The sequence below is a fragment of the Blautia sp. MB18-30 genome (genome assembly GCF_023669475.1).
Taxonomy (GTDB): domain Bacteria; phylum Bacillota; class Clostridia; order Lachnospirales; family Lachnospiraceae; genus Blautia_A; species Blautia_A fusiformis.
The window spans coordinates 1-43,951 of sequence record NZ_JAMOYY010000028.1 but is presented as its reverse complement, the minus strand read 5'-3'; the positions used below and the strand labels follow the sequence as shown (position 1 = coordinate 43,951).

Annotated in this window: 39 protein-coding genes and 1 pseudogene; 35 read left to right on the top strand and 5 right to left on the bottom strand. The window is 44.3% G+C overall.

Annotated elements, in window-relative coordinates:
• Window positions 1–86: 86 nt before the first annotated feature.
• The 7 genes from NCY57_RS12515 to NCY57_RS12485 all read left to right on the top strand — a co-directional run bounded on the left by NCY57_RS12515 (window position 87) and on the right by NCY57_RS12485 (window position 7,435).
• The gene (locus tag NCY57_RS12515; RefSeq protein WP_015526406.1) at window positions 87–566 is read left to right on the top strand and encodes a PTS sugar transporter subunit IIA; all 480 of its coding nucleotides are present in this window, start codon (window positions 87–89) and stop codon (window positions 564–566) included.
• Between the two features lie 113 nt (window positions 567–679).
• On the top strand, window positions 680–2,152 hold the full coding sequence (locus NCY57_RS12510) for a PTS transporter subunit EIIC (protein ID WP_250789732.1): 1,473 nt from the start codon (window positions 680–682) through the stop codon (window positions 2,150–2,152).
• Between the two features lie 191 nt (window positions 2,153–2,343).
• Window positions 2,344–3,444 (top strand): YibE/F family protein, encoded by a 1,101-nt coding sequence (locus tag NCY57_RS12505; RefSeq protein ID WP_059086597.1) that lies wholly within the window; start codon window positions 2,344–2,346, stop codon window positions 3,442–3,444.
• The gene (locus tag NCY57_RS12500) at window positions 3,441–4,187 is read left to right on the top strand and encodes a YibE/F family protein (protein WP_022426566.1); all 747 of its coding nucleotides are present in this window, start codon (window positions 3,441–3,443) and stop codon (window positions 4,185–4,187) included. The genes NCY57_RS12505 and NCY57_RS12500 overlap by 4 nt, the downstream gene beginning before the upstream one ends.
• A 416-nt stretch (window positions 4,188–4,603) precedes the next feature.
• Entirely contained in the window at window positions 4,604–5,041 is a 438-nt protein-coding gene (locus NCY57_RS12495) for an Hsp20/alpha crystallin family protein (RefSeq protein ID WP_015526401.1), read from the top strand.
• Between the two features lie 404 nt (window positions 5,042–5,445).
• A complete protein-coding gene (locus tag NCY57_RS12490; RefSeq protein WP_250789731.1) occupies window positions 5,446–6,408 on the top strand; it encodes a nucleoside hydrolase in 963 nt (320 codons plus the stop codon).
• A gap of 70 nt (window positions 6,409–6,478) precedes the next feature.
• On the top strand, window positions 6,479–7,435 hold the full coding sequence (locus NCY57_RS12485; protein WP_250789730.1) for a 3'-5' exonuclease: 957 nt from the start codon (window positions 6,479–6,481) through the stop codon (window positions 7,433–7,435).
• Here the strand turns inward: NCY57_RS12485 and NCY57_RS12480 are convergent.
• Window positions 7,412–8,701 (bottom strand): D-alanyl-D-alanine carboxypeptidase family protein, encoded by a 1,290-nt coding sequence (locus NCY57_RS12480; protein ID WP_237972095.1) that lies wholly within the window; start codon window positions 8,699–8,701, stop codon window positions 7,412–7,414. The two genes, NCY57_RS12485 and NCY57_RS12480, sit on opposite strands and share 24 nt — an antisense overlap.
• Before the next feature lie 791 nt (window positions 8,702–9,492).
• On the opposite strand from NCY57_RS12480, the gene ileS reads away from it, so the two are divergent.
• Both ileS and NCY57_RS12470 read left to right on the top strand, forming a co-directional pair.
• Complete coding sequence (gene ileS / locus NCY57_RS12475; protein WP_044960556.1) at window positions 9,493–12,657, top strand: isoleucine--tRNA ligase; 3,165 nt, start codon at window positions 9,493–9,495, stop codon at window positions 12,655–12,657.
• Window positions 12,657–15,119: a glycogen/starch/alpha-glucan phosphorylase gene (locus NCY57_RS12470; protein ID WP_059086602.1), complete on the top strand. Its 2,463-nt coding sequence runs from the start codon at window positions 12,657–12,659 to the stop codon at window positions 15,117–15,119. The genes ileS and NCY57_RS12470 overlap by 1 nt, the downstream gene beginning before the upstream one ends.
• A 99-nt stretch (window positions 15,120–15,218) precedes the next feature.
• On the opposite strand, the gene NCY57_RS12465 is transcribed toward NCY57_RS12470, so the two are convergent.
• Window positions 15,219–15,713 (bottom strand): HD domain-containing protein, encoded by a 495-nt coding sequence (locus NCY57_RS12465; RefSeq protein WP_250789729.1) that lies wholly within the window; start codon window positions 15,711–15,713, stop codon window positions 15,219–15,221.
• A gap of 221 nt (window positions 15,714–15,934) precedes the next feature.
• On the opposite strand from NCY57_RS12465, the gene NCY57_RS12460 reads away from it, so the two are divergent.
• Window positions 15,935–16,501, top strand: coding sequence for an HD domain-containing protein (locus tag NCY57_RS12460; protein ID WP_118752642.1), 567 nt, complete (start codon window positions 15,935–15,937; stop codon window positions 16,499–16,501).
• Between the two features lie 88 nt (window positions 16,502–16,589).
• Here NCY57_RS12460 and NCY57_RS12455 read toward each other — a convergent pair whose 3' ends face one another.
• The gene (locus NCY57_RS12455; RefSeq protein ID WP_015526390.1) at window positions 16,590–17,135 is read right to left on the bottom strand and encodes an NADH peroxidase; all 546 of its coding nucleotides are present in this window, start codon (window positions 17,133–17,135) and stop codon (window positions 16,590–16,592) included.
• A 107-nt stretch (window positions 17,136–17,242) separates the two neighbouring features.
• Entirely contained in the window at window positions 17,243–17,647 is a 405-nt protein-coding gene (locus tag NCY57_RS12450) for a Fur family transcriptional regulator (RefSeq protein ID WP_015526389.1), read from the bottom strand.
• Window positions 17,648–18,029: 382 nt separating this feature from the next.
• Between NCY57_RS12450 and NCY57_RS12445 the strand changes: the two genes are divergently transcribed.
• The 10 genes and pseudogenes from NCY57_RS12445 (at window position 18,030) to NCY57_RS17070 (ending at window position 26,816) form a co-directional block, all read left to right on the top strand.
• Complete coding sequence (locus tag NCY57_RS12445) at window positions 18,030–18,623, top strand: DUF3793 family protein (protein ID WP_161206358.1); 594 nt, start codon at window positions 18,030–18,032, stop codon at window positions 18,621–18,623.
• 30 nt (window positions 18,624–18,653) lie between these two features.
• The gene (locus tag NCY57_RS12440) at window positions 18,654–19,079 is read left to right on the top strand and encodes a flavodoxin (RefSeq protein ID WP_015526387.1); all 426 of its coding nucleotides are present in this window, start codon (window positions 18,654–18,656) and stop codon (window positions 19,077–19,079) included.
• Window positions 19,080–19,331: 252 nt separating this feature from the next.
• A complete protein-coding gene (locus tag NCY57_RS12435; RefSeq protein ID WP_021653091.1) occupies window positions 19,332–20,087 on the top strand; it encodes a threonine/serine exporter family protein in 756 nt (251 codons plus the stop codon).
• Window positions 20,088–20,176: 89 nt separating this feature from the next.
• Window positions 20,177–20,680 carry a threonine/serine exporter family protein gene (locus NCY57_RS12430; protein ID WP_015526384.1) on the top strand — a complete coding sequence of 168 codons (504 nt, stop codon included), beginning with the start codon at window positions 20,177–20,179 and terminating at the stop codon, window positions 20,678–20,680.
• A gap of 600 nt (window positions 20,681–21,280) precedes the next feature.
• Entirely contained in the window at window positions 21,281–23,260 is a 1,980-nt protein-coding gene (gene metG, locus NCY57_RS12425; protein ID WP_250789728.1) for a methionine--tRNA ligase, read from the top strand.
• A 12-nt stretch (window positions 23,261–23,272) separates the two neighbouring features.
• Window positions 23,273–23,752 (top strand): cyclic pyranopterin monophosphate synthase MoaC, encoded by a 480-nt coding sequence (gene moaC / locus NCY57_RS12420; RefSeq protein WP_250789727.1) that lies wholly within the window; start codon window positions 23,273–23,275, stop codon window positions 23,750–23,752.
• Window positions 23,752–24,741 (top strand): GTP 3',8-cyclase MoaA, encoded by a 990-nt coding sequence (gene moaA, locus NCY57_RS12415; RefSeq protein WP_250789726.1) that lies wholly within the window; start codon window positions 23,752–23,754, stop codon window positions 24,739–24,741. The genes moaC and moaA overlap by 1 nt, the downstream gene beginning before the upstream one ends.
• A 3-nt stretch (window positions 24,742–24,744) precedes the next feature.
• A complete protein-coding gene (locus NCY57_RS12410) occupies window positions 24,745–25,233 on the top strand; it encodes a MogA/MoaB family molybdenum cofactor biosynthesis protein (RefSeq protein WP_173733157.1) in 489 nt (162 codons plus the stop codon).
• A 374-nt stretch (window positions 25,234–25,607) separates the two neighbouring features.
• Window positions 25,608–26,015 (top strand): annotated as a pseudogene (locus tag NCY57_RS17075) (MOSC domain-containing protein); the annotation flags it as partial.
• A gap of 24 nt (window positions 26,016–26,039) precedes the next feature.
• The gene (locus NCY57_RS17070; protein WP_250789733.1) at window positions 26,040–26,816 is read left to right on the top strand and encodes a TatD family hydrolase; all 777 of its coding nucleotides are present in this window, start codon (window positions 26,040–26,042) and stop codon (window positions 26,814–26,816) included.
• Window positions 26,817–27,116: 300 nt separating this feature from the next.
• On the opposite strand, the gene NCY57_RS12395 is transcribed toward NCY57_RS17070, so the two are convergent.
• The gene (locus NCY57_RS12395; RefSeq protein WP_173739585.1) at window positions 27,117–28,205 is read right to left on the bottom strand and encodes a pyridoxal phosphate-dependent aminotransferase; all 1,089 of its coding nucleotides are present in this window, start codon (window positions 28,203–28,205) and stop codon (window positions 27,117–27,119) included.
• A 286-nt stretch (window positions 28,206–28,491) separates the two neighbouring features.
• On the opposite strand from NCY57_RS12395, the gene NCY57_RS12390 reads away from it, so the two are divergent.
• The 15 genes from NCY57_RS12390 to tuf all read left to right on the top strand — a co-directional run bounded on the left by NCY57_RS12390 (window position 28,492) and on the right by tuf (window position 43,888).
• Window positions 28,492–29,436, top strand: coding sequence for a ketopantoate reductase family protein (locus tag NCY57_RS12390; protein WP_173739586.1), 945 nt, complete (start codon window positions 28,492–28,494; stop codon window positions 29,434–29,436).
• A 115-nt stretch (window positions 29,437–29,551) separates the two neighbouring features.
• Window positions 29,552–30,118 (top strand): LemA family protein, encoded by a 567-nt coding sequence (locus tag NCY57_RS12385; RefSeq protein ID WP_173739587.1) that lies wholly within the window; start codon window positions 29,552–29,554, stop codon window positions 30,116–30,118.
• A 56-nt stretch (window positions 30,119–30,174) separates the two neighbouring features.
• Window positions 30,175–31,116 (top strand): TPM domain-containing protein, encoded by a 942-nt coding sequence (locus NCY57_RS12380; RefSeq protein WP_173739588.1) that lies wholly within the window; start codon window positions 30,175–30,177, stop codon window positions 31,114–31,116.
• Window positions 31,117–31,390: 274 nt separating this feature from the next.
• Window positions 31,391–32,065, top strand: coding sequence for a TMEM165/GDT1 family protein (locus NCY57_RS12375; RefSeq protein ID WP_044962442.1), 675 nt, complete (start codon window positions 31,391–31,393; stop codon window positions 32,063–32,065).
• A gap of 503 nt (window positions 32,066–32,568) precedes the next feature.
• Window positions 32,569–32,781: a helix-turn-helix domain-containing protein gene (locus NCY57_RS12370; protein ID WP_173739589.1), complete on the top strand. Its 213-nt coding sequence runs from the start codon at window positions 32,569–32,571 to the stop codon at window positions 32,779–32,781.
• 2 nt (window positions 32,782–32,783) lie between these two features.
• Window positions 32,784–33,197: a hypothetical protein gene (locus tag NCY57_RS12365; protein ID WP_173739590.1), complete on the top strand. Its 414-nt coding sequence runs from the start codon at window positions 32,784–32,786 to the stop codon at window positions 33,195–33,197.
• A gap of 74 nt (window positions 33,198–33,271) precedes the next feature.
• A complete protein-coding gene (locus NCY57_RS12360; protein WP_173739591.1) occupies window positions 33,272–34,636 on the top strand; it encodes an AAA family ATPase in 1,365 nt (454 codons plus the stop codon).
• Window positions 34,636–35,169 carry a hypothetical protein gene (locus tag NCY57_RS12355; RefSeq protein WP_173739592.1) on the top strand — a complete coding sequence of 178 codons (534 nt, stop codon included), beginning with the start codon at window positions 34,636–34,638 and terminating at the stop codon, window positions 35,167–35,169. The genes NCY57_RS12360 and NCY57_RS12355 overlap by 1 nt, the downstream gene beginning before the upstream one ends.
• 81 nt (window positions 35,170–35,250) lie before the next feature.
• Window positions 35,251–35,508, top strand: a complete 258-nt coding sequence (gene spoIIID / locus NCY57_RS12350; protein WP_110103084.1) for a sporulation transcriptional regulator SpoIIID — start codon at window positions 35,251–35,253, stop codon at window positions 35,506–35,508.
• Between the two features lie 183 nt (window positions 35,509–35,691).
• Complete coding sequence (locus NCY57_RS12345) at window positions 35,692–36,096, top strand: ACT domain-containing protein (protein WP_015526362.1); 405 nt, start codon at window positions 35,692–35,694, stop codon at window positions 36,094–36,096.
• 484 nt (window positions 36,097–36,580) lie between these two features.
• A complete protein-coding gene (locus NCY57_RS12340; RefSeq protein WP_022426579.1) occupies window positions 36,581–39,103 on the top strand; it encodes a YfhO family protein in 2,523 nt (840 codons plus the stop codon).
• 203 nt (window positions 39,104–39,306) lie between these two features.
• On the top strand, window positions 39,307–39,726 hold the full coding sequence (gene rpsL, locus NCY57_RS12335; protein WP_015526360.1) for a 30S ribosomal protein S12: 420 nt from the start codon (window positions 39,307–39,309) through the stop codon (window positions 39,724–39,726).
• A gap of 229 nt (window positions 39,727–39,955) precedes the next feature.
• Entirely contained in the window at window positions 39,956–40,426 is a 471-nt protein-coding gene (rpsG, locus tag NCY57_RS12330) for a 30S ribosomal protein S7 (protein WP_059086633.1), read from the top strand.
• Between the two features lie 18 nt (window positions 40,427–40,444).
• A complete protein-coding gene (gene fusA / locus NCY57_RS12325) occupies window positions 40,445–42,568 on the top strand; it encodes an elongation factor G (RefSeq protein WP_255363785.1) in 2,124 nt (707 codons plus the stop codon).
• 126 nt (window positions 42,569–42,694) lie between these two features.
• A complete protein-coding gene (gene tuf, locus NCY57_RS12320; protein ID WP_015526359.1) occupies window positions 42,695–43,888 on the top strand; it encodes an elongation factor Tu in 1,194 nt (397 codons plus the stop codon).
• The last annotated feature ends 63 nt before the right edge of the window (window positions 43,889–43,951 follow it).

The window sequence follows — 43,951 nt, the reverse complement described above, 5'->3', positions numbered from 1 at the left end:
GATAAAAAATATATAGACATATTTACAAATCGACATCGCGGATATCAATACCGGAAGAAGTGGTGAAATAACGGGAGGAAGAGAATATGCTGAAATTTTTTAAAGGAAAAGATAAAGGAAATTTAATCTATGCACCCTGCAAGGGTAGAGTGGTTCCCCTTGCGGAGGTTCCGGACCCTGTCTTTGCGGATAAGGTACTGGGTGACGGTTTTGCCGTGATCCCGGCAGACGGCAGGATATATGCTCCGGCAGACGGTGAGGTGGCAATGGTATTTGATACTCTTCATGCAGTTACGCTGACAAGCACTCAGGGCGCGGAAATACTGATACATATCGGACTGGATACAGTCACACTTAAGGGCGAACCCTTTAAAGCCCACGTTGCAGCAGGTGACAAGGTCAAAAAAGGTGATCTTCTGATAGAGGCTGATCTGGACAAAATTGAGAAAGCCGGTTTAAACACGATTATCCCGGTTCTGATCTGCAACACAGATGATTACGGAAAGATAAGCCTCCAGAAGGAGGGGGATGTTTCGGCGGATGAAGCCGTCCTCAAGCTTTCATGATCATCTTCATGCAGCTGACAGGCTTATAGCAGCCCGGAGATAGTAGCAATTTTCGGGGTGTTATAACCGGAGTGATCCGGTCAAATATATTTATTTTAAGGGAGGGGAAATATATGAAATTTCTTCAAAAACTGGGAAAAGCGTTAATGCTTCCGGTGGCAGTACTGCCAATCTGTGGTATCCTCATGGGTATCGGATACTGGTTATGTCCGGCAACCATGCAGGGTGGAGACATTCATGGCGCAGCCAATCTGATCGGTCTGTTTCTGGTTAAGGCAGGCGGAGCTCTGATCGACAACATGGCAATCCTTTTTGCTATCGGTGTTGGTGTCGGTATGTCAGAAAAGAATGACGGAACCGGCGGAATCGCTGCACTTGCATCCTGGCTGATGCTCACAACACTTCTTTCTACAGGATTTGTTACAACCATCATGCCATCAATCGCTGACAGTGCAACAAAAACTCTTGCATTTGACAAAATTGCGAATCCTTTTATCGGAATCCTTGCCGGTATTATCGGATCTACATGCTATAACAAATTCAAGAGCACCAAGCTTCCTGACTGGCTGTCATTCTTCAGCGGCAAGCGCTGCGTAGCGATTATCGCAGGAGTGGTTTCCATTATTGTATCTGTTGTATTACTGTTTGTATGGCCATTACTTTTCAGTGCACTTGTAGCATTAGGAAAAGCAGTTGCAGGTATGGATGTTGTTGGTGCAGGTATCTATGCATTCCTGAACCGTCTGCTGATCCCTACCGGATTACATCACGCACTGAACAATGTATTCTGGTTTGACACCATCGGACTTGGTGATCTTCAGCACTTCTGGGCAGGTGAAACCTCTGCAGATGTATCCTGGAGCCTTGGAATGTACATGTCCGGATTCTTCCCATGTATGATGTTTGGTATTCCTGGTGCAGCACTTGCAATGGTTAAATGTGCGAAACCTGCAAAGAAAAAAGTTGCCATCGGTCTTGTTGCATCTGCAGCGATCTGTGCATTTATCTGTGGTGTAACTGAGCCGTTCGAGTTTGGATTTATGTTCCTTGCTCCTGGCCTCTATGTGATCTATGCATTACTTTACGGTATCTTTACCATGATCACAGTTGCTCTTGGCTTCCGTGCAGGCTTCAGCTTCTCCGCCGGTGCGATGGATTTACTTTTCTCATCCTCACTTCCGGCAGCACAGAAGACATGGCTCATCCTTCCTCTTGGAATTGCAGCATTTATCGTATTCTATGTTGTATTCCTTTTTGCCATCAAGAAATTTGATCTGAAGACTCCGGGAAGAGAAGACGATGACGATCTTGAGGCAGAGAAGAATATCGAGCTTGCAAATGATGACTATACTGCTATTGCCGCGAAGATCCTGGAAGGCTGTGGCGGAAAAGAGAACATCACAAGCATCGATAACTGCATCACAAGACTGAGACTTGAGGTTAAGGATATTACAGCTGTAAATGATAAGGTGATCAAATCTGCAGGTGTTGCAGGCGTGATCAAACCTGGAAAAACTTCTGTACAGGTTATTATCGGAACCAAGGTTCAGTTTGTTGCAGATGCATTTTCTGCGCTTTGTAAATAATGGCTTTTTTGGAGTTAGGTATTTGTTAAAATAATTATGGGGGCAGCAGAACTGTGAAAACGGTTCTGCTGCTGTTTTTTGTATACCTTATATTGACCAATACTTTCAAAAAGCGTAGAATGTTACTTCGATAAAAAGCAACCGGTCAGTGCGTTTACAATTGCAATATTTCTACAGGGGGAATGAAGTTAATGAAATCCTGCATATTTCACAAAAAATATCTTTTAGCCGGCATATATATTATTTTTGTTCTGTTTACCTGCTGTAATTCCCGATTTTATCATACACCGCTGGCAAAAATATGTTCCGTAACAGAAAAACAGACTCTGAGCAGAGAAGGAACCAGGGGCTCAAAAGAATATTACTATACTCAGAATATTACGGCACGGATATTAAACGGTTCGCATAAAGGGGAAAAAATAACGGTCTCTAATGAATATACATCTTCTCAGGTTCAGACCAAGAAATATCATAAAGGAGACACCGTTCTTTTAAGCGGTTCAAAGGAAAGCCCCGGAAAAACGATACGTTCTGTAAAAAGGGATGGGTATCTGGCATTACTGGCAGGAGGATTATTTTTTCTGCTGATCTGCATTACAGGAAAGCAGGGATTTTACACGATCATATCACTGATACTGAATACAGTCATATTTGCGTATGGATTTCAGGCTTTTACAGAAGGGAAAAATATTTTAAATATCTGTAATGTCATCGCAGTTCTTTTTTCACTGACTACATTGATCTGCTTAAATGGAATTCATAGAAAAACATTTTCCTCAGTTCTTTCAACACTGTGTGTTCTGTTTCTGATCATGGCATTGTTTGAATTTTCTATTTATATGTACGGAGATCTGGATTATTCCAATCTGGAATACCTTGGAAGTACAGGCAATTCAGCAGATATATTCTGGGCAGATATTATGCTGACAGGACTTGGTGCAATTATGGATGTGACGGTGACGATCAGCGCAGCAGTAGGAGAGATCGTGCGGAAAAATCCATCGGTTTCTCTGAGAAGACTGATACATTCCGGTCGTGAAATCGGATATGATATTATGGGAACCATGATAAATGTACTGCTGTTTGTTTTGGCAAGCGGCATGATTCCCATGTTCATACTTAAGATGAATAATGATATAAGCTTTGTAACGATCGTGAGATACCACATTCCATATGATATCTGTCGTTTTCTGATAGAAAGTATTGGAATTGTACTGGCAATACCGGTATCTGTTTTTATTGCTTCAGTGATTATGAAAATACCATCACGGAAAAGGGGTGTCAGAGAATGATCATTTTTCTTGCATTGATTTTAATTTTTCTGGTGATCTTGATTGGCGGAGAGCGTGGAGCCATGTCAATTATGACACTGGCGGGGAATATTGTAATTTTGTTTTTTTCAATTATGCTGATGTCTGCCGGTTTTCCTGTACTGCTCCTGATATTGGTGGCAGGTGCAGGTGTCTGTTATATTTCTCTGTTTTATCAGAACGGAAATAATCCAAAGACGCGGGCGGCTTTTCTGGCTACACTGCTGGTAATGTTACTTTTGTTTATTCCGATTTATATTATTACATGGAGATCAGGAAGTTACGGGTTAAATGAGATCCAGATTTCAGAAGATGATTTTATGTATTATTACAGTACGGACCTTCATATTAACATGCTTCATGTAGGAATATTTGTAACTGTTTTCAGTACTCTTGGGGCTGTTATCGATACAGCATTATCTGTAACATCTTCTGTATATGAAGTCTGGACTCATAAAAACAGTCTGACAGCGAAAGAGCTTACAGCTTCCGGCTATCAGGTTGGGAAAGAAATTATCGGTACAACGGTAAATACGTTGCTGTTTGCTTATCTTGGAGGAACTATTTTATTATTTTCATACATTCAGACACAGCAATATAGCCTGGAGATCATTCTTAATTCCCAGTTCCTATTCCAGGATGTTGCAGTCATGCTATCTGGTGCGGTAGCCTGCCTTATTACCGTCCCGGTATCGATTAAATGTATTATTCGACAGATCTCATGAAGCATATCTCCACTGCACTGAATACGGAATCCATGGTCCCGATACAGATGTTCTTTCCTGTATTCAGCAGACGTGGGCTCTCTTTTATGAAAGCAGTTATTATATTTATGTATTTATGGGAGTGCTTTTACAGGCAGTTCCATTTCTGATCCTGGGAGTCCTTCTATCTTCGGCGCTTCAGACATATGTATCGGAAAAATGGATCGTAAAATTACGTGAAATGTGAAGAAAGTGTGAAATTAGCACTCGCCTCTTGACAGTGCTAATAATGCGTGTTATAGTACATACAGAACAAAGGAAGAGAGAAAAGAAATCTTCCGGAGAAAGTTCTTACAGAATTTGCAGATGTTTTCAGAAACAGTAAATTAAAAACGCCTGCGCAGCACGCAGCGAATATAGATCAGGAGGAATGAGTTATGTTAATGCCAAGTATTTTCGGAGAAGATTTATTTGATGATTTTATGGGATATCCGACAGGCCGTCAGGCAGCTGCCAATGCTTATCCTCAGGTGAAGGATATGATGAAGACAGATATCCGTGATGTAGATGGCAATTATGAACTGGAGATCGATCTTCCGGGATTTAAGAAAGAGGATGTGAAGATCCAGCTGAAGAATGGTTATCTGAACATTCAGGCAACCAGAGAAGAGAAGAAAGACGAGAAGGATGATAAAGGTAAATATGTTCGCAGAGAACGTTATACAGGAACCTGCAACAGAAGCTTTTATGTAGGCTCGAGCATTAAGCATGAAGATATCCATGCGAAATATGAGAACGGAATCCTTCATGTAACCTTCCCGAAGGAAGAGACCAAGAAAGAAGCAGAAGAGAAGAAATTTGTTTCTATTGATTGATCAGCATTTATTGTGAAGCCCCGGTACTGGATTGCAAGCTCCGGGTGATGGGATATAGCATAATAACAATATCCGGAACAACCCAAACGGATATTGCAAATATTAAAGCTCCAAATTGCACATCGCATTTGTTTATATAAATGAATATAACCCCCTTTTTTCAACCCCTCTGCCAATGCCTGGCAGAGGGGTTCTTTACGTTTCAGCCTGAAGTACAGAGGTGAATTTTGATTATTGTTTACTGGTAATATTCCGCGAAGCGTGTTGCTGAGAACGGAGTGAACAGTAACGAATTCTGATTAACTTTACACTCTTTCCTCACTCTGTTATACTTGGAACAGGTAAACAGCGGAAATTCGGCAATACTATAAAATTGGGGAAAGAGTTTTTACAGAGGTGAATATATGGGAGATAAGATCAAGGTTATCATGGACTGTGATCCCGGAATCGATGACGGGATCGCACTGGCATATGCGGCAGCACATCAGGATGAACTGGAGCTGCTTGCAGTGACGACATCTGCAGGAAGTACCAGGATAGAAAGAGTGACCAAAAATGCACTGGAGCTGGTGGATTTTTACGGACTGAAGGTTCCGGTGGCAGGAGGCCAGGACCGTCCTCTTGTGAAAGCGGCAATTTATGCGGAAGAATTCCACGGAGAGACAGGGCTTGGCCATTGCGTACTGCCGGAAGCAAAATCAGAGGCTGCTTCTGATAATGCAGTGCTTTTTATCCGTGACATTCTGAATGCCATTCCTGAGGGCGAGCAGGTAGTAATGATCGAAACTGCACCAATGACTAATCTTGCACTTCTGTTAAAGGTTTTTCCTGAAATAAAGAATAAGATCAGAAAAATCGTATTTACAGGCGGTGCAGCAAAAGGCGGAAACATCACACCGGCAGCGGAATTCAACATCTACGCAGATCCGGAGGCGGCAAAGATCGTATTCGATTCCGGAATTCCACTGATCATGTGTGGACTGGATGCTACCCTGAAATGTAATCTCACCAGAAACCAGATCATGAAGCTGTGCCAGTCCGGTGATCCGGCAGCCAGAGCCTGTGGAGATATGGCTGGCTACGTACTTGAAAATTTTTCCAAATATCGCTGCGTGGCAAGTATCCATGCTGCTGTACCGTTTATGTATCTCATCCATCCGGAGTTCTTTAAAACAGAAAAAGTATTCCTGGATGTGGATTGTTCAGACGGTGCCGGACGGGGTGCCACATTATGCGATTTCCGCTGGTGGCTACACGAAGAAGACGAAATGAAAGATATGATTCTGACAGATGCAGATACAGAAAGCTTCCAGCAGGAGCTGTTTGAAGTGATTTATTCTGTGTCCGAATGCAAAAATATGAAATAGCCGGACAACGATCCGGAAACAGCTGCATTTATGAAGCAGCTGAGCAGTCAGATAAGAGGACAGAAAACCCATGAACTATATTGTATTTGACCTGGAATGGAACCAGAATCCGGATGGAAGAAGACATCCGGATAGTCGGCTCCCGTTTGAGATCATAGAGATCGGGGCAGTAAAATTAAATGAAAAAAGAGAGAGCGTTGATACCTTTCAGTGCCTGATCAAGCCCAAAGTGTACCACTGGATCCACGACAGTATCCATGAAGTGATCCACGTGGATTATCATGAACTGGAAAAAGGCATCCCTTTTCCAAGGGCAATCCGCAGATTTCTGGAATGGTGCGGGGAGGAGTATCGCTTTTTTACCTGGGGAGACCAGGATGTGATGGAACTTCAGCGCAATATGAAATACTATAATCTTCTGAAGCTGATGCCAGGGCCAGTGCATTACTATGATGTGCAGAAGCTTTTCAGCATAAAATTCGAGGACGGAGTATCCAGGCGATCTCTGGAATATGCCACAGACTATCTGGAGCTTCCCAAAAACCGGGATTTTCACCGGGCACTGGCAGACGCCAGCTATACTGCCAGGATACTCCTGGAGATCGATGAAGCCTGCATGATCCGCCATCCGTCTCTGGATGTATATCAGAATCCAAAATCCAGAGACAGCGAGATCTATATTTCCTATACAGACCATGACAAGTTTGTGTCCAGGGAATTTGTATCAAAGGAGCGTCTGATGAAGGACCGTACTATGGTAAGTACCATGTGTCCTATCTGCAGATGCCCTGCCAAGAGGAAGATCCGCTGGTTCAGTACCAACAATTCCAAGGTATATTACAGCCTTGCCCTTTGCCATGAGCATGGACCTGTTGCCGGAAAGATCCGGATCCGAAAAACCGATGAGGGAAAATATTTCGGGGTGAAGACCCTGAGAGCAGAAGATACAGAAGCGGCGGATGAGATCCGTGAAAAGCACGAATCTCTCCGCCGCAGGAAAATGTTACGAAGCCAGGAGAAGATCTGATACGATGTTTCGTTCGTATTGCATTCCCCATCCGACCATTTGTTTCTTATAATAATATTTGCTTTTCAGACGCAGTGGGCCGACAGCATTCTGAAGAACGGCCTGGCGTTTGTTAAGCTGTGATTTTTTGATACCTTTTGGAAGAGTCACATAAACCTTTGTCTGATAATAAAACGGATAGGTGTTTCCGTTATTCTTAAGGATATATTTGTCACAAGGGAGTACCTTAAACGGGACTGGCTCCATGGACACCTTCATATCCACCTTTTCAAAATTTTCAAAACCATAATTAAAAAGAGAAGTGGTATCGCTGTAAGCATTTGCCGCGGAAGTAGAATTCAAGATCACGGCTACCAGCGTTATATTTCCTCGTTTGCAGTAGGTGACAAGTGTGTTGCCGGATGCATCCGTGTAGCCTGTTTTTCCGCCACGGACGCCTTCATAATAATATTCGCCGTTTTTCATCATCTTGTGATGATTGAGCAGCTGGCGGGCTTCCGCAAATTTATTGGTAGGCGGGATCTCGTAATAACGTTTGGTGCAGTATCGCCGGAAAAGAGGATTCAGCCAGGCGGATTTGGCGATCTTTGCCATGTCGGAGGCTGTGGTGTAATGATTTTCATCCGGAAGACCGTTGGGATTGTTAAAGTGTGTGTTCTTGCAGCCAAAAAGCTTGGCGCGCCAGTTCATGAGTTCTGCGAATTTCTTTACAGAGCCGGAAACTTCTTCCGCAACGGCGACAGACATTTCATTAGCGGACTGGAGCATGACAGCCATCAGGGCCTGATCCCTAGTGAATTTTTCACCGGGAGCAGCATAAATACTGGAATCTCCGGCAGTTACACTGGTGGAAGCTTTTTCAGATACGGTAATGTTTGTCTTAGTATTCAGATTTTCACAGGCAAGCAGTGTAGTCAGGATCTTTGTGATGCTGGCAGGGTAGAGCTGTGTGTCCGCATTTTTGGAATAAAGAACGGCTTCTGTATTTACGTCCATAAGGACTGCAGCCTGTGCTTCGATGCCGGGACCTTTGGGCCATCCGTCAATGGAATCGGTGTCGGCAGCCTGTGAATAATAGCTGGAGTGAGCAGGCGTGACTGCTGCGGCCTGACCATCAGGAACCGGTGTGGCAGTGACGATAGGATCACCATATTCATCGTATCCATAGGCAGCCGCCGCGCAGGGAGCTGCGCCTGTGAGCAGGATCCCTATGCCGAGAATGCCTGCAAAGATCCGGCGCAAGGATCGTTTTTTCATATTTTTCATAACAAGATACCTTTCAGTGATAAATCCGGGCGAGAAGGTTATTATTCATTTGAGAATCAGTAACCGAAAAAATCTTGCCCGTTTTGTGATGAGGTGCAGTATTTCATTAATTATAGCATTGTATTAATGAAACGTTGTATTTTTGCCCTCAAGATTCTGTAGTAGTATACCACTTTCCTCCCGGAAAAACTACTTGCAGTCTGTGAAAATTCCATTAAGAAGAAGTGAACATACATATAATAAGAAAAATCCATGAAAACACTTGACATATGGATTTTCCCCAACCTATAATAGACAGCGTATATAGAAAAAGCTGTGATGGAGACAGTAGGCCATATGGAAAGCTTGCAGCGAACCGGGGATGGTGGGAGCCCGGGACGAGTAAATATGGCGGAATATCACTCCTGAGCTTCAGTTCCGAAGTTGTCCGGCAGCAGCCGGAAGAATATCTGATATACAGATGATCATTAAGTAAGAACTGACGGATTTCCTCCGTTACAGGGAACATATATCGGCAGATACAAAGAATTGTCCGCCATGAACAGACATGGAACAACAGCCCGCGCCATAACACAGAGCATAAGAACACAGCAGAAGACGCAGGGATCCGGACACAGGCCCGTATAATGTAACAGGTGGTACAGCGAATCAGACTTCGTCCTTTTACAGGATGGGGTCTTTTTTTATAAGTGCCCGAAGCATTGGCACGAACAGGTATCTGTGAAGAAACAATCCGCTGTGGCCTTACAGATGAGGCAGCAGCCAGTAATCAGACACAGGAGGTAAATATTGTGTATCGTAAAGTTGACACGAATCTGAATTTTGTTGACCGTGAAAAAGAAGTCGAGAAATTCTGGAAAGACAACAAGATTTTCGAAAAGAGTATGGATAGCCGTAAAGAGGGCGAGACATACACATTCTATGACGGACCGCCTACCGCAAATGGTAAACCACATATCGGACACGTTCTGACACGAGTTATCAAGGATATGATCCCGAGATACCGTACAATGAAGGGGTACATGGTTCCGAGAAAAGCAGGATGGGATACTCACGGACTTCCGGTTGAGCTTGAGGTTGAGAAGAAGCTTGGCCTTGACGGCAAGGAGCAGATCGAGGAGTACGGAATGGAGCCGTTCATTCAGCAGTGTAAGGAGAGCGTATGGAAATACAAGGGAATGTGGGAGGATTTCTCATCTACCGTTGGTTTCTGGGCTGACATGGAGCATCCGTATGTAACATACGACAACAATTTCATCGAGTCCGAGTGGTGGGCGCTGAAAGAGATCTGGGAAAAAGGTCTCCTTTATAAAGGCTTTAAGATCGTTCCTTACTGCCCACGCTGTGGAACTCCGCTTTCCGCACAGGAGGTTTCTCAGGGCTACAAGACTGTTAAAGAGCGCTCTGCGATCGTGCGTTTCAAGGTTGTTGGTGAGGACGCATACTTCCTGGCATGGACAACAACACCATGGACACTTCCATCCAACGTTGCACTTTGTGTAAACCCGGATGAGATCTACTGTAAGGTAAAAGCAGCAGACGGCTATACCTACTACATGGCAGAGGCACTTCTGGACAAGGTTCTCGGCAAGCTTGCAAAGGATGATGAGCCTGCATATGAGATCCTTGAGAAATATAAAGGAACAGACCTTGAGCGCAGAGAATATGAGCCGCTTTTTGCATGTACAGGAGAGGCTGCAGCAAAACAGCACAAAAAAGCTCACTTCGTAACCTGTGACAACTACGTTACCATGAGTGATGGTACCGGTATCGTTCATATCGCACCTGCATTTGGTGAGGATGACAGCCGTGTCGGACGTGAGTATGACCTTCCGTTCGTACAGTTCGTAGACGGACAGGGTAACATGACCAAAGAGACACCATACGCAGGTGTATTCGTAAAGAAAGCGGACCCGATGGTTCTCACAGACCTTGACAAAGAGGGCAAGCTTTTTGACGCACCGAAATTCGAGCATGATTATCCGCACTGCTGGAGATGTGACACACCGCTTATCTACTATGCACGTGAGTCCTGGTTCATCAAGATGACTGCAGTAAAGGATGATCTGATCCGTAACAACAATACTATCAACTGGATTCCGGAGAGCATCGGTAAGGGACGTTTCGGTGACTGGCTTGAGAACGTTCAGGACTGGGGTATTTCCAGAAACCGTTACTGGGGAACACCACTGAATATCTGGCAGTGTGAGTGCGGACATATGGAATCCGTGGGAAGCCGCCAGGATCTCTATGAGAAGAGTGGTGACGAGCGTGCGAAGACCATCGAGCTTCACCGTCCATACATTGATGATATCACCATGAAGTGTCCGGATTGCGGCAAGACCATGCACCGTGTACCGGAGGTAATCGACTGCTGGTTCGATTCCGGAGCAATGCCTTTTGCACAGCATCATTATCCATTTGAGAATAAAGACCTGTTCGAGCAGCAGTTCCCGGCAGACTTCATCTCCGAGGCTGTTGACCAGACAAGAGGATGGTTCTACTCCCTTCTTGCTGAGTCCACACTGCTTTTCAACAAGGCTCCGTATAAGAATGTAATCGTTCTGGGACATGTACAGGATGAGAACGGACAGAAGATGAGTAAGTCCAAGGGAAATGCCGTAGATCCGTTTGACGCACTGAACAAATACGGCGCAGATGCGATCCGCTGGTATTTCTACATCAACAGTGCTCCATGGCTTCCGAACCGTTTCCACGGCAAGGCAGTTGTAGAGGGACAGAGAAAGTTCATGAGCACTCTGTGGAACACCTACGCATTCTTCGTACTGTATGCGAACATTGACAATTTTGATGCAACTAAATATACTTTAAATTACGATAAGCTTCCGGTTATGGATAAATGGCTGCTCAGCAAGCTGAATACCATGGTGAAGACTGTCGATGCGGATCTTGATTCCTACAAGATTCCGGAGGCTGCAAGAGCACTTCAGGAATTTGTTGACGATATGAGTAACTGGTATGTAAGAAGAAGCCGTGAGCGTTTCTGGGCAAAGGGCATGGAGCAGGATAAGATCAATGCTTACATGACACTTTACACAGCGCTGGTAACAGTTGCCAAGGCTGCAGCTCCGATGATCCCGTTCATGACTGAGGATATCTACCAGAACCTTGTAAGAAGCATTGATGCAGACGCTCCGGAGAGTATCCATCTCTGCGATTACCCGGAGGTAAACGAAGCATGGATCGACAAGGATCTTGAGGCAAACATGGAAGAGCTTCTTGAGATCGTTGTTCTCGGACGTGCATGCAGAAATACCGCAAACATCAAGAACCGTCAGCCGATCGGAACCATGTATGTAAAAGCTGAGAAAGCTATGGATAAATTCTACACAGATATCATCGCAGATGAGCTTAACGTAAAAGAAGTGAAATTCGCAGATGATGTAGAGTCCTTCATTTCTTACAGCTTCAAGCCGCAGCTTCGTACAGTAGGACCGAAATACGGCAAGCTTCTGAACGGCATCCGTACTGCACTCTCCGAGATCGACGGAACCGCAGCAATGAAAGAGCTGAGAGATAATGGTGTTCTCGTTCTTGATATTGCCGGAAACAGAGTCGAGCTTGCAGAGGAAGACTTATTGATCGAAACAGCCCAGAGCGAGGGCTATGTGACAGAGACAGACGGTGAGACATCCGTTGTCCTTGATACAAACCTTACACCTGAACTGATCCAGGAGGGCTTTGTCCGCGAGATCATCAGCAAGATTCAGACTATGCGTAAAGAGGCTGGTTTCGAAGTCATGGACAAGATCATTGTCTATGCAAAAGATAACGATAAGATCATGGATATCATGAAAGCAAACCAGGATGAGATCAAACGTGAAGTACTGGCAGAAAACATTATTCTGGGAGAAGCAGAGGGTTACACCAAGGAGTGGAACATCAACAAAGAGGCTGTAACACTGGGAGTATCCAAAGTACAGGAGGAAAACTAATGATTGACAAGCAGTTTGAGAAAGAGGAATTCAAAAAAAGTGTAAAAGAAAACGTAAAATTCCTTTATCGAAAAACACTGGAAGAGGCTACACAGGAGCAGATCTTTCAGGCTGTAAGCTACACTGTGAAGGACGTGATCATTGACAACTGGCTCAAGAGCCAGAAGGCGTATGAAAAACAGGACCCGAAGATCGTATATTATATGTCCATGGAGTTCCTTATGGGCCGTGCCCTTGGAAACAACCTGATCAACCTTGGTGCATACGGCGAGGTTAAGGAGGCTCTTGAGGAGCTTGGACTTGACATTAACTGCATTGAAGACCAGGAGCCGGATCCGGCTCTTGGAAACGGTGGACTTGGAAGACTGGCAGCATGCTTCCTGGATTCTCTTGCAACTCTGAACTACTGTGCATACGGATGCGGAATCCGTTACCGTTATGGTATGTTCAAGCAGGAGATCCGTGACGGTTATCAGGTAGAGGCACCGGATAACTGGCTGAAGAACGGCTATCCTTTCGAGCTCCGTCGTCCGGAGTATGCAAAAGAGGTTCATTTCGGCGGATATGTACGCGTTGAGTGGGATCCGGTGAAGAACGAGAATAAATTCATCCATGAAGGATATCAGGCAGTTAAGGCTGTTCCTTACGATATGCCGATCACAGGTTATAACAATGATGTTGTAAACACACTTCGTATCTGGGATGCAGAGCCGATCGTAGACTTCAACCTTGACTCTTTTGACAAGGGTGATTATCACAATGCAGTAGAGCAGGAGAACCTTGCACGTACTATCGTTGAGGTACTTTATCCGAATGATAACCATATGGCAGGTAAAGAGCTTCGTCTGAAACAGCAGTACTTCTTCGTATCTGCCAGCCTTCAGGCAGCGATTGCCAAATATAAGAAAACACACGATGACATCACAAAGCTTCATGAGAAGGTTGTATTCCAGATGAATGATACCCATCCGACAGTTGCAGTTGCAGAGTTGATGCGTATTCTTATCGATGAGGAAGGTCTTGGCTGGGATCAGGCATGGGATATCACAACAAAATGCTGTGCTTACACCAACCACACCATCATGTCCGAGGCACTTGAGAAATGGCCGATCGAGCTGTTCTCCAGACTGCTTCCGCGTGTATACCAGATCATCGAGGAGATCAACCGTCGTTTCATTCTTGAGATCCAGCAGAAATATCCTGGAAACTTCGAGAAGATCAAGAAGATGGCGATCATCTATGACGGACAGGTTAAGATGGCTCACCTTGCGATCGTTGCAGGCTACTCTGTAAACGGTGTTGCACGCCTTCATACCGAGATCCTCAAGAATCAGGAGCTGAAGGATTTCTATGAGATGATGCCTGAGAAGTTCAACAACAAAACAAACGGTATCACACAGAGACGTTTCCTTGCTCATGGAAACCCGCTTCTGGCTGATTGGGTAACAGACAAGATCGGACCGGACTGGATCACAGATCTTTCCCAACTTTCCAAGCTTAAGGTTTACGCAGACGATGAGAAGGCTCTTCAGGAGTTCATGACCATCAAGTTCAAGAACAAAGAGCGTCTTGCAAAATATATCCTGGAGCACAATGGTGTTGAGGTTGACCCGCACTCTATCTTCGATATCCAGGTTAAGAGACTTCATGAGTACAAACGTCAGCTTCTTAACATCCTGCATGTGATCTATCTGTACAACCAGATCAAGGCACATCCGGAGATGGATTTCTATCCAAGAACATTTATCTTTGGTGCAAAAGCTTCCGCAGCTTACGCACGTGCAAAGAAGATCATCAAGCTGATCAACTGTGTGGCAGATGTTGTAAACAATGATGCTTCCATCAACGGCAAGCTGAAGGTTGTATTCATCGAGAACTACCGTGTATCCAACGCTGAGATCATTTTTGCGGCAGCAGATGTTTCCGAGCAGATCTCCACAGCAAGTAAAGAGGCTTCCGGTACAGGTAACATGAAATTCATGCTGAACGGTGCTCCGACACTTGGAACCATGGATGGTGCTAACGTTGAGATCGTACAGGAGGTTGGCGAGGAGAATGCATTTATCTTCGGTATGAGCTCCGACCAGATCATCAACTATGAGAACAACGGCGGTTACGATCCGGACTTCATCTACAACACAGATCCGGAGATCCGTCAGGTACTGATGCAGCTGATTAACGGAACCTTCTCCAGCGATACAGAGATGTTCCGTGACATCTACAATTCACTTCTCGACAAACGCAACATGCCGAGACCTGACCAGTACTTCATCCTTGGCGACTTCCGTTCCTATGCAGAGGCACAGAAGCGTGTTGAGGAAGCATATAAGGATGAGAAACGCTGGGCTAAGATGGCACTTCTCAATACAGCATGCAGCGGTAAGTTCACATCCGACAGAACTATCCAGGAGTATGTAGATGATATCTGGCATCTGGATAAGGTTATTGTGAAAGAGAACTAAGATATAGAAAGTAATCTGCAAAGTATTACCATAAAATAAATTTTCACACAAAAACAGGGCTCGTCAGAAGTGGAGACGGCCCTGTTTTTTGTGTGGAAATTATGCCGGATTGATGACGATCCGGTTCCGCCTGGCCAGTGCAATGGCGATATGGCAGCCTTCCGCGATGGCGCAGGCTTTATCGGCAAAGCTGATGATCCAGGCTTCCTTATTGCGTGGAAGAGGTCCCAGAGGGAACATATGTGAGAGTATCGCATCCAGCTCTCTGTCTGTGACATCAAAGTGTGCGGCACTGTTGTCTGCGGCAGCCTTCGGGTGATAAAACGCCTGATGCTCACCGGTCGGTGTCTCCGCCCTGAAGTCATAGGGACAGAAATCGTGGAGAAGTCCTGCCCTTGCGGCGGCTTTCTCGTCACATCCCAGCTTCCTGGCAATGAACCAGGAGAGGTAAGAAACATTGATACTGTGCATGAGCCGTGTGGTCCACTGGTGGTGGGTGTACAGGCTCAGCTTCAGGAACTCTCTGTTACAGAGGATGTTCTTCACAAGCGCATGATATTCCTGTGAGACCTCATCCGACACCGTGATATCCATCGGCAATCACCTTCTTTCTTTTGTTTATAATTTCATTATGACGATTATGGAGAAAAATGCAATAAAGTTTATATTTTTTTTATAAATTAGTTGAGACAAATTTTTTCAGAATGGAATCTTCTGTTTTTCATCTGTTTTCCATGACCGGAGATATGGTATAGTAATGAACAGAATTGGTGTCAGTGAAAATATTATGAAAAGACGGAGGAGAGAGAACGAATATGAAACCAGAAAAACTGATTGAAGTACTTTCTGTTGCAGAACGATTAAAAGATGCAGTGCGTCATTGCTATACATCCGGAGGCAGGCGGGAGAGTGTTGCGGAGCATTCCTGGAGAATTTCTCTGATGGCATATTTTGTCAGCGACGAGTTTCCGGAGGCAGATCTTCTGAAGATCATGAAAATGTGTCTGATCCATGATATGGGAGAAGCTTTTACCGGGGATATCCCAGCTTTTGAAAAAACAGTAAAAGATTCAGAAAAAGAAGCCGATGTGCTGGGTGAATGGGTGAAAACTCTGCCGGAACCATTTGATAAAGAGATGGCAGAACTGTATCAGGAAATGGAAGCACAGCAGACTCTGGAATCCAGAATCTACAAAGCTTTGGACAAACTGGAAGCGCTGATCCAGCACAATGAATCCGACATCAAAACCTGGATCCCACTGGAATATAACCTGCAGATGACCTACGGAAATGAACAGGTGAAATTCTCAGATTATCTGACGGAGCTTCGGGAGCAGGTAAGAGCAGATAGTGTGCGGAAGATTGAAAAATCTGTACACTAATTTGCACATCTCCATCAGAAACATTAAAAAAGAGGGAACCATTTTACGTGGTTCCCTCTTGTAAAAATTCCGATTTTATGCGGATTTCTTATTTACCGAAGTATCTTTTAAGCAGACCAGCGAATGCTTTTCCGTGTCTTGCTTCGTCTTTAGCCATCTCATGTACTGTATCATGGATTGCGTCAAGGTCAGCTGCTTTCGCACGTTTTGCAAGGTCGAATTTACCTGCTGTAGCGCCGTTTTCAGCCTCTACACGCATCTGAAGGTTCTTCTCTGTGCTGTCTGTTACAACCTCACCAAGGAGCTCTGCGAATTTAGCTGCATGCTCTGCTTCCTCGTAAGCTGCTTTTTCATAGTACATACCAACTTCCGGATATCCTTCTCTGTGAGCAACTCTAGCCATTGCAAGATACATACCAACCTCAGAGCACTCGCCCTCGAAGTTCGCTCTCAGGTCTGCAAGGATGTCCTCGCTGACACCTTTAGCTACACCTACAACGTGCTCAGCTGCCCATGAGAGCTCGCCTTCCTGTTTCTGGAATTTAGAAGCTGGTGCTTTACATACTGGACAGGCTTCCGGTGCCTGCTCGCCTTCATAAACATATCCACATACTGTACATACCCATTTAGCCATAGTAATGATCTCCTTTTCTTTTTTGAAATATATTGTTTGTTTTTGTTTCTTCTAAATTAATAATAGTAATTATTACTATTTTATGATACCATGTGATCTTTGTTTTGTCAAGCTTGTTTTTCTTCTTTTTTCAGGCATTCCTTGCAGATCCCATAGAAGCTTGCATCTACGTCAAAGACTTTTCCGTGGATAAATTCTGCAGCTGCCTGTTCAAGAATTCCGTTAAGGCTGTCTGACTGCATATCGATCACCCGGTTGCATCTGGTACACATGAAATGTGAGTGTGGTGCGACCCTTCCATCGTAGCGATCCGCGCTTCCGAAATTGGTCAGCTTCCGGATCTCACCGATGTCACTGAGAAGAGAAAGATTACGGTAGACAGTTCCGAGACTGATATTCGGGTAGATCTGTCGAAGATTCTCGTATACTGTATCTGCCGTTGGATGATCTGTTCTGGATCTCAGAAATTCCTTGATGGATTCTCGCTGACGGCTGTATTTAAGTGCTGCCATAATGTTTCCCCCTTTCAGTAATAGTAATTATTACTGATATTATAATACATGGCAGAGGGAAGTTTGTCAAGAGGTTTGGATATGATTATCCTGAAATATTTTCATTTTATGAGCTGGATGTAAATGAGTATTTTTACGCTGCGGGTGTAGGGGATATTTGCAACCCTGCAGAGGACTTACTTGATTCGGTTAAATGGTGAGAACTGGCAGTCGGATGTCTGACAGAGTGTTTGTTATAAGGAATATTGTGCCCTTAATGATAGGATTTTATCAGTAAAAGTCCGCAAGGAAAATTTTTTAAAAATAAGTTGACAAAGACTAACTTTGGCGGTATATTTACAATAGTTAGAAGAATCTAACTAAAACGTAAAGGAGAATGCAAATGACTTGTGAAAAATTTGAATCTGTCATGGGTTATCATTGTTCCCCTGTATTAATGGGAATGAAACCGGCGAATCTTGTTTCCTTTTCCAAGGAAAAAATGCCGGAGCTGCCGGAGATCATTTCGGATTATGAGGAGAGTCTTGAACGGGAAGGCATCCGTATGGAGATCATCTGTGGATGCAGGAAGCATTATCTTCTTCTGGTGTACCGGCCGGATATGCTGCAGGAATATCTTAAGCAGGATGAAGTCAGGAAACTTTTGCTTCAGGATGGGTATAATATAGATAGTTCTTTGGATGAGATGATCGCCCGTTTGAAGGAGAGATTTTTTCATAAGACGGAGTTTCCTCATGAGATCGGACTTTTCCTGGGTTATCCCATTGAAGACGTGAAGGGCTTCCGGAAGTTCGGAGGCAGTGGCTGCAAGATGTGTGGTTACTGGAAGGTTTATGATGATGTGGAGCAGGCTCGCAGGATTTTTGACAGCTATGATAAGTGCCGGGAGTTTACTGCGGCGCAGATCCGTGCGGGGTATTCGATTTTGCAGGTTGTTGGTATGAAGCATCTCTGTACATCTCAGATGTGCGTATAATATAAAGTTTAAAAACAGGAGGTTTTTAAGATGAGCAAGGTAGGAATTATTTACTGGTCTTCTACAGGCAACACAGAGGCAATGGCACAGGCTGTTGAGGAAGGTGCAAAAGCAGCTGGTGCGGATGTTGAGATCATGGAAGTTGCAGATGCAGATGTAGATAAAGCTCTCTCTTATGATGTTTTGGCACTTGGTTGTCCGGCTATGGGGGATGAGGAGCTTGAGGAGGGTGAGTTCGAGCCATTCTTCTCTGATCTGGAAGGCAAACTTTCTGGTAAGAAAGTTGCGCTTTTCGGTTCCTATGACTGGGGCGACGGAGAGTGGATGAGAACATGGTGCGGCAGAGCAAAAGACGCAGGCGCAGAGCTTGTTGATGATGAGGGGCTCATTGTAAACAACACACCTGATGATGAAGGACTTGCAGCTTGCCGTGAACTTGGCGGAAAACTTGCATAAGATCTATTAGATTTCAAATAAATAAAAACTGAGCAGAGCATTGGATTTTCAAACACAAACACCATCCGGACAGAAGGGATAGATATCTTTTTTGTCCGGGTGGTGTTTTATTTTGAGCGAAAATATCTGCTTATTACTTTGAGAAAATATAGAAGAAATGAATATTAAGACAAAAAATCCTTGTTGATTTTAATATTTACGTGTCCTAAAATAGATAAAAATGAAATAAAGCAGGAAAGTGAGGGATGCCGGATGACGCGGGAGGAAGCGGAACAGTATTTATATTATGCGATGACAATTGGTGAACAGCTTCTTTGCTGCGGAGCAGAGGTTGGACGTGTGGAAGATACCATACGGCGGATCTGCCTGGCATATGGAGCCACCCGGGCAGATGTTTTTTCTATCACATCCAGTATTGTGACGACTATTTATGGAGAGGATTTCGGTATTTGCACCCAGACGCGGCGTGTGCCGGGAATGTCCAATGATCTGGGACGGCTGGATGACCTGAACCAGCTTTCCAGATACATCTGTGAGTATCGGCCGAAGCCGGAGGAGATCCAGAAGGGGCTGGAAAAGATCCGGGATAAACAAGGATATTCTTTTAAAACGCAGATTTTGATCTATGCTGTAATTTCAGGTTCTTTTTCCGTGTTTTTCGGAGGAGATGTCAACGATATGATTGCTTCTGCGCTGATTGGTATCGCCCTGAAGCTGTTTGAGGCTTTTGTAAAAAAAGGTGCATTAAACTCGCTACTGACAGTGCTTCTTTGCTGCGGAGCCGGCGGAGTACTTTCCAATCTTACAGTTCTAATCGGGCTTGGACATCATGCGGATCTGATCAGTATCGGAAATATCATGCTTCTGATACCGGGAATTGCATTTACCAATTCATTGCGCGATATGTTTTCAGGAGATACCATTACAGGTTTGATCCGATGTATGGAGGCACTTTTGCTGGCATTGGTCGTGGGCCTTGGTTTTACGGTGGCGAATCTGTTGTTTTAACCGAATCAGGGAAGTTCTCTTGAAGGTTGCGAAAAGCAATAAGCAGTGAATGAGGAGTTTAGATACTGCATCAATTGCGGAGTAGCGAAATGCAGCAGATGATGGGAGTATTTGAGAGTAGTTATGATTTTATTCAGGAGGAAAATATGCGGGAAATCATACAGCTGGTCGTATCCTTCACAGGATCCCTCGGTTTTGCGGCATTATTTAATATCCATGGAAAAAAACTCTGGTTTGCGGCATTGGGTGGATGCCTGTCCTGGGCTGTATATCTGGCAGTAGAGTTCATAACGCCAAGTCCGTATGTGTGCGGTTTCTGGTCAACAGTAGCTATTACCTTGTATGCAGAATGTATGGCAAGAATTCATAAAACGCCGGTAACTGTATTTCTGGTTTCTGCGACAATTCCGCTGATTCCGGGAGCAGCACTTTACCGGACAATGAACTGGATGTTGATGAAGGACTGGGCGAAATTCCAGAAAGACGGAATCTATACGATCCTTTTTGCAGTGAGCATGGCAGCAGGAATGACGCTGACAACTATTGCGTTCCGGATGGCGTGGCGGTGGATGTACAGGCAGAGGAGAATGTAATACAGTATCGAAATTCCCCGTTTACAAACCATCGGAAATGTGTTACGATTTTCCCATATGGAAAACTCATGGAAGAAGAGAGTACATGTGTACACCGTACTACAGGGAAATCCCCGGAGGACTTTTTAGATGCAGGCTGTGACGCAGTTGATGTCATAGATTTGCGGCAGAGTGAATGGTAAAGGTTCACTTTATGCAGGAGTTCCGAGACTGAGAGGGATGTGCAGGCACAGATGGAAGATGGCTTCGGAGAGGCATTGCTGAACCGGTTTAAACGCGATAAGCGAAGTGCGAATGTCCGATTTAACGGACACCGGCAGGCAGTGACAGGACCGCCTGTTATAGCGGAAGGGTATAGAGCTTGCTGTACCTGATGAGGTTTTTGCCGTGAGGCAGGAACGAAAAGAAGTGGTAACACGGGTAATAACTCGTCTTCTCATATCGTTATGGTATGAGAAGGCGTTTTTTTATGTCGCTGAGAATTACTTGGTAATCTTCCAATGTCCCCGGACAGGAAATTTCCTGTTTTGACGGAATATATTTTCAGTCCGTTATGAGTAAGTACACAATTTATTTTTATATTTATGGAGGAAAGAAAAGATGGAAAAGCAGAGATATTATATCAGCACTGCCATTGCGTACACATCCGGTAAACCGCATATCGGAAATACCTATGAGGTCGTTCTTGCGGATGCGATCGCACGTTTTAAAAGACAGCAGGGTTATGACGTATATTTTCAGACAGGTACTGATGAGCATGGCCAGAAGATCGAGCTGAAGGCTGAGGAAGCTGGTGTTACACCAAAGGAATTCGTAGATAATGTTTCCGGCGAGATCAAACGTATCTGGGATCTGATGAACACATCCTATGATAAATTCATCCGTACAACAGATAAAGACCATGAAGAGCAGGTCAAAAAAATCTTCAAAAAAATGTATGCAAAGGGAGATATCTACAAGGGTCATTATGAAGGAATGTACTGTACACCATGTGAGTCCTTCTTCACAGAGTCCCAGCTTGTAGACGGCAAATGTCCGGACTGCGGACGTCCATGCGTACCTGCCAAGGAAGAGGCATATTTCTTCAAAATGAGTAAATATGCAGACAAGCTTATTGACTACATCAACACACATCCGGATTTCATCCAGCCAGAGTCCCGTAAAAACGAGATGATGAACAACTTCCTTCTTCCGGGACTTCAGGATCTCTGTGTATCCAGAACATCCTTTAAATGGGGAATCCCGGTAGATTTCGATCCGAAGCACGTTGTATATGTATGGCTGGATGCCCTGACAAACTATATCACAGGTATCGGCTATGACTGCGACGGAAACAGCAGCGATAAATTCAACAAATACTGGCCGGCAGATCTTCACCTGATCGGAAAAGATATCATCCGTTTCCATACCATTTACTGGCCGATCTTCCTGATGTCTCTGGATCTTCCGCTTCCGAAACAGGTATTCGGACATCCATGGCTGCTTCAGGGCGATGGAAAAATGAGTAAATCCAAAGGAAATGTAATCTATGCAGATGAGCTGGTTGAGTTCTTCGGTGTAGATGCTGTCCGTTATTTTGTACTCCACGAAATGCCATTTGAGAATGACGGTGTGATCACATGGGAGCTGATGGTTGAGAGACTGAATTCCGACCTTGCAAACACACTTGGAAATCTTGTAAACCGTACAATTTCCATGTCCAACAAATATTTTAACGGAGTCGTTGAGAATAAGAATGTTATTGAGCCGGTTGATGAGGATCTTAAGAGCTTCATCCTTCAGGTTCCGAAGAACGTTTCCGCAAAAATGGACAAGCTTCGTGTGGCAGATGCTATCACAGAGGTATTCTCTCTGTTTAAACGCTGCAACAAATATATCGACGAGACAATGCCATGGGCACTTGCAAAGGATGAGACAAAGCAGGATCGTCTTGCAACCGTTCTCTACAACCTGGTTGAGGGAATCTGCATCGGCGCATCTCTTCTGAAATCCTTTATGCCGCGTACAACAGAGCGTATTCTTGTACAGCTCAACGCAAACGAGAGAACTCTTGAGGAGATGGAGCAGTTTGGTCTTTATCCTTCAGGAAACCGCGTAACCGACAAACCGGAGATCCTTTTTGCGAGACTTGATCTGAAAGAGGTTCTTGAGAAGGTTGAGAAGCTTCATCCGAAGAAAGAAGAGACGAAAGAAGAGCCGAAGGAAGAGGTAGAAGAGGAGAAAACAGAGAATGTGATCGATATCGAGGCAAAGCCGGAGATCACTTTCGATGATTTTGAGAAGCTGCAGTTCCAGGTTGGTGAGATCATCGCCTGTGAGGAGGTTAAGAAATCCAGAAAACTTCTCTGCTCTCAGGTTAAGATCGGAAGTCAGGTTCGTCAGATCGTATCCGGAATCAAGGCTCATTATTCCGCAGAGGAAATGGTGGGCAAAAAGGTTATGGTCGTTACAAACCTGAAGCCTGCTAAGCTTGCCGGAATCCTCAGCGAGGGTATGATCCTCTGTGCAGAGGATGCAGACGGAAATCTTTCCCTGATGGTACCGGAGAAAGAGATGCCTGCAGGCGCTGAGATCTGCTAAGTATAGACAGATATGGAATTGAATCATTTTGATAAAAACGGCAATGCTGTTATGGTGGATGTGTCCGACAAACTGGTCACTCACCGTACGGCAACAGCCACGGGTTCCATTCAGGTAAGCCCGGAGATCATGGCCGCGGTAAAAAGCGGAAATGTGAAAAAGGGTGATGTACTTGGTGTGGCCCGTGTGGCAGGTATCATGGGTGTGAAGCGTACTTCTGAGCTGATCCCCATGTGTCATCCACTTCCCATCCAGAAGTGTTCTGTGGATTTTGAGACGGATGAGGATGCGGGAGTGATCCGTGTATTCTGCACGGTAAAAACAGAGGGAAAAACAGGCGTGGAGATGGAGGCGCTGACAGGTGTTCAGGTGACGCTTCTTACCATTTATGACATGTGCAAGGCAATTGACAAGCACATGGTCATGTCTGATATCCATCTGGAAGAAAAAACAGGAGGCAAAAGCGGAGATTTTCGTTTTGAGGAAAAATAATGATAGACAGGTGCGGAAGAAATATTGATTATCTCAGGATTTCCGTAACTGACAGATGTAATTTGCGGTGTATTTATTGTATGCCGGAGGAGGGAGTGCAGCATGTGGAGCGCTCCCTCATTTTGCAGGAAGAGGAAATTTTGAGGATCTGCCGGGTGATGGCAGAGCTGGGTATCCGGAAGATCAAGCTGACCGGCGGGGAACCGCTTGTACGGCCGCGGATGCCTCAGCTGGTGGAAAAACTGAAAAATATGCCGGGGATCGAGAAGGTGACTCTGACTACAAATGGTGTGCTTCTGAAAGATCAGATGAGTGATTTTGCCCGGGCGAGGCTGGACGGATTGAATATCAGCCTGGATACGCTGGATGAGGCCTGCAGCAGGAGGATCACGCGGCGGGATGAACTGGGGCGGACGCTGGAAGGGATTTCGGAGGCAATGAAGTATCCGGAGATTTCACTGAAAATCAATTGTGTGCCTCTTGGGATCCCGGAGCAGGATCTTTGCCGGGTGGCGCTTTTTGCCAGGGATCACAGGGTGCATGTGCGGTTTATTGAGATGATGCCCATTGGGATGGGAAAAGAATTTCATGGGGTGTCGGAGGAGGAACTGCTTCGGATCCTTGGGGAAAAGCTTCCGCGGTTTTCGCTGTATGTTGGGGAGCCCCTTGGGAATGGACCGTGTCATTATTATGATGTGGATGGTTTTTCCGGAAAGATCGGGTTTATCAGCGCGGTGAGCCATAAGTTCTGTGGGGAGTGTAACCGGATCCGGCTGACTTCTCAGGGCTTTTTGAAGACCTGTCTGCAGTATGCGGCGGGAAGGGATCTTCGGGAGGTGATCCGCAGTGGTGGTTTGGATGAGGTGCTGAAGGCTATGATCCTGGAGGCTTTGGCGGAGAAACCGGACGGGCATGCTTTTGGCGTAGGCCTGGAGAAACAGAAGGATGATAAGACGGAGAAGCTTTGTATGGCTCAGATCGGAGGTTGAGTGATGAAGAGAGTTGCTGTGATCACTTCTAGTGATAAGGGTTACAGAGGAGAGCGTGAGGATCTTAGTGGTCCTGCTGTGAAGGAGATTATGGAGGCGGCCGGGTATGAGGTTGTTTCTGTGGATGTTTTGCCGGATGACCGTGGGATGCTTGGAAGCCGGATGGCTGAGATCGCAGATCGGGGGCTTGCGGAGCTGATCCTGACTACGGGTGGTACCGGGTTTTCTCAGAGGGATGTGACGCCGGAGGCTACGGAGGATGTGATTGAGCGGCGTGTGCCGGGGATTCCGGAGGCGATGCGGGCGTTTAGTCTGACGATCACGAAGCGGGCGATGCTGAGCCGGGCTACGGCCGGGATCCGGAAGGGGACATTGATCGTTAATCTGCCGGGGAGCCCTAAGGCTGTCAGGGAGTGCCTGGAGGTTATTATTGAGGCGTTGGGGCATGGGATTGAGATTTTGACCGGCGATGCTGGAGAATGCGGACGGTAGTGTGTGGTGTATACTTAGACTAACGAACGGACGCCCAACGGAGGCAGGGCCAGTACGGTGACACGCTGCGCGGCCTGTTCGGCTGCGTCGCTGATTTGCTGCCATTCGCGCCAACTCGCCTGCGGCTCAAACAGGGCGCTCGGTGGCAGCAGCTATACTCGCCTCTCGACGGCCACTCCGCTAACGTCACCGTACTGGCCCTGCCTCCGTTGGGCTGGCTGTTGGATGTGGTAGGTTTTATGATTAAAATTCATCTCCAGCGATTCATAATTCCTGAGGCTTGAGAGTTACATGTGGTAGGTTTTGGAAATCAATATTGCTGGTGTGATATAGGAATAAATTTGGTAACGATGTGTAATTAATAGGAGTCTGTTATGGGAAAAGTACTTGCGGTTTGTATCAGTGAGAAGAAAGGAACACAGAAGAAGAATGTTGGGTCTGCAGTTTTTGTGGAGGACTGGGGGCTTGAGGGGGATGCTCATGCCGGAAAGTGGCACCGGCAGGTGAGTCTTCTTTCCGGTGAAAAGATCGATGCGTTTCGTGCGAAGGGCGCAGAGGTCGAGGATGGTGCTTTTGGTGAGAATCTGGTTGTGGAAGGGATTGATTTCGCAAAGCTTCCGGTTGGCACCAGATTTCGCTGTGGTGAGGTTGTGCTGGAGCTGACTCAGATCGGAAAGGAGTGCCACAATGGCTGTGCCATTTTTCAGAAGATGGGTGAGTGCATCATGCCCCGTGAAGGTGTGTTTACAAGAGTACTGAAAGGTGGAAAAGTTTCCGTCGGTGACGAGATGACTGTGGATAAAGCTATGATTTTTGATACTCATGCACATTACGATGATGAGGCTTTTGATGAGGATCGTTTTGCCATGCTGGATAGTATGCAGGAGAACGGGATCGGGCATATTGTGGATGTGTGTGCTTCGGTGGGGCATTTTGATCGGGTTTATGATCTGGTTGAGAAGTATCCTTTTGTTTATGGCGCAGTGGGTGTTCATCCGGATGATGCGGATAAGGTGGATGCAGCAGTTCTGGATGAGATCCGCAGATATTGCGACATGAAAAAAACGGTAGCTGTAGGCGAGATCGGCCTGGATTATTACTGGCATAAGGAGAAGGAAGAGCATCTTCTCCAGCAGAAGGTATTTCGCCAGCAGATGGATATCGCCCGTGAGAAAAAGCTTCCGTTTATCATTCATAGCCGTGACGCTGCGGAGGATACGCTGAATATCGTGAGAGAGTATATGAAGGACGGGATGTATGGTGGAATTATCCATTGCTTTTCCTATAGTAAGGAGATTGCAAGAGAGTATCTGAATATGGGACTTTATCTGGGAATCGGTGGAGTGGTTACTTTTAAGAATTCCCGGAAGCTGAAGGAAGTGGCAGAGTATGCGCCGCTGAATCAGATCCTGTTGGAAACCGACTGCCCCTATATGGCACCTGTGCCGAACCGTGGAAAGAGAAATAGTTCTCTGTATCTGCCGGAGGTTGTGAAGACCATTGCGGAGATTAAGGGAATCAGCTGCGAGGAGGTTGTGGCTGTGACGGAGAGTAATGCGTTGAAGATGTTGAATTTAATTTGATAAACTTGGGAAAAAGTGCTTTGTTATGAGCATATAGTTGAATGACGGATTGATTTTAAAGATATGAAATGAAAAAAGAGCTGTTGTATGGCAGGTGTGAGTGATCATCTGTTCGGCAACAACTCTTTTTTATATTTAGGAAAAATAAATTAATGACAAGTGCGCATATATGAGCGCACCATATTGGAGTGATCCTTACAGAAAAATATGCAGGTAAAAAAATGCCTGACAGAAATGTCTGTCAGGCACAGGAGGCATAAAACAGGAGATCCGGAAATCTCGGATCGTATTGTACAGCTTTTACAGCGATTTTAGCACTTTAACAAGTCGTGAATTGTCCTCCGGCATCATAATACAGAATCGTACAAATTCCCCGTCCAGGCACTGGAAGGAAGAACAGTCACGGATCATCATGCCTTGTCTGATACAGGCTTCAAATACGTCATAGGAGGTCAGTCCGTTTTTCAGGATCCTGAGCAGGATAAAGTTTGCATAGGCGGGATAGATTTTGTAGGTGTCTGTATCCCTCAGTTCCCGGATTATCCGGTCGCGTTCGGAAAGGACCAGATTTCTGGTTTCTTTAATATAATCTTCATCCTGCAGCATGATCTCTCCTGCAAAGGCACCAAAGCTGTTAAGTGACCATGGTGTCTGTTTTTCGCGCATTTTTGCAAGAAATTCCATATTTCCGGTGATGCCGTAGCCCAGGCGTATTCCGGGAGCGGCGAAGAATTTGGATACGCCGCGGAGTACCATGAGATTGGTGAATTCCCGTGTCAGCGGAACTGCGGTGATGGCGTTGATATCCGGGGCAAATTCCACATAGGTTTCGTCGATCATCACGAAGATATTTTTTTCAGCACAGAAACTGATAAGTCTGCGAAGCTCTTCCTGGGTGATGGCAGAGGAGGTCGGATTGTTGGGATTGCAGAGGATGAGAAAATCATAGCCCTGCTCCAGCTTCCGGCAGAGATCCGGAATATCCGGCTCGAAATCATTGCTTTCCTGAAGGTGGTAGTATTCCTGGGTACTTCCGGAGAAAGAGAGCTCTCTGGAGTATTCAGAATAGGTAGGCCCAAGGATCAGAGTGTGCTTCGGGGCACGCTCCTGGATCAGAAGGGAGATCAGCTCACTGGAGCCGTTTCCCGGAAGGATGAAATCAGCGGGAATATTGCAGTAGCTGGAAATCGTATTCCGAAGGGATGTGTATTCTCTGTCCGGGTAGGAGGAAAGGATATCCACGTGTTCTGCAATGGCTCTGCCGGCTTTTGGGGAAAGTCCCAGAGGATTGACATTGGCACCGAATTTGACGATGTTTTCTTTTTTCAGATTGTAGTAGCTGCAGATCTTTTCTATATCACTTCCGTGAAAAACGGGTTTAGTATCCATTTTTGTCACCTCACATTTTTGTTTTTTTCGTAAAAAATTTATATCCAGTATACACCAGAATCCGGGACAAAAAAAGACGGGATAAAAAGTTTCTGTATTTTTTTCGAATAGGATATTACTGAAAATTGCTTTCTGGAAATGTATGGGAATATTTGATACAATGAGCAGGTAGCGAATGCGGATTGTGAATATCCATGCTGTTTGTCAATGCGGATCGTGAATATCCACATTTTTTCCGGGGAGGGTAAGTCCTTAGTGAGAAACAGCAGGAAAGGAAACAGAAAATATGAATACAGAAGAGAAAAAGATCGCAGTGATCGGAATTGGTGGTGTTGGTGGTTACATAGCCGGGCTGCTGGCGAAGGCGTATCCGCATGTGACGATGGTTGCACGTGGCGCCAGGGCAGAGAGCATCCGGAAAAAAGGCCTGGTGCTCCACAGTGATTATAAGGGTGAGATCGTGGCAAAGCCAGAGCAGGTAGTGCCAATTCAGGATATGGGACAGCAGGATTATATTTTTATCTGTGTAAAAAATTATTCACTGGCTGAGGTGTGCGAAAGTATCCGGGACATGGTCACGGATGACACCGTGATCATTCCTGTGATGAATGGTGTGGACCCGGGAGAAAACATCCGCCGTCTGGTTGGTAAGGGAACGGTTGTGGATTCGCTGATCTATACGGTGGCTTTTGCCAATGAGGATTTTTCCATTTCCCAGCAGGATACGTTTACGTGGCTTTGTATTGGAATCAAAGATGCGGATGAACGGCAGCAGAAGAAAGTTGCAGAAGTGGCAGGGATCCTGAAAGGTGCGGATATTGACTATAAGGATCAGGGGGATATCGAGGTGGAAATCTGGAGAAAGTATATCCTCAACTGTGCCTTTAATGTGATGACTGCTTTTTATGATAATACCATCGGGGAGCTCCGCAGAGATCCAGTGAAAGCGCAGCAGTATGAGAAGCTTGTATGGGAAGCTGCCAGTGTAGGTCAGGCCAAGGGGGTTGCGCTGACGGATGAGCACATCAATGAGGTGATTCATAAATTCCGCCATGTACATGCAGATAATGCAACCAGCTCCCTGCAGAGAGATTTTCGCATCCGGAGAAAACAGACGGAGCTGGAAACCTTCAGCGGCTATATTGTGAAAGAAGCGAAGAAACTTGGTGTTTCCATTCCGCTTTCCGAAAAAATATATCAGGGACTTATGGAAATGGCAGAAAAATTCTGATCGAAAAGGTGAGTTTTTCTGGTGGAATCCTGTATGCTCTGGTACAATGGGGATATAAAAAATCCTGTATCGCAGGCTGAAAGGTTATCTGTGATACCGGAAGGGAGGAAAAGAGATGAAGAAAGTATTTTTGGCTGTTATTGCAGTGATCGTGGTCCTTGCCGGAGGACTTATGCTCAGTTACAACGGGCTTGCCGGGAGTAAAGAAGCTGTGGAAACTGCAGAGGCTGATGTGGATACCATGCTGCAGAGACGTGCAGATCTGATCCCGAATCTCGTCAGCACGGTAAAAAGTTACACGAAGCATGAGACGGAGGTTGTTGACAGGGTTCTGGAGGCGCGGGACCAGCTGATGAATGCAGATACCGTGGAAGAGAAATCTGAGGCAGATCAGCAGATGGACAGTGCACTTTCCGGTCTGAAGGTTGTGGTGGAAAATTATCCGGAACTGAAAAGCAATACTACTTATGTGGGCCTGATGGATGAACTGTCCGGAAGTGAAAACCGGATCTCTGTAGCGAGAAAAGATTATAATGAGGCTGTGAAAGCTTATAACACAAGGCTTGTGAAATTCCCCGGGAATGTATTTGGTTCCATGCTTGGCTTTGAGAAGGCGTCGTATTTTGAGGCCGATGATTCAGCAGCAGATACGCCGGATGTAGGGGATATGCTGGCAGAGTGATAAGATCAGACCATTGTTCTGATGAAATGAAAGAACGGATAGAGGGAGAATATCCTATGAAAAAATGGATCGGACGGATGGCTGTGCTGCTGGCTTTTGTATTGACGCTGTCCGGAAGTACGCTGGCAGCTTTCGGGAAAATCCCGTCTGCCACAAAAGAATTCTATGTTAATGATTATGCAGGGTTTTTCAGCGATACCTGGAAGGAAGAGCTTTGCAAGGCTGGTGAGCAGCTGTATGAGGATACCACAGCGCAGCTGGTTGTCCTTACCGTGGATACCACCGATGGGGAAGACATCAGTGATTATGCAGTGGAAACCGGCCGCAAATGGGGAATTGGTTCAAAGAAGAAAAATAATGGTGTCCTGATCGTCCTTTCGGTTTCGGACCGTAAAGTCTGGGTATCTGTCGGCTACGGTCTTGAGGGAAAGCTGCCTGATTCAAAGACCGGACGACTTCTGGATGAATATGCAGTTCCTTCCTATAAAGACAATCAGTTTGAAAAAGGTACCGTGGAGCTTTATTATGCACTGCTAAATGAGATCCGTGAGGAATACGGCCTGGAGAAAATAACAGCTCCCAGGTATGAGAAGGTGCAGCAGGATGTGGACGACGATGAGGATGAGGGAACTGTCTGGGAGATCGCGCTGGGGCTTGTAATGATCGTTTTGCTCATGGTGGGCGCATATCTGCTGTGCGTGATGCTGCCTGTATTTCTTATCGTAACTATGGTTCTGGTTCTGAAGGGCCTGATAATGAAATTGTCGGGAAAGGATACCGCAGACTACTGGAAAAAGAATTTCAGCCGTATGAGTGTACTGCACCGGCTCTTTAATTCCCTGTTTCCGCTGAGCTGGATCCTGGGAAGAGGGGGAAAAAGCAGCGGCGGAAGTTCCGGTAATGACGATGACAGAGATGATGATTATGACAGCTACGACAGCGGAAGCTCCGGAGACGGAGGAAGCTTCGGCGGTGGCGGTGCAGGCAGGGATTTCTAGTGGTGTCGGCAGGAATCGCCGGTTCTCTTGTACAGCACAGGCGGAGCTTTCTAATGCTCTTGACAAAATTTCTCAACTTTGCTACAATGACGAAAATCAATTCCGTGAGGGAGTAATTCGCGTGTAGACGTGGTTTGTCAACATACTGGTGCATGCACCTGGCAAATCTTAAAGAATGAGACTCATGTATATTTTATTTCTGTTACAGAGATAGAGTATACGTGGGTCTTTTTTTATGGCTCCAGAGCGGATGAATATGCAAAGGAGAAGAAAAATGCTGTTATTTATGAAAGTGCTTTTTACCCAGTTTATTGCGGAAATGGGTGACAAAACACAGCTGATGCTGGTGGCAATGACTTCCAGGTTCAAGCTGAAGGATATTTTGCTTGGAACCGGTGTTGCTGTCCTGGTGCTCAACGGACTGGCAGTGCTTGCAGGAGGTATTATCAGTACCGTGGTCCCTACCTGGCTGATCCGTCTGATTGCAGGTGCAGCGTTCCTGTTTTTTGCGGTGACAACACTGAAGGGTGACGATGATGAGGAAGAGAATGTTAAGGATCGTAAGATCAGATTTGCACCGCTGTCTGTATTCTGCACATTTTTTGTTGCGGAGCTGGGGGATAAGACACAGCTTACCGCAATTACATTTGGTGCCAATGAGGGACTGAGTTCAGCGGTTGTGGTATGGCTTGCCTGTTCACTGGGACTTTTTGCAGCGGATGTGATCGGACTTCTGATCGGATATCTTCTGAAAAGCAAGGCACCGGAGGGAATCCTCAATACAGTTGCATTTGTTATTTTTTCCATCTTTGGAATCCTGACGCTGAGACAGGGATTTGGCCTTCTGCTCGGGGCGGGCTCTTCTATGATCCTTCCGCTTACCGTAGCGGTTACGGTTGTGTTTGTGATCGTCTGTCTTGTGCTTTATAAGCAGGCGAAAAAGAATTAAATTATTTTCTATTTCTGTAATGATGAGGAAAGCTGCCGTATGACGATGGGAGGTGAATGCAGATAAAAAATTCATCTCCTGTTGGGTATGGCAGCTTGTATTTTGTGCAGATACTAGTGAAGTGTCAGTTGTTTTTTTGATTTTAACAGTGCTTTGAATGTTAGACTGGATTTTCTGTTTATGTGATCAATGGAGTTTTGGGAACAGGAAACCACAGTTACGACTGTTCTGGCTAGGTGAATCAGTGTAGTTCTTGAGCTGATTTGTATTTTTCAGTTTTATTTGTAACTGAGATTTTTACGAAGAGAATTTGAAGAGGACATAGTTTTTGTAATGGAAATGCTGTAGACATAGCTTGATAATATGGGACTGATGAATGTCATTTATAATATGAGGGTGAAAGTTTCAGGAGAAAGTTAAAAAGCATCATGTAAGGTGCTGACGATAAATTTAAAAAAATGTATTATAGAATGTAATGAAAAATGTAAGGAGATAAAGCTACGATGAGTGGTGTTAATAGTGAAGTAGTAAAAAGAAAAAGAATTGCTTTAAATTATACGCAAGAAAAATTAGCTGAAAAAGCAGAGTTGTCGAGAAGTCAAATACAACGTATAGAAAAAGAAAATATTAATTGTGGCATAGAAACAGTGAAAAGAATAGCAAAAGCTTTAGAGTGTGAATATAGTGAACTTACAGATTCGGATAGAGAGGAATAGCCATGAGTAAAATGAAAAGAATAGAAGCAATAATTTTTTCAGTTTTACAAGATAAGGAATGGCACTCACTTACAGAATTAAAAAATGAAATTAGATTGCAGGATGAGACTCTACTTCAAAATGAAAATTATTTGAATGTAATATTGAGTCGCTTAAAAAATAAAAAACATCAGATTGAACTTAAGGGGAAGGGAATTTACAGAATGATAACGGAAAATGAAGAAATGAAGGAGATAAAAATAGATAAAGAAAGAATTCTTAGTGATTGGAGAAATTATTATGATACAATGATAAAAAATCCAAAACCAAATTATGATATGTCGGAAGAAGAATTTAGACAAGGAAAATGGTTATATGAATTAAATAGAGAGATAGAGAAAACGATAAGTTTATTCCCGGAATACACAAAAGATTAATGCAAAAAAATACAAAATGTATTTATATTTGCAAACAAAGATGGTATACTATAAATAAACAGGAGGTGCATAAAATGAAGGATGTTTATTTGGTGAATTATTCAGTAAAAGGAATAAAAACGCTAGATCAGACGGTTTCATTGTCTTTTTATAAAAAGACAATTTCAAAAGAGCCGGACACACAAGATTATAATATTAAAGGTATTTATGGGATGAATGGTTCGGGTAAATCAGGTATTGTAACCTCTGTTGAAATATTGAGAAATCTTTTGACTAATCCCGGGTATTTGGCTAATCCGGTTGCTCAGAAAAATCTGGATGAAATGATTAATAAGAAATTGAATAAATTAGATATAACGGCAGAATATATAGTAAAGATTCCAGAAAATGTCTTGCTTTTTAAGTATAATATAATACTGTCTAAAAATATTATAGGAAAATACCATATTTCTTATGAAAAATTAGCTGTCAAAAATGCAACATCAAGAAGTGAAGGAATGACCTTCGTTTATGAGATTATTGATGGAACTGTAAAATTCCTCTATAGTCAGGAAAAAACAGAAAAGGATATTATACCTAAAACGATGAACCTATTGGCAATGTCATCTATGAGTTCATTGTTTTATGAAAAGTTTTTTATTCCTTCATTAAAGGAAGGTAAACAAGAAAAAAGTTTTATTTGGAATAGCCTTCTTATACTCAATATTTTAGGCATGAAACTACATGTGTATGTAGATGAATCTGATGATCATCGAGAATATGTTACCAGAAATTCCATGGAATATTATAATGAAGAAAAACATGAGACAGAAAATGATGAATGGATAAATAGTTTACTGGAAATGGACAGTGATCATCTTAATGTATTAAAAATTACCCAAAACTATGTTCCTGAAGCTTCATATTCACATTTTGAAAAAACAGTTAATAGGCTGTATGAATTTTTGCGTATTTTCAAATCGGATTTGCAGAATATTGAAATTGACAGGAAAGAAAAAGATAATATATGGATTTGTGATTTGATAATGGTTTATGAAGATTATAAAATTCATGCAGAATTTGAAAGTACGGGCATAAAGAAACTCATTAAATTATTTGCATATTTAAATGAAATGGTGCGTGGCAGTATTGTTTTTATTGATGAGCTCGATTCAAACCTTCATGATGTTTATTTGTGTGCATTATTGGAGTATTTGATGGAATATGGAGAAGGACAGCTTTGCTTTACGACACATAATGTTGGTCCTATGGATATTTTGAAACAGCATAAGAAGTCAATTGATTTCTTGTCCGAAGATCATAAAATTTATTCTTGGGTTACAAATGGAAATTATTCTCCTTCCAAACTTTATCGAAATGGAATGATAGAAGGATCTCCTTTTAATGTAGATTCTATTGATTTTATAGGGGTCTTTGGAGTTGGTGAGGAGGATGAATAGTGGGGGTGCAGTTGATATTTGTTGTAGAAACGAATAAAAAATGTAATTCAGACTGGATTTATATTAAAGAGACTATTGAACATTTTTATCTATATGATCGTATAAAAGTCAAATTAAGCGTTGTGTATATGGATGGAAGAGGAAATTATAGTAGTAATAAAAAAGAAAGAGAGATAAAAGGTTATATTTCGCAATATCGTGCAACTTCAAAAACAAATAAATCAAAAGTAATCTATTGCTTTGATTGTGATGAGTATATTAATAATCCGGAGGATTTGAAATTTTTGGAAAAGGCGAAGAAGTACTGCGATGACCACGAAGCAGAATTTGTCTGGTTTTGTAAAGATGTAGAACAGGTATATCTTGGGCATAGTGTAAATGATAGTCAGAAGAAAAAGGAAGCGGCAGGCTTTAAAATAAGAAAAGAAATTAATAATATTAATACAAGAAAACTTTCTGAAAAGAACTATAAAACTGGTACAAGCAATATTATAAATGTATTAGATAATATTCCTCAACTAACAAAAAAATAAATCTGTACATAGGTAGCACGAAACACATATCGCATTTTCCTCATGCATACACTGTAAAAAAGCGTCTTCGGGGGCTTGGCAGTGAAGGATTATATTGAAGAACGTGCAGTTGAGATCGCAGGATATATTGTTGAAACAAAGGCTACGGTGCGGCAGGCAGCTAAGAAATTCGGGATCAGTAAGAGTACGGTACATAAGGATTGCGTAGAACGCCTGAAAATGATCAATCCGGCTCTGGCCATAGAAGTTCGCAAGGTACTGGATGTAAACAAGCAGGAGCGACATATCCGGGGAGGTATCGCTACCCGGGAAAAATATCTCCATGCTCACATGCGGTGAACAGGCGGGCCGGGTTAAATGCTGATCATAAAATATCAGTGTTTATGGAGCCGGGTAAACTAAAATATGAATGTCTGTGTTATTATCCGGCTTGCTCTGGTTGACATACCTGATAAGATGTGCGAAGATTTATCATACGATAGAACAGCAAAATAAAGCACATAGGAAAGAGAGGATTTTATCATGCTGAAACAGTTATCCATCTATGCAGAAAATAAAAAGGGTGTCATGCAGAACATTACCGGTATCCTGAAGAACGAGGATATCAACATTCTGGGCTCTGTGACCAATGACAGCGCAGAGTACGGAATCGTACGAATGGTAGTTTCGGAGCCGGATAAGGCAATGGAGGCTCTGATTGCTGCAGGATATCTCTGCCACGTGATCGAGGTGATCGGAGTGGAGGTTGAGGATAAGACCGGAAATCTGAATGATCTGCTTCTTACACTGAAGGACAGTAATGTGAGCGTGGATTATCTGTACCTCTCCTTTAACCGTGATTCCGGCAAGCCGATCATGGTATTCCATACCGAGGATATCATGGAAGTGAGATCCTGCCTGAAATCCAGAGGCTATACCGTTTTATAAAAACAGGATTTTACCGTGTGGTAGAGGCTTTTATCCGTTTGATAAATATTAAAATATTCTATATTATAAACACGAAATATCAATTTTACAAATGTATATGGCCATGCTATCATATATCCATAATAGTTCTTAACCTGTAAACAGCCACCTCAGGATATGTGAATATCCGTATCATACAGGCCGGGAACTAAAAAACTCATCACATAAAGTTAATAATTACACCCATGAAGAGATCTGTGGATCAGCGTACACAGATTCCTTCAGAAAGAAGCTGTTACGTCGGCGGAGTTTTCTGCGTCTCCAATGATGTGACAGCTTTTTTCTTTTGCTCTGAAAAATTCGCAGTAATTTCACAAAAACATGATACAGTAGGAAAAAACGACGGAAAAGAAATAACAGTATTTCAGAAAATAACAGCCGATAGATAATTCAGCTGTCCAGAACAGAACGGCCTGGAATTACTGCAGACAGACGAGGAAATGAAATGAGACCAATAAGAATACAGAAAGCGGAAAAAAACAAAAAACAGGGAAACAGAGGGTGGATCTATCTCATGGCGTTTCTGTTTCCGGTTCTGATCTTTACGCTGGGCTTTGCATTGAAGGGTGTTTATCCTTTTGGAGAGAATTCGGCGCTGGTGGTAGATGGAGTCCATCAGTATACAGCCTTTTACAGGGAACTTTCAGAGCAGCTTGGAAAGGGAGCGGGCTGGACCTGGTCCGCACATGCCATGGGATATAATTTTTACGGATTGTTTTGCTATTATCTCTGCAGTCCGTTCAGCTTCCTAATACTGCTGTTTATGAAATTCATGTATGTAAACGAGGCTGTCACTGCGGTGATCCTGATCAAGGCAGGGCTTTGCAGCGTATCCATGGCATGGTATTCCGGGAAAAAATATCCGGGCAGAGGAAGTATGGCAGTTTCTCTTGGCTGTATGTACGCACTGTCTGATTTTCTTATAGGCTATTACAGCAATGTGATGTGGCTGGACTGTATCATGCTTCTTCCGGTGCTTGCATATCTTATTGAACAGCTGGTGCATACCGGAAAATGGCGAGGGTATTGTCTGGTGCTGGGGTACTGTATTTTAACCAGCTATTATATGGGATTTATGTTATGCACATTTGTTGCTTTTTATTATCTGGCAGAGCTGGCTGCGGCAGAATCCGGTCGACGGCCGGAGAAAATCCGTTTTTCATTATTGAAATTTGCCGGGGCGTCTGTTGCCGGAGCCGGACTTGCAGGAATCACACTGATCCCCGGAATTGCTGCGGTATCCAGAACTGCAGCGGCGGAAGAGGCAGGCACCGGACTTTCGGGAGTGTACGGAGATATCTGGAAACAGCTGGGCGCATTATTCGAGGATTCCCTGTCCTTTGTAAAATCCGGCGACCAGGGAGATGTGAATCTTTACTGTGGCTGTGCAGTGCTGCTTTTTGCCGGGATTTATTTTCTGAATAAAGAAATCCGCACAGCAGAAAAAATCGTAACAGGTATATTGATCGTTTTGTATTTTGCGGGGATCCATATCACAGCGCTGAATCTGCTTTTTCACGGATTGCATAAACCTGTGGGAATCCCCAATCGTTTTGTGTTCATCCTGATATTTCTGCTGTTGAAAATGTCCTGTGATGCATGGGGAAATGTGGAAAATGAAAGCACAGGAAGAATTTTTGCCGGACTGATCGCTGCAGAGGGCTTCTGTATCGTTGTGGGGATCAAAAGCGGAAATATCTGGGGACTTCTGCTTACAGCAGGGGTTCTTGCAGTATTCTTTCTGGTTATGTGGACGGAACGGTGTATCTGTGGAAAACTGTCCGGTCATGCCTTTTGCTGTGTGGAGATCCGAAAGCTGGGATGTCTGGTGCTGGCAGTGCTGATCCTTGCAGAGACAGGAATTCACGGAATCGTCAGTATTACAGATAATGGAACCGCAAACCGTGATATTTATGTGGAAAGTGAGCAGGAGGTTTGTGGATTACTGGAGTCTGCCGGTGTGGATCAGGTGGATTACCGTGCCGCCATCGTAAATCCTCTTGTGAGAAATGAAGAGATGCTGTATCAGCTGAACGGGATATCTATGTATTCCTCTACTAATACAGAGGAAATGTGGGATTTTGTAAAAAACATGGGCTTTGAAAATCTGGAAAATCGTTTTCAGTATGCGGGATCCACGGAAGTGACGGATATGCTTCTGGGAATACGATATCTGTTTTGCAGGAATACAAGAAAGCTTCATACTGTTTATAAAAAAATCGGAGAAAGCCAGTCCTTTGATCTCTATGAGAATCCGAGAGCACTGAAAGCAGGATATATGGTCAGTGATTCCGTACTGGACTATGCAATGGAAGGAACAAATCCACTTGAGGTTCAGAACCGGCTGCTTAGCGGTATTGCGGGAAAAAGACTGTACAAAATGCAGACGGTGTCTTCAGAAGCAGTATGGGCCGGGACTGTGGATTTTGATATTTCGCTGAAAAAAGGGGAGCATGGGTATCTCTATATTCCGGGGACAGAGCCGGAAACTGTAACGATCAACGGCCAGGAGCAGAAATCCGATTACTGGAATAATAATTTCCTGGATCTTGGCACTTATGATACGGATACGGTTGTGCATGTAACTGCGGAAACCGGAATGCAGGAAGCGGTTCTGGGAACTTACCGGGAATCGGACCTGGATGAGATCTATGAAATGCTTTCTTCCCAGCAGATGGATCTGAAGAATGGAAAGGGTACCATAGCTGCAGCAAAGGATGGAATGCTCCTTCTCAGCATATTTTATGATCCTGATATGCAGATTTATGTAGATGGGAAAAAGGTCGATGGGAAAAGCATCCAGGGGCTTACCGGTGTAAAGCTTTCGGCCGGGACACATACGGTTACTATGAAATATCGGACTCCGGGGCTGCAGGCGGGAGCAGTTCTTTCTATATTAATAGCAGGAATACTGGGAATACTCTGGTATATCAGCAGAAGAAAAATGGGTATTTCCGGCAGGTTGTGACATCTATGGAGAAAACCGTGTAAAACCCCTGTAAAATCAGCAAAAATTCTTTATAAAACACCTTGACAAGCCCTGTATTTACGGTCTATAATGAGCAAGCGTGCGAATGAAACGTTATATTTTCGCATGCCGTAATTTGTAAATAGCAACCGCAAGGCCCCATGGGAAAGCCCATGGAGAAATAAATCGGGAGGTGAAATGGAATGCCAACATTCAACCAGTTAGTAAGAAAGGGCCGTCAGACAGCTGTTAAAAAATCTACAGCACCGGCTCTGCAGAAAACATACAACTCTTTAAGAAAGAAAGCAGTTGATCAGGCTGCTCCACAGAAACGTGGTGTTTGTACTGCTGTTAAAACAGCTACTCCTAAAAAGCCTAACTCAGCTCTTAGAAAGATCGCCAGAGTTCGTCTTTCCAACGGTATCGAGGTAACAAGTTATATTCCAGGAGAGGGTCACAACCTTCAGGAGCATAGCGTTGTTCTTATCCGTGGAGGAAGAGTTAAGGACTTACCTGGTACAAGATACCACATCATCAGAGGTACTCTTGATACCGCAGGTGTCGCTAACAGAAAACAGGCTCGTTCCAAATACGGAGCTAAGAGACCTAAAGTTAAAAAATAATTTTTGTAGATCAGAAATCTACGCCGCTTCCTGATTGCAGATAATCAGGAGGATTACAAAGATATTATTCATCTAATGTATTACAGCGGAAGACTATAAGGATTTGTACGGTATTCCATATACCCTGTCGGTTGCGGGTTAAATATAGGACCTTACCAGTGCGAACATGCAATAGTTTTACTGCGTGAGTACCGATGATATAATCAATATGATTAAGGAGGGAAGTAACGTGCCACGTAAAGGACATACTCAGAAAAGAGACGTTCTGGCTGACCCGATGTACAATAACAAAGTGGTTACCAAGCTTATCAATAACATCATGTTAGACGGTAAGAAAGGTGTTGCTCAGAAAATTGTATACGGTGCATTCACCAGAGTAGAGGAAAAAGCTGGTAAACCAGCAATTGAAGTATTTGAAGAGGCTATGAACAACATCATGCCAGTTCTCGAGGTAAAAGCAAGACGTATCGGTGGTGCTACTTATCAGGTTCCGATCGAGGTAAGAGCAGACAGACGTCAGGCACTTGCTCTTCGTTGGCTTACAATGTTCTCACGTAAGAGAGGCGAGAAGACAATGGAAGAAAGACTGGCTAATGAGCTTCTGGACGCAATGAACAACACAGGTGCATCCGTTAAGAGAAAAGAAGACATGCACAAGATGGCTGAGGCAAATAAAGCATTTGCTCACTATCGCTTCTAATTCGAGGAGGAAAATTCATTGGCTGGAAAAGAAGGAAGAGAATATCCATTAGAGAGAACCAGAAATATCGGTATCATGGCGCATATCGATGCTGGTAAAACAACTCTTACAGAGCGTATTCTTTATTACACAGGTGTTAACTACAAGATCGGTGATACTCATGAAGGTACAGCGACAATGGACTGGATGGAGCAGGAGCAGGAGCGTGGTATCACAATCACATCCGCTGCTACAACATGTCACTGGACTCTTGAGGAGAACTGCAAGCCAAAGCCAGGTGCTCTTGAGCATCGTATCAACATCATTGATACACCAGGACACGTAGACTTCACTGTTGAGGTTGAGCGTTCCCTTCGTGTACTTGATGGTGCTGTCGGCGTTTTCTGTGCTAAGGGTGGTGTTGAGCCGCAGTCAGAGAACGTATGGCGTCAGGCTGATACCTACAATGTACCTCGTATGGCATTCATCAACAAGATGGATATCCTTGGTGCAAACTTCTACGGTGCAGTAGAGCAGATCAAGACTCGTCTTGGTAAAAACGCTATCTGCCTTCAGCTTCCGATCGGAAAAGAGGATGACTTCAAAGGAATCATCGATCTTTTCGAGATGAAAGCATACATCTACAATGATGAGAAGGGTGATGACATCTCCATTACTGATATCCCGGAGGATATGCAGGAAGATGCAGAACTTTATCATACAGAGCTGATCGAGAAGATCTGCGAGCTGGATGATGACCTCATGATGGAGTATCTTGAGGGAGATGAGCCTTCTGTAGACAAGCTGAAAGCTGTCCTCAGAAAAGCTACATGTGAGTGTACAGCAGTACCGGTTTGCTGCGGTTCCGCTTACAGAAACAAAGGTGTTCAGAAACTTCTGGATGCAATCCTTGAGTATATGCCGGCTCCTACAGATATCCCGGCTATCAAGGGTGTTGACCTTGACGGCAACGAAGTTGAGAGACATTCATCTGATGATGAGCCGTTCTCCGCTCTTGCATTCAAGATCATGACTGACCCATTCGTAGGAAAACTTGCTTATTTCCGTGTTTATTCAGGAACAATGAACTCCGGTTCTTATGTACTGAATGCCACAAAAGATAAAAAAGAGCGTGTTGGACGTATTCTTCAGATGCACGCTAACAAACGTATGGAGCTGGATAAGGTTTACTCCGGTGATATCGCTGCAGCGATCGGATTCAAATTCACTACAACAGGTGATACAATCTGTGACGAGCAGCATCCGGTAATCCTTGAGTCCATGGAGTTCCCGGAGCCAGTTATCGAGCTCGCGATCGAGCCTAAGACAAAAGCTGGACAGGGCAAACTTGGTGAGGCACTTGCTAAGCTTGCTGAGGAGGACCCGACATTCCGTGCTCATACAGATCAGGAAACTGGACAGACCATTATCGCTGGTATGGGTGAGCTTCACCTGGATATCATCGTTGACCGTCTTCTTCGTGAGTTCAAGGTTGAGGCTAACGTTGGTGCACCTCAGGTTGCTTACAAAGAGACAATCACCAAGCCTGTTGATGTAGACAGCAAGTATGCTAAACAGTCTGGTGGTCGTGGACAGTATGGTCACTGTAAAGTTAAATTCGAGCCTATGGATGCCAACGGAGAAGAGCTGTACAAGTTCGAGTCCACAGTTGTTGGTGGTGCTATTCCGAAGGAATACATCCCGGCAATTGGCGAAGGTATCGAGGAAGCTATGAAAGCTGGTATCCTCGGAGGATTCCCGGTAGTTGGTGTACATGCAAATGTATACGATGGTTCTTACCATGAAGTCGATTCTTCTGAGATGGCATTCCACATTGCAGGTTCTCTTGCATTCAAGGATGCTATGCAGAAAGCAGCTCCGATTCTTCTTGAGCCAATCATGAAGGTCGAAGTTACTACACCAGAGGATTACATGGGTGACGTTATCGGTGATATCAACTCCCGTCGTGGACGTATCGAGGGTATGGAAGATATCGGCGGCGGTAAGATGATCCGTGGATATGTTCCACTTTCCGAGATGTTCGGATATGCTACAGACCTTCGTTCCAGAACACAGGGACGTGGTAACTACTCTATGTTCTTCGAGAAATATGAGCAGGTTCCGAAGTCTGTACAGGAGAAGATCCTTTCCAAAAAGGACTGATCTGATATAAAATAATAAAATGCTTGCAAATAACCTTGGTTTGCAATATAATCAAGGTTAGCAAGTTTAAATCTGAAAAAATGCTCTAATTTTGATAGAGCCAAGTTTTAAGGAGGACATTTTAAAATGGCAAAGGCTAAGTTTGAGAGAACAAAACCGCATTGTAACATTGGTACCATCGGACACGTTGACCATGGTAAAACAACATTAACAGCAGCTATCACTAAAGTTCTTGCAGAGAGAGTTCCAGGAAACGTAGTAGAGAACTTTGAGGATATCGATAAAGCTCCAGAGGAAAGAGAGCGTGGTATCACAATTTCTACAGCTCACGTTGAGTATCAGACAGAGCGTAGACATTACGCACACGTTGACTGCCCAGGACATGCTGACTACGTTAAGAACATGATCACAGGTGCAGCTCAGATGGATGGTGCTATCCTTGTTGTTGCTGCTACAGACGGTGTTATGGCTCAGACTAAAGAGCATATCCTTCTTTCCCGTCAGGTAGGTGTTCCTTACATCGTTGTATTCATGAACAAATGTGATATGGTAGACGATGAGGAGCTTCTTGAGCTCGTAGAGATGGAGATCCGTGATCTTCTTTCCGAGTATGACTTCCCAGGAGATGACATTCCGGTTATCCAGGGTTCTGCTCTTAAAGCTCTTGAGGATCCGGCTGGCCCATGGGGAGACAAGATCATGGAGCTTATGGATGCTGTTGATGAGTACATTCCGGACCCACAGCGTGACACAGATAAACCGTTCGTAATGCCTGTAGAGGACGTATTCTCCATCACAGGACGTGGTACAGTTGCAACTGGTAGAGTTGAGGCTGGTGTTCTTCACGTATCTGAGGAAGTTGAGATCGTTGGTATCAAAGAGGAGACTCGTAAAGTTGTTGTAACTGGTATCGAGATGTTCCGTAAACTTCTTGATGAGGCTCAGGCTGGTGATAACATCGGAGCACTTCTTCGTGGTGTTCAGAGAAACGAGATCGAGCGTGGACAGGTTCTTGCTAAACCAGGAACACTTACATGCCATACAAAATTCACAGCTCAGGTTTACGTTCTGACTAAAGACGAGGGTGGCCGTCATACACCATTCTTCAACAACTATCGTCCGCAGTTCTATTTCAGAACAACAGACGTAACAGGTGTTTGCAACCTTCCAGAGGGAACAGAGATGTGCATGCCTGGAGATAACATCGAGATGACAATCGAGCTGATTCATCCGATCGCTATGAGCCAGGGTCTTACATTTGCTATCCGTGAAGGTGGACGTACTGTAGGATCAGGACGTGTTGCTACAATCATCGAGTAATCGTTAATTAGTATAACATCCTAATTTAATATATATTGAGTACCGCAAGGTACATTGTGTCCA

Excerpts from the sequence above, each read along its gene's own strand:
- NCY57_RS12515 (WP_015526406.1), top strand. The coding sequence starts at position 87 with ATGCTGAAATTTTTTAAAGGAAAAGATAAAGGAAATTTAATCTATGCA.
- NCY57_RS12510 (WP_250789732.1), top strand. The coding sequence starts at position 680 with ATGAAATTTCTTCAAAAACTGGGAAAAGCGTTAATGCTTCCGGTGGCA.
- NCY57_RS12505 (WP_059086597.1), top strand. The coding sequence starts at position 2,344 with ATGAAATCCTGCATATTTCACAAAAAATATCTTTTAGCCGGCATATAT.
- NCY57_RS12500 (WP_022426566.1), top strand. The coding sequence starts at position 3,441 with ATGATCATTTTTCTTGCATTGATTTTAATTTTTCTGGTGATCTTGATT.
- NCY57_RS12495 (WP_015526401.1), top strand. The coding sequence starts at position 4,604 with ATGTTAATGCCAAGTATTTTCGGAGAAGATTTATTTGATGATTTTATG.
- NCY57_RS12490 (WP_250789731.1), top strand. The coding sequence starts at position 5,446 with ATGGGAGATAAGATCAAGGTTATCATGGACTGTGATCCCGGAATCGAT.
- NCY57_RS12485 (WP_250789730.1), top strand. The coding sequence starts at position 6,479 with ATGAACTATATTGTATTTGACCTGGAATGGAACCAGAATCCGGATGGA.
- NCY57_RS12480 (WP_237972095.1), bottom strand. The coding sequence starts at position 8,701 with ATGAAAAATATGAAAAAACGATCCTTGCGCCGGATCTTTGCAGGCATT.
- NCY57_RS12470 (WP_059086602.1), top strand. The coding sequence starts at position 12,657 with ATGATTGACAAGCAGTTTGAGAAAGAGGAATTCAAAAAAAGTGTAAAA.
- NCY57_RS12465 (WP_250789729.1), bottom strand. The coding sequence starts at position 15,713 with ATGGATATCACGGTGTCGGATGAGGTCTCACAGGAATATCATGCGCTT.
- NCY57_RS12460 (WP_118752642.1), top strand. The coding sequence starts at position 15,935 with ATGAAACCAGAAAAACTGATTGAAGTACTTTCTGTTGCAGAACGATTA.
- NCY57_RS12455 (WP_015526390.1), bottom strand. The coding sequence starts at position 17,135 with ATGGCTAAATGGGTATGTACAGTATGTGGATATGTTTATGAAGGCGAG.
- NCY57_RS12450 (WP_015526389.1), bottom strand. The coding sequence starts at position 17,647 with ATGGCAGCACTTAAATACAGCCGTCAGCGAGAATCCATCAAGGAATTT.
- NCY57_RS12445 (WP_161206358.1), top strand. The coding sequence starts at position 18,030 with ATGACTTGTGAAAAATTTGAATCTGTCATGGGTTATCATTGTTCCCCT.
- NCY57_RS12440 (WP_015526387.1), top strand. The coding sequence starts at position 18,654 with ATGAGCAAGGTAGGAATTATTTACTGGTCTTCTACAGGCAACACAGAG.
- NCY57_RS12435 (WP_021653091.1), top strand. The coding sequence starts at position 19,332 with ATGACGCGGGAGGAAGCGGAACAGTATTTATATTATGCGATGACAATT.
- NCY57_RS12430 (WP_015526384.1), top strand. The coding sequence starts at position 20,177 with ATGCAGCAGATGATGGGAGTATTTGAGAGTAGTTATGATTTTATTCAG.
- metG (WP_250789728.1), top strand. The coding sequence starts at position 21,281 with ATGGAAAAGCAGAGATATTATATCAGCACTGCCATTGCGTACACATCC.
- moaC (WP_250789727.1), top strand. The coding sequence starts at position 23,273 with ATGGAATTGAATCATTTTGATAAAAACGGCAATGCTGTTATGGTGGAT.
- moaA (WP_250789726.1), top strand. The coding sequence starts at position 23,752 with ATGATAGACAGGTGCGGAAGAAATATTGATTATCTCAGGATTTCCGTA.
- NCY57_RS12410 (WP_173733157.1), top strand. The coding sequence starts at position 24,745 with ATGAAGAGAGTTGCTGTGATCACTTCTAGTGATAAGGGTTACAGAGGA.
- NCY57_RS17070 (WP_250789733.1), top strand. The coding sequence starts at position 26,040 with ATGATTTTTGATACTCATGCACATTACGATGATGAGGCTTTTGATGAG.
- NCY57_RS12395 (WP_173739585.1), bottom strand. The coding sequence starts at position 28,205 with ATGGATACTAAACCCGTTTTTCACGGAAGTGATATAGAAAAGATCTGC.
- NCY57_RS12390 (WP_173739586.1), top strand. The coding sequence starts at position 28,492 with ATGAATACAGAAGAGAAAAAGATCGCAGTGATCGGAATTGGTGGTGTT.
- NCY57_RS12385 (WP_173739587.1), top strand. The coding sequence starts at position 29,552 with ATGAAGAAAGTATTTTTGGCTGTTATTGCAGTGATCGTGGTCCTTGCC.
- NCY57_RS12380 (WP_173739588.1), top strand. The coding sequence starts at position 30,175 with ATGAAAAAATGGATCGGACGGATGGCTGTGCTGCTGGCTTTTGTATTG.
- NCY57_RS12375 (WP_044962442.1), top strand. The coding sequence starts at position 31,391 with ATGCTGTTATTTATGAAAGTGCTTTTTACCCAGTTTATTGCGGAAATG.
- NCY57_RS12370 (WP_173739589.1), top strand. The coding sequence starts at position 32,569 with ATGAGTGGTGTTAATAGTGAAGTAGTAAAAAGAAAAAGAATTGCTTTA.
- NCY57_RS12365 (WP_173739590.1), top strand. The coding sequence starts at position 32,784 with ATGAGTAAAATGAAAAGAATAGAAGCAATAATTTTTTCAGTTTTACAA.
- NCY57_RS12360 (WP_173739591.1), top strand. The coding sequence starts at position 33,272 with ATGAAGGATGTTTATTTGGTGAATTATTCAGTAAAAGGAATAAAAACG.
- NCY57_RS12345 (WP_015526362.1), top strand. The coding sequence starts at position 35,692 with ATGCTGAAACAGTTATCCATCTATGCAGAAAATAAAAAGGGTGTCATG.
- NCY57_RS12340 (WP_022426579.1), top strand. The coding sequence starts at position 36,581 with ATGAGACCAATAAGAATACAGAAAGCGGAAAAAAACAAAAAACAGGGA.
- rpsL (WP_015526360.1), top strand. The coding sequence starts at position 39,307 with ATGCCAACATTCAACCAGTTAGTAAGAAAGGGCCGTCAGACAGCTGTT.
- tuf (WP_015526359.1), top strand. The coding sequence starts at position 42,695 with ATGGCAAAGGCTAAGTTTGAGAGAACAAAACCGCATTGTAACATTGGT.